Origin of the sequence: Sulfitobacter sediminivivens (genome assembly GCF_042611115.2) — a bacterium.
Taxonomy (GTDB): domain Bacteria; phylum Pseudomonadota; class Alphaproteobacteria; order Rhodobacterales; family Rhodobacteraceae; genus Sulfitobacter; species Sulfitobacter sediminivivens.
The window spans coordinates 225,032-279,470 of record NZ_JBHGAR020000002.1 but is presented as its reverse complement, the minus strand read 5'-3'; the positions used below and the strand labels follow the sequence as shown (position 1 = coordinate 279,470).

General features: G+C 56.9%; 59 protein-coding genes (2 of these 59 cut by a window edge). 29 read left to right on the top strand and 30 right to left on the bottom strand.

Annotated elements, in window-relative coordinates; translation table 11 throughout:
* Positions 1–257, bottom strand: partial view of a PaaI family thioesterase gene (locus ACEWL3_RS03735; RefSeq protein ID WP_114877384.1) — the 5' portion only. The gene continues 166 nt to the left of window position 1, outside the view; 257 of the gene's 423 nt are visible here — the first part of the coding sequence; the start codon lies at positions 255–257; its stop codon lies off the left edge, out of view.
* A 119-nt stretch (positions 258–376) separates the two neighbouring features.
* Here ACEWL3_RS03735 and ACEWL3_RS03730 point away from each other — a divergent pair, with 119 nt between their 5' ends.
* The 9 genes from ACEWL3_RS03730 to ACEWL3_RS03690 all read left to right on the top strand — a co-directional run bounded on the left by ACEWL3_RS03730 (position 377) and on the right by ACEWL3_RS03690 (position 9,130).
* Positions 377–748 (top strand): MerR family transcriptional regulator, encoded by a 372-nt coding sequence (locus ACEWL3_RS03730; RefSeq protein ID WP_386177672.1) that lies wholly within the window; start codon positions 377–379, stop codon positions 746–748.
* 198 nt (positions 749–946) lie between these two features.
* Positions 947–1,348, top strand: a complete 402-nt coding sequence (locus ACEWL3_RS03725; protein ID WP_386177928.1) for a MerR family transcriptional regulator — start codon at positions 947–949, stop codon at positions 1,346–1,348.
* Between the two features lie 48 nt (positions 1,349–1,396).
* Complete coding sequence (locus tag ACEWL3_RS03720; protein ID WP_386177671.1) at positions 1,397–3,178, top strand: acyl-CoA dehydrogenase C-terminal domain-containing protein; 1,782 nt, start codon at positions 1,397–1,399, stop codon at positions 3,176–3,178.
* 46 nt (positions 3,179–3,224) lie between these two features.
* The gene (locus ACEWL3_RS03715; protein WP_386177670.1) at positions 3,225–3,437 is read left to right on the top strand and encodes a hypothetical protein; all 213 of its coding nucleotides are present in this window, start codon (positions 3,225–3,227) and stop codon (positions 3,435–3,437) included.
* 20 nt (positions 3,438–3,457) lie between these two features.
* Positions 3,458–4,615 (top strand): acyl-CoA dehydrogenase family protein, encoded by a 1,158-nt coding sequence (locus ACEWL3_RS03710; protein WP_386177669.1) that lies wholly within the window; start codon positions 3,458–3,460, stop codon positions 4,613–4,615.
* A gap of 127 nt (positions 4,616–4,742) precedes the next feature.
* The gene (locus ACEWL3_RS03705; RefSeq protein WP_386177668.1) at positions 4,743–5,381 is read left to right on the top strand and encodes a glutathione S-transferase family protein; all 639 of its coding nucleotides are present in this window, start codon (positions 4,743–4,745) and stop codon (positions 5,379–5,381) included.
* Between the two features lie 15 nt (positions 5,382–5,396).
* Positions 5,397–6,608, top strand: a complete 1,212-nt coding sequence (locus ACEWL3_RS03700; protein ID WP_386177667.1) for an acetyl-CoA C-acetyltransferase — start codon at positions 5,397–5,399, stop codon at positions 6,606–6,608.
* Entirely contained in the window at positions 6,608–6,904 is a 297-nt protein-coding gene (locus ACEWL3_RS03695; protein WP_386177666.1) for an acetyl-CoA acetyltransferase, read from the top strand. The genes ACEWL3_RS03700 and ACEWL3_RS03695 overlap by 1 nt, the downstream gene beginning before the upstream one ends.
* 24 nt (positions 6,905–6,928) lie before the next feature.
* Complete coding sequence (locus ACEWL3_RS03690) at positions 6,929–9,130, top strand: 3-hydroxyacyl-CoA dehydrogenase NAD-binding domain-containing protein (protein ID WP_386177665.1); 2,202 nt, start codon at positions 6,929–6,931, stop codon at positions 9,128–9,130.
* Between the two features lie 575 nt (positions 9,131–9,705).
* Here the strand turns inward: ACEWL3_RS03690 and ACEWL3_RS03685 are convergent.
* The 3 genes from ACEWL3_RS03685 to ACEWL3_RS03675 form a co-directional block, all read right to left on the bottom strand.
* On the bottom strand, positions 9,706–10,398 hold the full coding sequence (locus ACEWL3_RS03685; protein ID WP_386177664.1) for a Hint domain-containing protein: 693 nt from the start codon (positions 10,396–10,398) through the stop codon (positions 9,706–9,708).
* A gap of 191 nt (positions 10,399–10,589) precedes the next feature.
* The gene (locus tag ACEWL3_RS03680; RefSeq protein WP_386177663.1) at positions 10,590–11,237 is read right to left on the bottom strand and encodes a sulfotransferase family 2 domain-containing protein; all 648 of its coding nucleotides are present in this window, start codon (positions 11,235–11,237) and stop codon (positions 10,590–10,592) included.
* A 10-nt stretch (positions 11,238–11,247) separates the two neighbouring features.
* The gene (locus tag ACEWL3_RS03675) at positions 11,248–12,204 is read right to left on the bottom strand and encodes a DMT family transporter (protein ID WP_386177662.1); all 957 of its coding nucleotides are present in this window, start codon (positions 12,202–12,204) and stop codon (positions 11,248–11,250) included.
* Positions 12,205–12,276: 72 nt separating this feature from the next.
* Here ACEWL3_RS03675 and ACEWL3_RS03670 point away from each other — a divergent pair, with 72 nt between their 5' ends.
* Both ACEWL3_RS03670 and ACEWL3_RS03665 read left to right on the top strand, forming a co-directional pair.
* Complete coding sequence (locus ACEWL3_RS03670; protein ID WP_386177661.1) at positions 12,277–13,908, top strand: AMP-binding protein; 1,632 nt, start codon at positions 12,277–12,279, stop codon at positions 13,906–13,908.
* Between the two features lie 94 nt (positions 13,909–14,002).
* The gene (locus ACEWL3_RS03665; RefSeq protein WP_386177660.1) at positions 14,003–15,016 is read left to right on the top strand and encodes a hypothetical protein; all 1,014 of its coding nucleotides are present in this window, start codon (positions 14,003–14,005) and stop codon (positions 15,014–15,016) included.
* Positions 15,017–15,095: 79 nt separating this feature from the next.
* Here the strand turns inward: ACEWL3_RS03665 and ACEWL3_RS03660 are convergent, their stop codons facing one another.
* From ACEWL3_RS03660 to ACEWL3_RS03640, 5 genes are all read right to left on the bottom strand, one after another.
* Complete coding sequence (locus tag ACEWL3_RS03660; RefSeq protein ID WP_386177659.1) at positions 15,096–16,400, bottom strand: SPOR domain-containing protein; 1,305 nt, start codon at positions 16,398–16,400, stop codon at positions 15,096–15,098.
* A 92-nt stretch (positions 16,401–16,492) separates the two neighbouring features.
* Positions 16,493–17,149, bottom strand: coding sequence for a uracil phosphoribosyltransferase (gene upp, locus ACEWL3_RS03655; protein ID WP_254693196.1), 657 nt, complete (start codon positions 17,147–17,149; stop codon positions 16,493–16,495).
* Positions 17,150–17,223: 74 nt separating this feature from the next.
* Positions 17,224–18,417: a phosphopentomutase gene (locus tag ACEWL3_RS03650; RefSeq protein ID WP_386177658.1), complete on the bottom strand. Its 1,194-nt coding sequence runs from the start codon at positions 18,415–18,417 to the stop codon at positions 17,224–17,226.
* Positions 18,417–19,721, bottom strand: a complete 1,305-nt coding sequence (locus ACEWL3_RS03645) for a thymidine phosphorylase (RefSeq protein ID WP_386177926.1) — start codon at positions 19,719–19,721, stop codon at positions 18,417–18,419. Before ACEWL3_RS03645 ends, ACEWL3_RS03650 begins: the two co-directional genes overlap by 1 nt.
* Before the next feature lie 28 nt (positions 19,722–19,749).
* Positions 19,750–20,145 (bottom strand): cytidine deaminase, encoded by a 396-nt coding sequence (locus ACEWL3_RS03640; protein WP_386177657.1) that lies wholly within the window; start codon positions 20,143–20,145, stop codon positions 19,750–19,752.
* Between the two features lie 216 nt (positions 20,146–20,361).
* Here ACEWL3_RS03640 and ACEWL3_RS03635 point away from each other — a divergent pair, with 216 nt between their 5' ends.
* Positions 20,362–22,635 carry an NADP-dependent malic enzyme gene (locus ACEWL3_RS03635; protein ID WP_386177656.1) on the top strand — a complete coding sequence of 758 codons (2,274 nt, stop codon included), beginning with the start codon at positions 20,362–20,364 and terminating at the stop codon, positions 22,633–22,635.
* Between the two features lie 72 nt (positions 22,636–22,707).
* Here the strand turns inward: ACEWL3_RS03635 and ACEWL3_RS03630 are convergent, their stop codons facing one another.
* Positions 22,708–23,478 (bottom strand): MipA/OmpV family protein, encoded by a 771-nt coding sequence (locus ACEWL3_RS03630; protein ID WP_386177655.1) that lies wholly within the window; start codon positions 23,476–23,478, stop codon positions 22,708–22,710.
* Positions 23,479–23,698: 220 nt separating this feature from the next.
* On the opposite strand from ACEWL3_RS03630, the gene ACEWL3_RS03625 reads away from it, so the two are divergent.
* Positions 23,699–25,588, top strand: coding sequence for a propionyl-CoA synthetase (locus ACEWL3_RS03625; RefSeq protein ID WP_386177654.1), 1,890 nt, complete (start codon positions 23,699–23,701; stop codon positions 25,586–25,588).
* A 56-nt stretch (positions 25,589–25,644) separates the two neighbouring features.
* Here the strand turns inward: ACEWL3_RS03625 and ACEWL3_RS03620 are convergent, their stop codons facing one another.
* Positions 25,645–25,842 carry a CsbD family protein gene (locus ACEWL3_RS03620; RefSeq protein ID WP_386177653.1) on the bottom strand — a complete coding sequence of 66 codons (198 nt, stop codon included), beginning with the start codon at positions 25,840–25,842 and terminating at the stop codon, positions 25,645–25,647.
* 147 nt (positions 25,843–25,989) lie between these two features.
* Positions 25,990–26,751 carry an NAD kinase gene (locus ACEWL3_RS03615; RefSeq protein ID WP_114877346.1) on the bottom strand — a complete coding sequence of 254 codons (762 nt, stop codon included), beginning with the start codon at positions 26,749–26,751 and terminating at the stop codon, positions 25,990–25,992.
* A gap of 182 nt (positions 26,752–26,933) precedes the next feature.
* Between ACEWL3_RS03615 and glyA the strand changes: the two genes are divergently transcribed.
* The gene (glyA, locus tag ACEWL3_RS03610; protein ID WP_386177652.1) at positions 26,934–28,211 is read left to right on the top strand and encodes a serine hydroxymethyltransferase; all 1,278 of its coding nucleotides are present in this window, start codon (positions 26,934–26,936) and stop codon (positions 28,209–28,211) included.
* Positions 28,212–28,285: 74 nt separating this feature from the next.
* Complete coding sequence (locus tag ACEWL3_RS03605; protein WP_386177651.1) at positions 28,286–28,684, top strand: (R)-mandelonitrile lyase; 399 nt, start codon at positions 28,286–28,288, stop codon at positions 28,682–28,684.
* Positions 28,685–28,746: 62 nt separating this feature from the next.
* On the opposite strand, the gene ACEWL3_RS03600 is transcribed toward ACEWL3_RS03605, so the two are convergent.
* From ACEWL3_RS03600 to ACEWL3_RS03580, 5 genes are all read right to left on the bottom strand, one after another.
* Positions 28,747–29,028, bottom strand: a complete 282-nt coding sequence (locus ACEWL3_RS03600; RefSeq protein ID WP_386177650.1) for a hypothetical protein — start codon at positions 29,026–29,028, stop codon at positions 28,747–28,749.
* Positions 29,029–29,102: 74 nt separating this feature from the next.
* Positions 29,103–29,765: a PspA/IM30 family protein gene (locus ACEWL3_RS03595; RefSeq protein ID WP_386177649.1), complete on the bottom strand. Its 663-nt coding sequence runs from the start codon at positions 29,763–29,765 to the stop codon at positions 29,103–29,105.
* 103 nt (positions 29,766–29,868) lie between these two features.
* Complete coding sequence (locus ACEWL3_RS03590; protein ID WP_386177648.1) at positions 29,869–30,465, bottom strand: TetR/AcrR family transcriptional regulator; 597 nt, start codon at positions 30,463–30,465, stop codon at positions 29,869–29,871.
* Between the two features lie 59 nt (positions 30,466–30,524).
* On the bottom strand, positions 30,525–30,875 hold the full coding sequence (locus tag ACEWL3_RS03585; RefSeq protein ID WP_386177647.1) for a VOC family protein: 351 nt from the start codon (positions 30,873–30,875) through the stop codon (positions 30,525–30,527).
* Positions 30,876–30,887: 12 nt separating this feature from the next.
* Positions 30,888–31,259: a hypothetical protein gene (locus ACEWL3_RS03580; protein ID WP_386177646.1), complete on the bottom strand. Its 372-nt coding sequence runs from the start codon at positions 31,257–31,259 to the stop codon at positions 30,888–30,890.
* 59 nt (positions 31,260–31,318) lie between these two features.
* Here ACEWL3_RS03580 and ACEWL3_RS03575 point away from each other — a divergent pair, with 59 nt between their 5' ends.
* Together ACEWL3_RS03575 and carB are read left to right on the top strand one after the other, a co-directional pair.
* Complete coding sequence (locus ACEWL3_RS03575; RefSeq protein WP_386177924.1) at positions 31,319–32,086, top strand: alpha/beta fold hydrolase; 768 nt, start codon at positions 31,319–31,321, stop codon at positions 32,084–32,086.
* A gap of 117 nt (positions 32,087–32,203) precedes the next feature.
* Complete coding sequence (gene carB, locus ACEWL3_RS03570; protein ID WP_386177645.1) at positions 32,204–35,536, top strand: carbamoyl-phosphate synthase large subunit; 3,333 nt, start codon at positions 32,204–32,206, stop codon at positions 35,534–35,536.
* A gap of 135 nt (positions 35,537–35,671) precedes the next feature.
* Here carB and ACEWL3_RS03565 read toward each other — a convergent pair whose 3' ends face one another.
* Both ACEWL3_RS03565 and ACEWL3_RS03560 read right to left on the bottom strand, forming a co-directional pair.
* Positions 35,672–36,124 (bottom strand): DUF2267 domain-containing protein, encoded by a 453-nt coding sequence (locus ACEWL3_RS03565; RefSeq protein WP_435000526.1) that lies wholly within the window; start codon positions 36,122–36,124, stop codon positions 35,672–35,674.
* A gap of 288 nt (positions 36,125–36,412) precedes the next feature.
* Entirely contained in the window at positions 36,413–36,820 is a 408-nt protein-coding gene (locus ACEWL3_RS03560; RefSeq protein ID WP_386177643.1) for a universal stress protein, read from the bottom strand.
* A 250-nt stretch (positions 36,821–37,070) separates the two neighbouring features.
* Between ACEWL3_RS03560 and ACEWL3_RS03555 the strand changes: the two genes are divergently transcribed.
* Positions 37,071–37,358, top strand: a complete 288-nt coding sequence (locus ACEWL3_RS03555) for a hypothetical protein (protein ID WP_435000498.1) — start codon at positions 37,071–37,073, stop codon at positions 37,356–37,358.
* A gap of 115 nt (positions 37,359–37,473) precedes the next feature.
* Positions 37,474–38,598 carry a beta-ketoacyl-ACP synthase III gene (locus ACEWL3_RS03550; RefSeq protein WP_386177641.1) on the top strand — a complete coding sequence of 375 codons (1,125 nt, stop codon included), beginning with the start codon at positions 37,474–37,476 and terminating at the stop codon, positions 38,596–38,598.
* On the opposite strand, the gene arsH is transcribed toward ACEWL3_RS03550, so the two are convergent.
* Together arsH and ACEWL3_RS03540 are read right to left on the bottom strand one after the other, a co-directional pair.
* On the bottom strand, positions 38,595–39,311 hold the full coding sequence (arsH, locus tag ACEWL3_RS03545) for an arsenical resistance protein ArsH (protein WP_386177640.1): 717 nt from the start codon (positions 39,309–39,311) through the stop codon (positions 38,595–38,597). The genes ACEWL3_RS03550 and arsH overlap by 4 nt on opposite strands.
* Positions 39,304–39,762 (bottom strand): hypothetical protein, encoded by a 459-nt coding sequence (locus tag ACEWL3_RS03540; protein WP_386177639.1) that lies wholly within the window; start codon positions 39,760–39,762, stop codon positions 39,304–39,306. Before ACEWL3_RS03540 ends, arsH begins: the two co-directional genes overlap by 8 nt.
* 285 nt (positions 39,763–40,047) lie before the next feature.
* Between ACEWL3_RS03540 and ACEWL3_RS03535 the strand changes: the two genes are divergently transcribed.
* Positions 40,048–40,629, top strand: coding sequence for a thymidine kinase (locus ACEWL3_RS03535; RefSeq protein WP_386177638.1), 582 nt, complete (start codon positions 40,048–40,050; stop codon positions 40,627–40,629).
* Here ACEWL3_RS03535 and ACEWL3_RS03530 read toward each other — a convergent pair.
* From ACEWL3_RS03530 to ACEWL3_RS03510, 5 genes are all read right to left on the bottom strand, one after another.
* Positions 40,626–41,576, bottom strand: coding sequence for a 2-hydroxyacid dehydrogenase (locus ACEWL3_RS03530; protein ID WP_386177637.1), 951 nt, complete (start codon positions 41,574–41,576; stop codon positions 40,626–40,628). The two genes, ACEWL3_RS03535 and ACEWL3_RS03530, sit on opposite strands and share 4 nt — an antisense overlap.
* Positions 41,573–41,911 (bottom strand): tRNA-binding protein, encoded by a 339-nt coding sequence (locus tag ACEWL3_RS03525; RefSeq protein WP_386177636.1) that lies wholly within the window; start codon positions 41,909–41,911, stop codon positions 41,573–41,575. Before ACEWL3_RS03525 ends, ACEWL3_RS03530 begins: the two co-directional genes overlap by 4 nt.
* The gene (gene proC, locus ACEWL3_RS03520; protein ID WP_386177635.1) at positions 41,904–42,719 is read right to left on the bottom strand and encodes a pyrroline-5-carboxylate reductase; all 816 of its coding nucleotides are present in this window, start codon (positions 42,717–42,719) and stop codon (positions 41,904–41,906) included. The genes ACEWL3_RS03525 and proC overlap by 8 nt, the downstream gene beginning before the upstream one ends.
* A gap of 37 nt (positions 42,720–42,756) precedes the next feature.
* Positions 42,757–43,257 carry a type III secretion system chaperone family protein gene (locus ACEWL3_RS03515; protein ID WP_386177634.1) on the bottom strand — a complete coding sequence of 167 codons (501 nt, stop codon included), beginning with the start codon at positions 43,255–43,257 and terminating at the stop codon, positions 42,757–42,759.
* A gap of 319 nt (positions 43,258–43,576) precedes the next feature.
* A complete protein-coding gene (locus ACEWL3_RS03510) occupies positions 43,577–43,822 on the bottom strand; it encodes an accessory factor UbiK family protein (protein WP_386177633.1) in 246 nt (81 codons plus the stop codon).
* 96 nt (positions 43,823–43,918) lie between these two features.
* Here ACEWL3_RS03510 and lgt point away from each other — a divergent pair, with 96 nt between their 5' ends.
* From lgt to ACEWL3_RS03485, 5 genes are all read left to right on the top strand, one after another.
* Positions 43,919–44,800 (top strand): prolipoprotein diacylglyceryl transferase, encoded by an 882-nt coding sequence (gene lgt, locus ACEWL3_RS03505; RefSeq protein ID WP_386177632.1) that lies wholly within the window; start codon positions 43,919–43,921, stop codon positions 44,798–44,800.
* Positions 44,800–45,861, top strand: coding sequence for a class I SAM-dependent methyltransferase (locus ACEWL3_RS03500; protein ID WP_386177631.1), 1,062 nt, complete (start codon positions 44,800–44,802; stop codon positions 45,859–45,861). The genes lgt and ACEWL3_RS03500 overlap by 1 nt, the downstream gene beginning before the upstream one ends.
* Positions 45,858–46,613 (top strand): peptidoglycan editing factor PgeF, encoded by a 756-nt coding sequence (gene pgeF / locus ACEWL3_RS03495; RefSeq protein ID WP_386177630.1) that lies wholly within the window; start codon positions 45,858–45,860, stop codon positions 46,611–46,613. Before ACEWL3_RS03500 ends, pgeF begins: the two co-directional genes overlap by 4 nt.
* Positions 46,614–46,896: 283 nt before the next feature.
* Positions 46,897–47,040 (top strand): hypothetical protein, encoded by a 144-nt coding sequence (locus ACEWL3_RS03490; RefSeq protein WP_205389856.1) that lies wholly within the window; start codon positions 46,897–46,899, stop codon positions 47,038–47,040.
* A gap of 324 nt (positions 47,041–47,364) precedes the next feature.
* Complete coding sequence (locus ACEWL3_RS03485; protein ID WP_386177629.1) at positions 47,365–48,141, top strand: Hint domain-containing protein; 777 nt, start codon at positions 47,365–47,367, stop codon at positions 48,139–48,141.
* A 58-nt stretch (positions 48,142–48,199) separates the two neighbouring features.
* Here ACEWL3_RS03485 and ACEWL3_RS03480 read toward each other — a convergent pair whose 3' ends face one another.
* The gene (locus ACEWL3_RS03480; protein ID WP_386177628.1) at positions 48,200–48,700 is read right to left on the bottom strand and encodes an Lrp/AsnC family transcriptional regulator; all 501 of its coding nucleotides are present in this window, start codon (positions 48,698–48,700) and stop codon (positions 48,200–48,202) included.
* Between the two features lie 226 nt (positions 48,701–48,926).
* Here ACEWL3_RS03480 and trxB point away from each other — a divergent pair, with 226 nt between their 5' ends.
* Positions 48,927–49,931, top strand: coding sequence for a thioredoxin-disulfide reductase (gene trxB / locus ACEWL3_RS03475; RefSeq protein ID WP_386177627.1), 1,005 nt, complete (start codon positions 48,927–48,929; stop codon positions 49,929–49,931).
* 146 nt (positions 49,932–50,077) lie between these two features.
* Positions 50,078–51,793, top strand: coding sequence for a bifunctional sulfate adenylyltransferase/adenylylsulfate kinase (locus ACEWL3_RS03470; protein ID WP_386177626.1), 1,716 nt, complete (start codon positions 50,078–50,080; stop codon positions 51,791–51,793).
* A 54-nt stretch (positions 51,794–51,847) separates the two neighbouring features.
* On the opposite strand, the gene ACEWL3_RS03465 is transcribed toward ACEWL3_RS03470, so the two are convergent.
* The 3 genes from ACEWL3_RS03465 to ACEWL3_RS03455 all read right to left on the bottom strand — a co-directional run bounded on the left by ACEWL3_RS03465 (position 51,848) and on the right by ACEWL3_RS03455 (position 53,555).
* Entirely contained in the window at positions 51,848–52,708 is an 861-nt protein-coding gene (locus ACEWL3_RS03465; RefSeq protein WP_386177625.1) for a glycosyltransferase family 10 domain-containing protein, read from the bottom strand.
* Positions 52,709–52,916: 208 nt separating this feature from the next.
* Positions 52,917–53,138: a DUF1150 family protein gene (locus tag ACEWL3_RS03460; RefSeq protein ID WP_386177624.1), complete on the bottom strand. Its 222-nt coding sequence runs from the start codon at positions 53,136–53,138 to the stop codon at positions 52,917–52,919.
* Positions 53,139–53,141: 3 nt separating this feature from the next.
* Positions 53,142–53,555: an Hsp20 family protein gene (locus ACEWL3_RS03455; protein ID WP_386177623.1), complete on the bottom strand. Its 414-nt coding sequence runs from the start codon at positions 53,553–53,555 to the stop codon at positions 53,142–53,144.
* A 163-nt stretch (positions 53,556–53,718) separates the two neighbouring features.
* Here ACEWL3_RS03455 and ACEWL3_RS03450 point away from each other — a divergent pair, with 163 nt between their 5' ends.
* Together ACEWL3_RS03450 and purE are read left to right on the top strand one after the other, a co-directional pair.
* The gene (locus ACEWL3_RS03450; protein ID WP_114877282.1) at positions 53,719–53,943 is read left to right on the top strand and encodes a YdcH family protein; all 225 of its coding nucleotides are present in this window, start codon (positions 53,719–53,721) and stop codon (positions 53,941–53,943) included.
* Positions 53,944–54,015: 72 nt separating this feature from the next.
* Positions 54,016–54,439, top strand: the 5' portion of a protein-coding gene (purE, locus tag ACEWL3_RS03445; protein WP_386177622.1) for a 5-(carboxyamino)imidazole ribonucleotide mutase. Its footprint extends 65 nt past the window's final position; 424 of the gene's 489 nt are visible here — the first part of the coding sequence; the start codon lies at positions 54,016–54,018; its stop codon lies beyond the right edge, outside the window.

Below are 54,439 nucleotides of genomic sequence, written 5' to 3'. Positions count from 1 at the left end.
ATGCGCAGATCCATCGTCGCCGTGCCCGCAGGATGGCTTGGATGGCTCATCACGGCGGCCCCACACGAGGTGTCCATCAACGCCGATACCGCGCCGCCGTGCACCACTCCCGTCTTTGGATCGCCAATCAGTTTTTCGGCATAGGGCATTGATATGACAGCGGTGCCATCATCCAGATCCACCACCTCCATCCCCAGTGCCACAGAATGGGGCAGCGCCTGGATGAACTGGCGGGCCATTTTGATCTTGTCAGACATATTGTATGCGCCTCTGTCCACCGGATTTTGCCCTTTATCAAGCCGGTACGCACAAAGGGCAAGGCCAACTGTTGCGCTTGGCACGCCTTGGTTCTAGCCTGTCCAAAGGGAGAGTGACCATGGCAGTGCAGCGCCTGACGTTCAAAGAAATGTGTGCCAAGTTCGACGTGACACCACGCACGTTGCGCTATTACGAATATATCGAGCTTTTGAAACCCGACCGTGAAGGACGGGCGCGATTCTATGGCCCACGCGACAGCGCACGCATGAAATTGATTTTGCGCGGCCGCAAATTTGGCTTTTCCCTAGAGGACATCCGCCAGTGGTTGCTGATCTATGAAAAAGAAGGCACCGACGTGCAGATGAAAGCATGGATTGAACTGGCTGACGGACAGTTGGAAGAACTGGCCGAGCAGCGCAAACAGTTGGATCAAGCAATGCTCGAATTGCAGCGCTTGCGTGATGACACGGCGAAGGCACTCAAGAGCTGATCCAAACTCAAAAGGCGCACGGACTTTCGCTCAAATTTGCAGGACGCCACAGCATTTTCCCATTTACCTACTCGCCAGTTACGTCACCTGCCAAAGTGACGTAGCGTCTTAGTTACGTAAACGTGGGTGCCTGTTGTAAGGACAGAAAAACGGCCCATTTCCGATACAGAACGCAACATTCTGATGAGAGTGATGATGATAAATAACGACACGATGACGATCCGCCAGATGTGTGATGCCTTTGATGTCACGCCGCGGACCCTGCGCTTTTACGAAGCGAAGGAACTTCTGTTTCCAGTGCGTGAAGGACAAAAACGCCTGTTTACCAAACGTGACCGGGCACGCCTGAAATTGATCCTGCGCGGCAAGCGATTTGGCTTCAGCCTTGAGGAAATTCGGCAGCTGCTGGATTTGTACCACATGGACGACCAGCAGCAGACCCAGATTTCGCGCACCTACGAAATTGCCCGCTCCCGCCTTGCCGATATGGAAGCGCAGCGCGACGAATTGAATGAAGCGATCAGTGATCTGCAAGACCAACTCAAATGGGGTGAAAAAATGATCGCCTCAATGAACCAGCAGCGCAATGCAGCGGAATAATCGCCTTTAGCCCAAAACCCCCACAAAGCAATTCTACGGAGACCCTTGATGCCCAGCTACAGCGCCCCCACCAAAGACCTTCAATTTGTATTGCACGACGTGCTGAACGTGACCGCGTCGAAGACGCCCGGCTATGACGAGCTTGAGGCTGATTTCACGTCTGCCATCCTCGAAGAAGCCGGGAAACTCACGTCCGACGTCTTGGCCCCGCTGAACGTGGTGGGTGACAAAGAAGGGTGCAGATTGGAAAACGGGGTTGTCTATACACCGACAGGTTTCAAAGAAGCCTTTGCGCAGGTCAAGGAAGGCGGCTGGCCGGGGCTCGACATGCCGGAACAATACGGCGGGCAGAACATGCCCTATGTGATGGGTACTGCAGTGGGCGAAATGTTTTCCGCCGCGAACCAGGCGTTCACAATGTATCAGGGCCTGACCCACGGGGCGGCATCGGCCATTCTGGTGCATGGCACCGACGCGCAAAAAGACACTTATTTGCCGAAAATGGTGTCGTGTGAATGGACTGGTACCATGAACCTGACCGAACCGCACTGCGGCACCGATCTGGGCCTCATGCGCTCCAAGGCGATCCCGCAGGGCGATGGCAGCTATAAAATCACCGGGCAAAAGATTTTCATCTCATCCGGTGAACATGACATGGCCGACAATATCATCCATCTGGTGTTGGCCAAGATTGAAGGCGGCCCCGAGGGTATCAAAGGCGTGTCGCTGTTCATCGTACCAAAATTCATCGTGAACGAAGATGGATCGCTGGGCGAACGCAACGGTGCCACGGTCGGGTCGATCGAAGAGAAAATGGGCATCCACGGTAACTCGACCTGCGTGATGAATTATGACGACGCCACCGGGTATCTGTTAGGCGAAGAGCACAAGGGCATGCGGGCAATGTTCACCATGATGAACGAAGCGCGGGTTGGCGTCGGCATGCAGGGCCTCGCGCAGGCCGAGGTCGCGTATCAAAACGCGGTGATCTATGCCAACGACCGTTTGCAGGGCCGTGCCGTGACAGGTGCCGAGTTCCCCGACAAACCTGCCGATCCACTGATCGTGCACCCCGACATTCGCCGTTCGCTGATGGATCAAAAGTCTTTCGTTGAAGGGGGCCGCGCGTTTCTTTTGTGGGGGGCGATGATGATCGACGCCGCGCACCGTGCCGGCGACAAGGATGCGGACGGCCTCGTGTCGCTGCTGACCCCGGTGATCAAAGGATTCCTGACCGATCAGGGCTATGACATGACCGTCAAAGCACAGCAGATCTATGGCGGCCACGGTTATATCGAGGAATGGGGCATGTCCCAATTCACCCGTGATGCCCGGATCGCGATGATCTACGAGGGGGCAAACGGCGTTCAGGCCCTTGACCTTGTGGGGCGCAAATTGTCACAGGACGGTGGCAAGCATGTGATGGCGTTCTTTGATCTGGTGAAATCCTTTATCAAAGACAATACCGGCCAGAACGCTGAATTCGATGCGGATTTCCTTGATCCGCTCAAAACGGCCAGCAAAGATTTGCAGGCGGCGGGCATGTACTTCATGCAGAACGGCATGAAGAACCCCAATCACGCGCTGGCCGGGTCAAATGACTTTATGCACATGTTTGGCCATGTCTGCCTTGGCCTGATGTGGGCGAAAATGGGTCTGGCCGCGCAAAAGGCGCTTGATGAGGGTGCCAGCGACACCGCTTTCTATCAGACGAAACTGGCCACTGGACGCTACTACATGGCGCGCCAGTTGCCTGCCACTGCCTTGCATCTGACCCGGATTGAATCGGGCGCAGATACGGTCATGGCGCTGGAGGCTGCAAACTTCTAAAGTAGCGGTGGGGCATGCCCCCACCCTACCCCAACCCGGAGACATCATGCCCAAACGCTTTCGCCTGACCCGCCGTTTTCCAGTCGCAATGACCGAAGACGGATATCGCCGCCTGAAGAAATTCAGCGCCGAAGCGGGTCTGGACGAAGGTGAGGCGCTGTCGTTCCTGTTTGAGAACTTTAATTCGGTGATAAACGAAGAAAACCTGACAGCCCGGTTACGGCTGTTCAACTCAGAGCTTGAAAGCCGCAAGCGCTGATCCACCAGGGAGGGGGCAAAATGAACGACCAAGGCTCAAGACCATCCTCTTGGATGACCGACGAACACCGCATGATCGCAGATATGACGGCGCAATTTATCAACGCCGAATGGGCCCCGAAATTCGAGAAATGGCGGAAACAGGGCCAGATGGACCGTGACACATGGGCACAGGCCGGCGAATTGGGGCTGCTCTGCCCGTCGGTCCCCGAAAAATATGGCGGTCCGGGTGGCGATTTCGGCCATGAAGCAGCAATCCTGATCGAAGGCTCGCGTGCCAATCTTGCCAGCTGGGGTCACGGCATCCATTCCGGCATCGTGGCCCATTATGTGCTTGCTTATGGCACCGAGGAACAGAAAAAACGCTGGCTGCCCAAGATGGTGTCTGGCGAATTGATTGGCGCGCTGGCGATGACCGAACCGTCGACCGGGTCTGACCTGCAGCGGATCAAGACCAAGGCCATTCGCGATGGAAATGCGTATCGCCTGTCCGGGCAAAAGACCTTTATCACCAACGGTCAGCACGCAAACCTGATCATCGTTGCTGCCAAAACAGACCCCTCCGAAGGGTCCAAAGGCGTGTCGATGGTGGTGGTTGAAACGGATGGCGCAGACGGATTTCAGCGCGGACGTAACCTTGACAAGGTTGGGCTGCACGCCGCGGACACGTCCGAGCTGTTTTTCGACAATGTTGAAATCCCCCCCGAGAACATCCTTGGTCAGGACGAGGGTCAGGGTTTCTATCAGATGATGCAGCAACTTCCGCAGGAACGCCTGATCATCGGCTGTGGTGCGGTCGGTGCGATGGAGGGTGCTGTGGAACGCACCATTGCCTATTGCAAGGAACGCGAGGCTTTTGGTGGGCCGCTGACGCAGTTCCAGAATACCCGGTTCAAGCTGGCGGAATGCAAAACCAAAACCATGGTCGCACGGGCGTTCCTGGATGAATGTATCGCTGACCACCTGCGCGGCGCGCTCACCGTCGAGAAAGCTGCGATGCAGAAATATTGGCTGACCGATACGCAAGGCGACGTGTTGGATGAATGTCTGCAACTGCATGGCGGTTACGGCTTCATGCAGGAATATGCCATTGGCGAAATGTGGGCCGATGCCCGTGTGCAACGGATCTACGGCGGTACCAATGAGATCATGAAAGAACTCATTGGACGCGCGCTGTGACATTGCACGTGTGCAGCCCGCAGCAAACGCGGTGCACGGTCTTTGTAAAAGGGTGAAAACCAAGGGTCTCTTATCCCTTCACCCTTTCTAAAATACCGCTGCACGACAGATACAAAAGGAACTGACGATGACAATCAAACTTCACTGCTTCGGCGAATCCGGGAATGCCTACAAGGCGGCTTTGGCGCTGGAGCTTTCCGGGCTGGACTGGGAACCGGTCAAAGTTGACTTCTTTGGGGGTGAAACCCGGCAGCCGGAATACCGCGCCAACGTCAATGAGATGGGCGAAGCGCCGGTGATGATTGATGGCGATCTGAAATTGACCCAATCGGGTGCCATTCAGGATTATGTGTCCGAAAAATCCGGCAAGTTTGGCGGCAAAGACGGTACCGAAAGGCGCGAAATCCTGCGCTGGGTTTTGTGGGATAATCACAAGCTCAGCTCAACCGCCGGTCTCACCCGGTTTTTGATGAACTTTCTGCCTGAAGACAAACGCCCGGCGGAAGTGATTGCGTTCAACCAAGGCCGCCTCAAAGCCGCCTATGCCGTCTTGAACGATCACCTAAAGGGCCGCAACTGGATCGTCGGCGACGCCATCACCAATGCCGACCTCAGCTGCTGTGGCTATCTCTACTACCCTGAACCGTTCGGCTTTGACCGCACGGAATGGCCCCACATCGACGCCTGGCTCACCCGCCTGTCTGAAACACAGGGTTGGAAAGCCCCTTACGATTTGATGCCCGGCAGCCCTGCTGACCGCGCCTAATACGGAGAATGTACCATGACTGAAGCCTATATCTATGACGCGATCCGCACCCCGCGCGGCAAAGGCCGCAAGGACGGATCCTTGCACGAAGTGACGTCGTTGCGTTTGTCTGCCGTGACACTGAACGCGCTGAAAGAGCGCAACAACCTTGAAGGTCATGCCGTTGAGGATGTGATCTGGGGCAATGTCACGCAGGTGATGGAACAGGGCGGCTGTCTGGCACGCTCTGCGGTGCTTGCCTCGGACCTTGATGAGCGCATCCCCGGGCTTGCGATCAACCGCTTTTGTGCAAGCGGAATGGAAGCTGTGAACCTTGCTGCGAACCAAATCAGAGGTGGTGCCGGCATGGCCTATATCGCGGGCGGCGTCGAAATGATGGGCCGGGTGGCGATGGGCAGCGATGGTGCAGCGATTGCCGTTGATCCGACATTGGCGATGGAAAAATACTTTGTGCCGCAGGGTATTTCGGCTGACATCATCGCGACAGAATACGGGTTCACCCGTGATGATGCCGATCAGCTGGCTGTTGCTTCGCAGCAGCGTGCCAAGGCCGCGTGGGACGACGGGCGATTTGCAAAATCCGTGATCACCGTGCGCGACCAAAATGGCCTCGCGATTCTGGATCACGACGAATACATGCGCCCCCAAACCGACATGCAATCTCTCGGCAGCCTAAATCCGGCGTTTCAGGCGATGGGTGAAGTCATGCCTGGTTTTGATAAGATCGCCATCATGAAATATCCGCATCTTGAGCGGATCAATCACATTCACCATGCGGGCAACTCGTCAGGTATCGTCGATGGTGCCGCCGCCGTACTGATCGGCAATAAGGAATTCGGCGAAAAATACGGGCTCAAACCCCGCGCCCGTATCCGTGCCACCGCCAAGATCGGCACGGACCCTACGATCATGCTGACCGGCCCTGTGCCAGTGACCGAAAAGATCCTCGCAGACAATGGGATGAAGATCGGCGACATCGACCTTTTTGAGGTTAACGAAGCCTTTGCCGCCGTCGTCATGCGGTTCATGCAGGCGTTCGATGTGGATCATGACAAGGTCAATGTGAACGGCGGCTCTATTGCCATGGGCCACCCCTTGGGTGCCACCGGTGCCATGATCATCGGCACACTGCTGGATGAGCTTGAGCGCAGCGATAAAGAGGTCGGCATGGCCACGCTGTGCATCGCATCCGGCATGGGTGCCGCCACCATTATTGAGCGTGTGTAATGACCGGCGCAAAACATCCTTTTCACGCGGTGGCCGCCTTGGCGGCAGAGCGCAATATGAACCTTGAAATCAAGGTGGAAAATGACGGCGACTATGTGCGTCTGTATCAGGACGCTCCGCCGTTGTTCTTCAAATACCGCCCCGACCCCAGCGACAGCTTTGACCGGGATTATTTCCAGCAGTCCAAGCGCATTTTGCTGAGCGAAGATGATTGCGCGCATGGCCCTGACGTCACTCTGGCGCTGATTGAACAACTGCTTGAGAAATTTGCCGACTACACGCCTCGGCGCACTTGAACACCCCAAAACGGGAGAGAAGATATGACCGATTTTACAATGAAGACTGACGCAGATGGCGTCACCGTGATCACCTGGGATGTCCCAGAGAAATCCATGAACGTGATGTCGTTCGAAGGAATTGAGCAACTCAATAATTTGGTCGACGCCGCATTGGCGGATGAGGCCGTGAAGGGCGTGATCATCACCTCTGGCAAGGACGGATCGTTTGCCGGTGGCATGGACCTGAACCTGCTGGCCAAGATGAAAGAAGACGCAGGCGATGATCCGGCGCGCGGGTTGTTTGAGGGCACGATGAAAATGCACCACATGCTGCGCAAGATTGAACGCGCGGGCATGGACCCAAAGACGAACAAGGGTGGCAAGCCGATTGCATCCGTGTTGCCGGGTACAGCCGTGGGCATTGGCCTGGAACTGCCGCTGGCCACGCATCGCATCTTTGCTGCCAACAATCCGAAGGCCCGTATTGGTCTGCCGGAAATCATGGTTGGGATTTTTCCGGGTGCCGGTGGTACCACGCGTTTCGTGCGCAAAATGGGCGCGATGGCGGCCTCGCCGTTCTTGCTGGAGGGCAAGCTGGTGTCGCCGGACGCCGCTGTGAAAGCAGGCATCATTGACGAAGTTGCGGATGATCCGATGGCCGCAGCACATGCTTGGGTGTTGAATGCCAAGGACGCCGATCTGGTCAAACCATGGGACGCAAAGGGATACAGAATGCCCGGCGGCGCGCCTTATCATCCTGCGGGTTTCATGACCTTTGTGGGAGCAAGTGCAATGGTGAACGGAAAAACCCAAGGTGTCTATCCGGCGGCCAAGGCATTGCTCTCTGCGGTGTATGAAGGGTCATTGGTGCCCTTTGACACAGCGCTAAAGATTGAAGCGCGCTGGTTCACCAATGTGCTGATGAACCCGTCATCAGGTGCAATGATCCGGTCACTCTTCCTGAACAAGGAAGCCTTGGAAAAAGGCGCTGTGCGTCCAGCCGACGTGCCTGATCAGCGTGTGAAAAAGCTGGGTGTGTTGGGTGCGGGCATGATGGGCGCTGGCATCACCTTGGTGTCGGTTCAGGCGGGTATTGAGGTCGTACTGATTGATCAAACACAAGAGGCCGCAGACAAAGGCAAAGCCTATGCTGCTGGTTATTTCGACAAAGGCATCGCCCGCAAGAAATCTACCGAGGAAAAGAAGCAGGCCGCATTGGACCTGATCACCGCAACCACCGATCTGGACGCACTCAAGGGTTGCGATCTGATCATCGAAGCGGTTTTTGAGGATATGAAGGTCAAAGCCGAAATGACCAAGAAGGTTGAGGCAGTGATCCCAACGGAGTGCATCTTTGCCTCCAACACGTCGACTTTGCCGATCACCGATCTGGCCAAAGCATCGTCACGCGATGACCAGTTCATCGGCATCCACTTCTTTTCGCCTGTCGAAAAAATGCTGTTGGTTGAGATCATCAAGGGCAAGCAAACCGGCGACCGGGCCGTGGCAAAGGCGCTCGATTTTGTGCGCCAGATCCGCAAAACGCCGATTGTGGTCAATGACGCGCGGTTCTTTTACGCCAACCGTTGCATCATCCCCTACATCAACGAAGGGGTGCGGATGGTTCAGGAAGGTGTCGAGCCGGCCTTGATCGAAAACGCCGCGAAACTGGTTGGTATGCCACTCGGCCCGTTGCAGTTGATGGATGAGACATCGATTGATCTGGGGGCCAAGATCGCCCGCGCGACCAAGGCCGCGATGGGCGCAGAATATCCCAACGATGACATCGACCCACTGGTGTTCTGGATGGAAGCCGAAGGGCGTCTGGGCCGCAAAGCCAACGCCGGTTTTTATACCTATGACGACAAGGGCAAACGCGAGGGCCTGTGGAAAGGACTGGGGGGAAAATACCCGCTGTCTGATGATCAACCTGACCTCATCGAGGTCCAGCACCGTTTGTTGTTCAGCCAAACTTTGGAGGCGGTGCGCGCATTGGAAGAAGGCGTGCTGATGGACATCCGCGAAGGTGATGTCGGCGCGATCTTGGGCTGGGGTTTTGCCCCGTGGTCTGGTGGCCCGCTCAGCTGGCTTGATATGATCGGCGCACCCTATGCGGCGGAGCGCTGCGATCAACTGGCCGAGAAGTTTGGCGAACGGTTCGCCTGCCCCGATCTTCTGCGCGAAATGGCAGCTAAGGGTCAGAGCTTTTATGGACGGTTCGACCCGGACGCAAAGGCCGCGTGATCCTGTCATTTTGACGAATAAAAAGGGGCGCTTTGGCGTCCCTTTTTGCTTTGGCCCTTCGGGCAGAACTGCGCAATGCAAAGTGAAGCAGCCATTGGAAAAAGCAAAACGTATACATCTCACCGATTTCTCTTAGGATAACTTCAGATCTTATTGCGGTACCCAATGGATCGCTCAACCGGCGTGTCATCGGACCAAAATGGTGCGGTTTTTGCTATCCTGACCATGTAAACTACTTCACTTTACAAAGCCTTCGGGATGTCGCCACACGCGCGGGTTTCACCACCACACTGGTCAATCTTATGACCCTGCCAGTGGATGACAACATTTCGGTGCATCTGGGAAAAGGCTAACCTTTCATCCAACGATCACACCGCGCTGATGCTTGATGGTGTTTACGCCGTCTTTAGCTAAGGGCTAACTACTGCATTGATCGGTTGAAAACCGGCAACTCCGGGAACAAACCTGCTGCTTATTCAAAAGAAAAAGAGGGCCGCCCATGTGGCCCCCTTTTTCCCGATGTGAATGTCCTAATCTTTGCCCCCCCCTCCAAAGGATCAAAGTGTTATCTCAGATCAGCAGTGCGCAGCGATCTGGCTGTCTACGGGACTGCCTTTGGCCAGCATCTGATCTTCGATGGTCAGACATTCCGCCAAGAACGCCGCGTCGCGGATGTTCAGGACGTCGTAAGTCGAAGGCTGTGCCTCGATGAATTTGACGAGGGCCAGCCTGTTTGCGGGACAGTGGATCAATGCGCCGCCTTCCGCATAGATCACTTCTTCGTCGGCGAAATAGACGGCGATCAATTCGACCTGATGCGGCGGCGCGGCGCGATGAATGCCGCGTACACCTTCCAACACATGCGTGGGGATTATCGCAAACGGATCACCATACATGTCCGCGGCCGCATCGCTTTCCACCAGCACACCCTGATCCGCCAGAAGCGTCAGTTCAGTGCGGTTTCCCAAAGCGTCTTTAGGGATGATCACCGGCCACATGGCAGGGGAGGTTTCAGGGGCATCCAGCCAAACGGTTGAACGGCGAATTTCCGTAATCTCGCGCATGCCGTGGTCAAAGGTCAGCACCATGTCGCCGACTGTCAGCGCTTCAATCACACGCCAACCAAGGTTTGAGGCAACGTGGGTGCCCGCCATCAGACCGTGCGTCAAAGCGGCAAGTCCTCCGTCATAAGCACCGGTCGTTTCAATTGAACGGCGGTTAACCCCCGGCGGTTTGTTGTTCCATCCAAACATATCATCCATCCCCATGGTGATGCGCCTTGGCAGGGCGCAGCTGCAGTGAATGCAACTATCAAGAGTGATTCACATGTCCATGGCTAGTCAAAAATAAGGCGAAATTGGGGCATTGATGCCCCAATTGGCCACAGTAAGAGTGGATTTCAGAGAATTGGTTCACGAAATCGCCCCAATCGCCAAGAATGTATTAACGGAATGATAATTCAGGAAAAGGAATACCCGAATTGCGCGATATCCTCTGCACAACACTCGGCTATGATGTTTTGGGTTTCTGCTGTGTAATATCCCCGGAAGTCTGGTTGCCGGTCCGACCGGTTCGCCTTTGTTAAGGTCAGATCAAACCCCAGATGTTGCACCAAAGGGGCCGCATCTTCGGCAAAATGCTCAAGCCTGATGAACGCGTTGCACCGCTCTGTGCCCTGCGCATCCTGCATATAGCGCGTTGAGGGCCAATTGCGCAGCGTGGCTTTGGTGCTGGTATTTTTCAAAAACCCGTCGAACGGCAGGGCCTTGGCCAGACCAACAGCCGGATGGTCAAACGTCTGCTCTTGCAGCCAATGGTAATAGCTGACCACCCGGTCCCAGGGGTTGCGGACCAAGGTAAAGCAGAACAGGTCGGCCAGTTCATCGGGTGCGACGAGCCCGTCAATATCCGCCAGTGTCGAATGCTTCCACAACCGCCCGCGTGATGGCAGATCTTTCACCCGGCGTCGCCGATTGCGCGCCTTGGGCGTGTCGCCCAAGATGATGTCGTCTCTCATCGCACGGTCCTCAAGCGCCAGCGTCATTGAGGTGCCCCCAGTCTTTGGGATGTGGACAAAGATATACGCGCGGCCCCGACTGATGATCACGGTATCGTCCTTATTCCAGTACGGATGCGCCGCGCATATCAACAGGTGCGCCTGACCGCAGCGCAATAAGGATTCCGGCCAACGCGATCAATGCCATACCAACAAGGCCAAGCAGTGGAACAGATTGATCCCACAACACCCATGCCCAAAAGCTGGCAAAGACCAGCAGCGAATACTCGAATACCGCCACATGGGTTGCCTCGCCCAATTGGTAGCCACGAAAAATCAAACCGATGCCCAACAGCGATCCAACCGCCTGTACCGCAATCCAGAACAGCATTTGCGCATCCATCGGGCCCCAGGACCGCAAAACAAATCCCGCATGACCCGGTAGTCCGTCGCCCGGCATCATCAGCACGCCGATTGTGCCAAAGACCCCCAACATGCCAAAGAAACCTGCCGTGAGGGTCAGGGTCCCTTCACCCTCACACCATGCGCGGGTTGCAACGGCACCAATGGCATACAGCAACCCCGCAACAATTGGCAGAAACGCGACAATGTTCAGCGCATCGGGATCAGGTCGGATCACCATCAGCGCCCCGACAAACCCCAATCCCACAGCCGCCCAGCGAAACGGGCCAACTGTTTTACCCTGAAAAAGGATTGATATGAGCACAACAAAGAGCGGTGCGGTAAAGAGCCCCGCCACCACCACGCCAATCGGCAGCACCGACAGGCAGCCAAAATAGATCAACATTGCACCCGCCTGAAACAGGCTGCGTCCCAGCACCGCACCAAGCCGCTTGGGCCGTAGTGCGCCAAAGCCAAGTGCCACAATCAGACCCAGCACACCAAACGCCATGATGCTGCGCAGCATATGGAACTGCCACAGCGAGCCACGTTCGGAAATATAGGGCACAAAGTTGTCTGTCAGACCCAATGTTGCCATCCCGCCCAATACAGACAGTGCCGCCAGCCCCGGTTTTACATCACCCGTCGTCACATCTTGCCCTTTGTTCGTTTTCACCTCTTCCAAAGTCACGCCTGCGCCGTAATACTCAACCCCTAAAGCGACATGAAGTGCTGGGGAGGGACCGACATGGGCTGGATGCAGGACGAGACCGGGTTGGAAAAATGTGCCGCAAACTTTGTGGCACTGACACCGCTTTCTCATTTGGCACGGGCGCGCCATGTCTTTGCCGACAGAACGGCCGTGATTTATGGCGACCACCGCGTCAGTTATGCGCAGTATTATGATCGCTGCACCCGACTTGCATCTGCGTTGGTGGGCACGGGCATTGGCCCCGGCGATGTGGTGGCCACGCTGATCCCCAACATCCCAGCCCAGGCCGAAGCGCACTTTGGGGTCCCCGCTTGTGGTGGGGTACTGAACACGATCAACACGCGGCTGGATGTGAACACTGTCGCCTATATCTTTGAACATGGCGGCGCGAAGGCGCTGTTGGTGGATACCCAGTTTATCGATCTGGCCGAGGCTGCCTGTACTGCCATGGAAGGGACCGCGCCGCAGATCATCGAGGTGCCTGATCCCGCCGCAGGGTTTCCCGCAACGGGGCGTTATCCGGCATATGAGGATGTGCTGGCCGGGGCGGACGCCGCATACCCCTGGCAGATGCCGCAGGACGAATGGGAAAGCCTTGCACTCAATTACACATCGGGGACCACCGGCCGGCCCAAGGGGGTCGTGTACCATCATCGCGGTGCGTATCTGATGACCATGGGCACGGTTATCAGCTGGCGCATGGTTCTGCACCCGGTGTTTATGCAGATCGTGCCACTGTTTCACTGCAACGGCTGGAACCACACATGGATGATGCCGCTGATTGGCGGCACGCTTGTCTGTTGTCGCGATGTCACGGCCTCCGCGATCTATGACGCGATTGCGGATGAGAAGGTGACCCATTTTGGCGGTGCGCCGATTGTGCTGAACATGTTGGTGAACGCGCCAGATGACCAACGCCGCAGCTTTGATCACGTGGTCGAGGTCTTTACCGCAGGTGCCCCCCCTGCGCCTGCCACCTTGGGCAAGATCGAGAAACTGGGGTTCAGCGTCACACAGGTTTACGGCCTGACTGAAACCTATGGCCATGTCACCGAATGTCTGTGGCGCGGCCAGGACTGGGACACGCTTGATGCCCCTGCCCGCGCCGCGATCAAATCACGCCAGGGGGTCGCAATGCCAATGATGGAACACATCACCGTGACCGACAGTACCATGCAACAGGTGCCGATGGATGGCAGTGTCCAGGGTGAGATCATGATCCGCGGCAATGCGGTGATGAAAGGCTACCTCAAGAACCCCGAGGCCACGCGCGAGGCTTTTGCCGGTGGCTATTTCCATTCCGGCGATCTGGCGGTCCAGCACTCGGATGGCTACATTCAGATCGCGGATCGTGCCAAGGACATCATCATCTCGGGCGGCGAAAACATATCCTCGGTCGAAGTTGAAGGCGTTCTGATGGGCCACCCGGACGTGAACCTTGCCGCCGTTGTGGCCAAGCCGGATGATAAATGGGGTGAAGTGCCCTGTGCCTTTGTTGAGCTCAAACCCGGAGCGAAGGGCGATGAGGCCGATTTGATCGCATTCACCCGCGAAACGTTGGCCGGGTTCAAAACACCCAAGCGGATCATTTTTCAGGAGCTTCCAAAAACCTCGACAGGGAAAATCCAGAAGTTCGAGCTGCGCAAACGTGCCGCTGAAGTTGAATAGGATGCTGCACTTTTTTGTGCTGAAACCCCACCATTGCCCCGGACGCAAGCTATGCTAAAGTGCCTTAAAAACAACAAGGCACCGCAGCAGCCCCATGACCGCCCTCAATAAATATGCCCGCATCGAGGCGACTGGCCTTTGGCGTGCAACGCCCGATGCGCAGCGGCGCGAGGTGATTGTGTCGATTGGTGATGCCACTTTGATCATCAGCGATCTCAAGGATCAGGCCTTGGCACATTGGTCCCTCGCAGCAGTGGAGCGCGCCAATGCAGGCATCCGCCCTGCGATCTATCATCCCGATGGTGACCCAGGCGAAACGCTTGAACTGCCCGAAGACGAAGCGCAGATGATCGAGGCCATCGAAACGCTACGGCGTGCGATTGACCGAACCCGGCCCAAACCGGGCAGGTTGCGGTGGCTTGGCATGTTGATGTCCTTTGCCGTCGTAGTTGGTTTTGCCGTTTTCTGGTTGCCCGGTGCCATGCGTGATCACACCCTTAGGGTTGTGCCGGGCGTAAAACGGGTCAGTATTGGCGAGGCTTTGCTCAAGCGTGTCGAACGGGTATCTGGCCCGGCCTGCAGCGACGCCAACGGTCAAGCTGCCCTTGCGCGACTTGGCGCGCGGCTGAAAGCGGGAAAGCTGACCGTGCTGCCGGATATGCCCCGCACCAGCCTGCACTTGCCCGGTGGCATGATCGTGTTGGGCCGCAGTGTTATTGAGGATTACGAGGAGCCTGATGTCGCAGCCGGTTATGTGGTGACTGAAATGGCCAATCGTGCCGTCGAAGATCCTTTGCACGATCTGTTGCGATCTGTCGGCATCCGCGAGAATTTCCGTTTGCTCACCACCGGTGATGTGAGCGACGCCGCCTTGGACAGATACGCGGAACACCTCATGGCGCGGCCACCAACCATGCCCGAAACGTTGGCACATCTGGCCCAGTTCAAAGTCGCTGCCTTGCGCAGCACCCCTTATGCTTATGCCATTGATATCACAGGTGAAACGGTTCTGAGCCTGATCGAAGGGGATCCGATGAACGGACAGCTGACAGAGCCGCTGATGTCTGACTCGGATTGGCTGCGCTTGCAAAACATCTGTGGCGGATAGCGATCTTTCGGACCCTAGGCAAAAAGGCCAGTTGGGTTAAGTCCGACTGGCCCTGGGCGTTACCCAAAAGGACGGGCAGCTATTTCCGGGCAAATGCGTCCGTGTAACCAGCGCCGCGCAACCGTGTGATCGCGGAGTGCAGTTTACGTTCATCGTTGAACGGTCCGGCCTGAACGGTCAGAAAAGTCTTGCCGTTGCTGCGATGTTTCCCAATCCGCGCCGGCATGCCCATCCGAGCGATATTTTGCGCCGACCGTTGGGCATTTGCCGGCTGACCGAAGGTGCCGATCTGAACATAATGATTACGGGTCAAAATGCGCGGTGTTGCTGGCTTTGTGGCATTTGAGCTGGGTGCAGATCGGCTGGAATAGACCGGTTTGCGCACCCCGGGATTGCGCACCACCCGTTTGGCGATCTGCCCATCACGTTGAACAATCGTGACCTGACCCAACTCGCGGCTCTGCGTTGTCAAGTCGAGGTAGGGATAGATCAGCGGCACGGACGCCGTCATATCGCGCCCAGATCTTCTATCAATTAGACGGCGCGGCACGGTCTGTGTCCAGATCAGCAGCATCTGAGAACGCCCCTGAAGGTTTTGCTCCGCCCGATAAGGGTTCAACCGGTCGTCTTCCCAGACTTTCTTGTAGCCCTTCGGCACAGCAACGTTGCGGGTATTGATCCGGTTGTACGCCACATGTCTTGGCAAAATGCGCGTGGTTGTGGTGATTTGGGACGCTGAGGCCGGGGTGCCAGCATATTGCCCGGATGCCCCCTCCACCTGAGCATCTCCGATCACACCGTTTGCACCCACAATCGGGGCCGTTTGCGGGCCGCAGCGCACTGCCAGATTTTTGCTGCGCCGCAGATACTGCTGTGACAAAGGTGACGCATCGGGGCACGCGGTTTGAACCTGTGACCGACCTGTCGTTGCAGGAGCCTGAGCAACAACGGCGGGCTGTTGGGCTGCGCGCTGCAGCTTTTTTGGCGCGGTTTGCCGGACAACCCTTGCAGGTACCTTGCGCGGCTTTGCCGCAACGCGCGGTGCTTGCTTGACCGCGGATGGCGCTGCGGTGGTGTCCAAAGTGATCTGGACAGGCTCTTCAGCGGCAGGCGCGGGGGTCGGCGCCGGGGCAACCTGTCCCACAATTGATGGTTTGAAACCACATACCGTTTTGCGGGCGCGGGTGACGCGGGGGATCCATGACACATTGCCGTCAATGCCGGCGCGGATGAACACGCATCCCTTGCTGTCCACATATTGTTTGCCCTTATAGGACGGTGGCGGAAACTCTGCTGGTTGCTGTTCTGTGATCTGGGCGTGCAATGTACTGACACCAAGCGACCCGGCAACAAGAGCGATTGCCAAAATTCGTGTAATTTTCATCACGTGCCCCCACACAATATGTCACTTACGATGCCCCACAGCGCCGCCCAAGTCTAGGCTCAGAACCCGGCATTTTGCGCCTTTCGGTGGTATTATTTCGTCCCGAACATACGATCGCCCGCATCGCCAAGGCCGGGCACGATATAACCCACCTCATTAAGAGCATCGTCAACAGCCGCCGTGACGATAGGCACGTCCGGATGGGCCTCTTTCATGCGCGCAATGCCCTCAGGTGCCGCCAACAGACACAGAAAGCGAATGTTTGTGGCCCCAGCGGATTTCAGCAAATCAATCGCAGCCACAGACGAATTCCCCGTGGCCAGCATCGGATCCACCGCAATGACCAGTCGGTCATCCAGACCTTCAGGCACCTTGAAATAATACTGAACCGGTTGCAGGGTTTTCTCGTCGCGGTAAAGACCAACAAAACCCACACGTGCAGAAGGGATCAGCTCAAGCACACCATCCAAAAGACCGTTGCCGGCGCGCAGGATCGAAATCAACGCCAGTTTCTTGCCGTCCAATGTCGGTGCGTCCATCTCGCGCATTGGGGTCTCGATGCGTTTGGTCGTCATCGGCAACCCGCGCGTGACCTCATAGGCCAGAAGCTGGCTAATCTCGCGCAGCAATTGCCGAAACACGGCCGTGGGGGTGTCGCGGTCGCGCATGATTGTGAGCTTGTGTTGTACCAGCGGGTGATCCACCACAGTCAGATGCCCATCGTTCTTAACCATGTCGTTCTCAGCCATGTCGTTCCCCTTTTTTCATTGCCCCGGTTCTGAATGAACATGGGTCGAGTTTCAAGCAGACCTCATGCAGTGTTTTACATTGGCACTGCCACCCCAAGATGGCGCGCGACCAGGGCGGCGACATCCTTGAATGCGATCTGGCCCAGCGTGCCCTCTGGGCAACCGGCAACCAGCACAGGAACACGTTCGCGGGTATGATCGGTGCCGACCCATGTCGGATCGTTGCCGTGATCCGCCGTTAACACCAGCATGTCACCGGGGCGCAGCATCGCGATTACCTTGCCGATCTCGACGTCAAACCATTCCAGCGCTCGGGCGTACCCCGACACATCGCGCCGATGGCCATAGATACTGTCGAATTCCACGAAATTCGCAAATGTCAGACTGCCTTCGGCAGCGTCGCGGACCAGATCGAATAGATGGCCCATCAGCACCGCATCGGTGCCTTTGCGGACCTCATCAATGCCCTGCATTGAGAAAATATCACCGATCTTGCCGATTGCGCACACATGCCCACCTGCGTCCTGCACCCAATCGGTCAGCACAGGTTTGGGCAGGGGCATGGCGTAATCATGGCGGTGGCCCGTGCGCTGAAACCCGGTTTCTGCATCCCCGACAAAGGGGCGCGCGATGACGCGGCCAACTCTCATCTCATGCAGGTGCGGTGCGATTGCTTCGCAAAGAGCAAGCAGGCGATCAAGGCCAAAGTGTTCCTCATGCGCGGCAATCTGGAACACGGAATCTGCTGAGGTATAACATATCGGCCAGCCGGATCTGATGTGCTCGTCACCAAGCCGCTCGATGATGGCGGTGCCAGGCGCGTGGCAATTGCCCAGAATGCCATCTGTTCCGGCCGCCCTAGACACAAATTCCACCAGTTCGCGCGGAAATGAGTTTTCGGTGTTGGTGAAATAATGCCAGTCCCACGGCACCGGCAGGCCCGCCAATTCCCAATGCCCCGACGGCGTGTCCTTGCCGCGCGACACTTCGGTCGCTGCCCCCCAAGTTCCGTCCACAGGGACGTCAAGACCGTCAACACGCATCCCACTGGCAAGCTCGAGCGCGCTGCCAAGCCCAAGAGCGGCCAAATGCGGCACCTGCAATGGCCCGCTTCGGCCCTCATTTGCCAGACCTGCGGCACAGGCTTGGGCGATATGGCCAAATGTATTGGCACCGTTGTCCGGCACGTCGCCGTTAAAGAATGTATCCGCGTCCGGTGCACCGCCAATCCCGACGGAATCCATAACCACAAGAAATGCCCGCGCCATCAGCCTACCCTCTCGATGATAAGATCCGGCACCTTGGGTTTTGCAGACCCCAAGCTGATCGCTGATCTTACTGTTTGTGCCGCGCGGTCCGCCTCGTCTGATCGCGTGGCGTGGACGACGGCCAATGTCTGACCCCGGCGGATTTTGTTGCCCAGCCGCACCACATCTGAAAGGCCCACAGCAGGGTTGATCCGGTCGCTTTCGACAACGCGCCCGCCGCCAAGGGCGACAACAGCCAGACCCAGGGCTTCGCCATCAATTTCGCTGACATATCCGTCTTTCGTCGCCGTCACTTCGCGAATGACTGTCGCCTCGGGCAGGAATCGCTGCCAGTTCTCGATAAATGCAACAGGTCCCCCCATTGCGGCCAGCATGGTACCAAACCGTTCCACCGCAGCACCACCCCGGATTGCCTTTGTGATCGCCTCAGCCCCTTCTTGCGCGTCGTTGGCCAAACCACCGTTCGCCAACAGGAGACCCCCAAGGGTGGCTGCGACCTCCACAATCGGGCCACGTCCGGCACCTGTCAAAACCCGCATCACTTCCGCCACTTCCAGAGCATTGCCAAGGCTTGGCACCAGCGGCTGGCTCATATCGCTGATTACTGCGGTCGTCCGGCATTCTGCTGCGTTCGCAGTCTTGGTCAGCGCCCCAGCCAGCGCTCGAGCCTGGCCGAGGTCTTTCATGAAGGCACCACTGCCCACTTTGACATCCAGCACCAGTCCATCGAGCCCCGCCGCCAATTTCTTGGACAGGATCGAGGCGGTGATCAAGTCCAGTGAATCCACGGTCGAGGACACATCACGCACCGCATAAAGCCGCTTGTCTGCCGGGGCGATGTCGGCATTGGCGCTGACGATGGCACAGCCGACCCGCCCCACCACGTCGCGAAAAAGAGCCTCATCCAGATCGGTGGAAAGGCCCGGGATCGCCTCAAGTTTGTCCAACGTCCCGCCTGTATGCCCAAGGCCGCGTCCCGAGATCATCGGAACATAGGCCCCGCAAGCAGCCAAAGCCGGGGCAAGCACCAATGACACGCAGTCGCCCACGCCCCCGGTTGAATGTTTGTCCAACACCGGACCGTCCAGATCCCATGTCAGCACGCGACCTGAATCGCGCATTGCAAGCGTCAACGCCACGCGCCCCTCGTCTGACAATCCGTTCAAACACACGCCCATTGCAAAGGCCCCGGCCTGTGCATCGCTGATCCCCTCATCAGCAAGTGCGCGCGCCACCCAGGCCAGTTCGCCTTGGGTGGGGGGCTGACGGTGTCTCAACTTCGCCAAAATCGACCGTGCATTTATTGCGGCACTGTTCCTGGCGGCCATCCCGTCACCCCTTCATATGGGCGGCCCCAAAGGCCCCCGGCAACAGGTCCGCCAGCGTGGTCTGTTGTTCAATTCCACCCGTTGTCGCCATGGTTACGGCGACGTCGCCCGCCCCGAATTCCGCCAGCTTCTGGCGGCATCCACCACAGGGCGTCACCGGCAAGTCACTGCCTGCCACGACATAGGCTTCGCTCAACTTGGTCTCTCCGGCGGCAACCATCGCTGCAATTGCGCCGGCTTCTGCACAGGTGCCTTCAGGATAAGCCACGTTTTCAACGTTGCAGCCGACATAGATCGCACCCGAACCCGCGCGGATCGCAGCCCCTACTTTGAAATTCGAATATGGTGCATGGGCATTTTCCCGCACCGCTACCGCCGCTTTACGCAAACTGGATGACATGTTGCCCCCTGCCCTTGTCTGAAAGTCCCTCATCTATAAAAAACTCTGCCGCAAGTTACGAGCGGCAAAACACATTAACCATTCCCCCTCATTCACCCTTTCTTAAATACTGTTCCAAGGTCGCGGCATGCGCTCTTTGGTGATTTGAAATGGCATGTTGGCCCGCCATTCCAAATAGTTTAACACTAAACCATTCGCTTGGAGGAGCTTCACTTTATGTCTGACACACCCAACCTGCGCCAGGCAGCCCTTGATTATCACGAGTTTCCAAAACCCGGTAAACTTGAGATCAGAGCAACCAAACCGCTCGCCAACGGGCGCGATCTGGCCCGAGCCTATTCCCCCGGTGTCGCCGAGGCCTGTCTTGAGATCAAGAATGATCCGACCACTGCCGCCCGCTATACATCGCGCGGCAATCTGGTGGCGGTGGTTACAAATGGCACCGCCGTCCTGGGCCTGGGCAACATAGGGGCGCTGGCATCCAAACCAGTGATGGAAGGCAAGGCTGTTCTGTTCAAGAAATTTGCCAACATTGATTGTTTTGACATTGAAGTGGATCAAGCGGACCCGGAAAAGCTGGCCGATATCGTCTGCGCGCTTGAGCCGTCTTTTGGCGCGATCAACCTAGAGGACATCAAGGCCCCCGAATGTTTTACCGTGGAAAGGATTTGCCGCGAACGCATGAACATCCCGGTGTTTCATGACGATCAGCACGGCACCGCGATTGTCGTCGGTGCCGCGGTCAAAAATGCGCTATATGTTGCGAAAAAGAGATTTGAAGACATCAAAATCGTGTCCACCGGCGGCGGGGCGGCTGGCATTGCCTGTCTGAACATGTTGCTGAAACTCGGGGTCAAGCGCGAGAACGTCTGGCTCTGTGACATCCACGGGCTGGTCTATGAGGGCCGTGAGGTCGACATGAACCCGATCAAATCAGAGTATGCGCAAAAGTCTGATCTGCGCACCTTAGACGATGTGATCCCCGATGCTGATCTTTTCCTTGGTCTGTCCGGCCCCGGTGTTCTGAGCCCCGAAATGGTCCAGAAAATGGCCAAGCGTCCGATCATTTTCGCGCTGGCTAACCCTACACCGGAAATCCTGCCGGATCTCGCCCGCGCGGTGGCACCTGATGCAATTATCGCCACAGGACGCAGCGATTTTCCCAATCAAGTCAACAATGTGCTGTGTTTTCCTTTTATCTTCCGGGGTGCGCTGGACGTCGGTGCCACAACCATCAATGACGAAATGAAGCTGGCCTGTATCGACGGTATTGCCGCACTTGCCCGCGCCACCACCTCTGCCGAGGCAGCAGCGGCCTATCAGGGCGAACAAATGACCTTTGGGTCGGATTATCTGATCCCCAAACCATTCGATCCGCGCCTCATTGGCATTGTGTCGTCGGCAGTGGCCAAGGCCGCGATGGAAACCGGCGTGGCCACGCGGCCCATTGACGATATGGTCGCCTATAAACGCAAACTGGACGGTTCGGTGTTCAAATCGGCCCTTCTGATGCGCCCGGTCTTTGAGGCGGCGCGCACTTCGCCCCGCCGTCTGGTCTTTGCCGAAGGCGAAGACGAACGTGTGTTGCGGGCGGCCCAGGCGATCATTGAGGAAACCGTGGAAACACCGATCCTGATCGGCCGTCCCGAAGTCATCGAGAGGCGCATCGAAAAGGCGGGGCTGACCCTGAAGCTGGGCGAGAATATTGATCTGGTGAACCCGGAAAACGACCCGCGCTATCGCGACTATTGGGAAACCTATCATTCCCTGATGGCGCGGCGCGGTGTGTCGCCCGACATTGCGCGCGCGGTGATGCGCACCAATACAACCGCCATTGGGGCGGTGATGGTGCACCGCGGTGAGGCCGACAGCATGATCTGTGGCACCTTTGGCGAAACGCGCTGGCATCTGAATTATGTGCAACAGGTGCTGGGCCGTGAGGGGCTGCGTCCGCACGGGGCGCTGTCGATGATGATCCTTGAGGACGGACCATTGTTTATTGCCGACACTCAGGTCCACCTGCACCCGAACCCCGAACAGATCGCCGAGATCGCCGTCGGGGCCGCGCGCCACGTGCGCCGTTTTGGGATAGAGCCCAGAATCGCGTTCTGTTCACAAAGCCAGTTTGGCAACCAGGGCGAAGGGACCGGCGGCAGATTGCGGGCGGCTATTCGCCTTCTGGATGCCGCAAATCACGACTTTTGTTATGAGGGCGAGATGAACATCGACACCGCGCTCGACCCTGAATTGCGTGAACGCATGTTGCCGGGCAATCGCATGGACGGGGCGGCGAATGTATTGATCTTTGCCCATGCCGATGCGGCATCCGGTGTGCGCAACATTCTCAAAATGAAGGGGGGCGGTCTGGAGGTTGGACCGATCCTGATGGGCATGGGCAACCGCGCCCATGTGGTATCGCCGTCTATCACCGCGCGCGGGCTGCTCAATATGGGGGCCATCGCAGGGACACCGGTCGAACACTATGGCTGAATACAAAAACGCCGCCCTGTCGAGGGGCGGCGTCAATTCAATTCAATTCCTTCGCAGGATGTCAGTCGGGTATCAGAACCGCAGGGTGAATGCCCGGCTCAACCCGATCCCAACGGTCCACTGATCCTCTAATCCGGCCTGAGTGATTGTGCTGTCTTTTGCATCGTTCATCAGCTTTTCGTAGCTGGCCAAACCCTCAAGCGACCAGCGATCATTCAGATTGTATGTCGCCCGGACAGCAACAGCCGCACCCAAAACACCGCCACGGGCATTAAACTGGCCAAAGGTGGACGCCCCCGATTCGGCCGCAGACACGCCAAAATAGGTCGATGCATATTCACTGTCGCCCAGATTGATCCGCGGTCCGCCGGAAATGGTCAAACGGTCACTGGGGCGAAATATCAAATCGCTGCCGATGGTTCCGGTTACGCCGTGATGGCCACCAAAGCCCTGGCGAATATTGCCAAAAACGTTCCAGTTGGTTTGTTGATAGGTCACGCCAAGGCCAAGCTCGTATGCTGTGCTGATTTCTTTCAGGCCCGCCAATTGCGGATTGTCGGATATGCGACGTGATCCAACGACACGAAACGATCCGCCAAACCGAAATCCGTTTTCAGGGATCGCACCGATCCCGGCACCCATTGCCCGACCACCGTAGGTCAGCGACCCGAACGTAAAACCGGCAAGCGGTTTTGCGCTGTAATCGCTGGCACCGGGATAATCAGGTTTTGCTGCAATGCCGCCCAGCAAGGAAAAGTTAAACGACCTGTCCTGTGCCGCAGCGGGCAGGGCCACACCCAAGGCAGCGGAAAGGCTTAACGCTAGTATCGCACTGCTTCGCATTGGCTCAAAACTCCTATTGAGTCACTTATGTCGATCTGACGCGTGCATATCACGTTAGTGGTGATCTTACAGGGGAAAACCGCGATGAACGGCGTCAATTTCTGCACAATCACGTGTAAACTCTTGTAAATTTTATTTCCAAGATCGCCTGTTTGCGCTCACAGAGCTTGCTCCGGTGCACTGTCCTGCCTAACACCAATTCAAGAGTGGAGGAAAAGCAATGAACTATCGCGAAACCTATCAAAGCTGGCAGAATGACCCCGAGGCTTTTTGGCTGGAACAGGCCCGCGCCATCGACTGGGTTGAGCCGCCGACCCAAGCTCTTTTTGATCGGGGAGATGACCTCTTTGAATGGTATGCGGACGCAAAGGTGAACGGGTGCTATAACGCCGTGGACCGGCACGTCGAAAATGGCCGCGCAGATCAGCTTGCCATCATCTATGACAGCCCGATTACCGGGACAAAATCCAATATAACCTATGCCGAACTGCAGACCCGTGTGGCATCCTTGGCAGGCGCACTTGTTGCCCAAGGTGTGACCAAAGGCGACCGGGTGGTCATCTATATGCCGATGGTGCCAGAGGCCCTTGAGGCGATGCTTGCCTGCGCGCGCATTGGCGCGGTCCATTCAGTTGTTTTTGGTGGGTTTGCGGCCAACGAACTGGCTGTGCGGATCAACGATTGCACCCCAAAGGCCATTATCGCTGCGTCCTGCGGGTTGGAACCGGGCCGTGTGGTGCAGTACAAACCACTGCTTGATGGCGCGATTGAAATGGCCACGCACAAGGTCGATACCTGCATCATCCTGCAGCGCGACGCGCATCGTTGCGATCTGGTCGAGGGGCGCGATGTCGACTGGCATGATGCACAAAATGGCGTCGACCCCGCCCCTTGCGTCCCGGTTGAGGGCAACCACCCCGCCTATATCCTCTACACCTCCGGTACGACCGGTGCGCCCAAAGGCGTGGTGCGCGCCACGGCGGGCCATCTGGTTGCGCTGAACTGGACGATGAAGAACATCTATAACGTGGACCCCGGCGATGTCTTCTGGGCCGCATCGGATGTCGGTTGGGTCGTCGGCCACAGCTATATCTGCTACGGCCCGCTGATCCACGGCAACACCACAGTGGTGTTCGAAGGCAAGCCGGTCGGCACCCCCGATGCGGGGACCTTCTGGCGGGTCATAGAAGAACATAACGTGCGCAGCTTTTTCACTGCGCCCACGGCCATTCGCGCTGTCAAACGCGAGGATCCCAAAGGCGAATTCATCAAGAAATACGATCTGAGTGGTCTGCGCGCGCTCTATCTCGCGGGGGAACGCGCGGACCCTGACACCATCGAATGGGCTCAGAACAAGCTTGGCAAACCAGTTTATGACCATTGGTGGCAAACCGAAACCGGCTATACGATCGCTGGAAATCCAGCAGGGCTTGAGGCGCTGCCGGTCAAGATCGGATCGCCAACCGTGCCGATGCCGGGCTACGAGGTTCACATTCTGGACGAGGCCGGACATCCGCAAAAACCGGGTGAGCTTGGTGCCATAGCCATCAAACTGCCACTGCCCCCCGGCACATTGCCAACGCTCTGGAATGCCACTGATCGCTTCCGCAAATCCTATCTGACCACCTTTCCGGGCTATTATGAGACGGGCGATGCGGGGATGATGGATAAGGACGGCTATCTCTACATCATGGCGCGGACGGACGATGTGATCAACGTTGCTGGTCACAGGCTGTCTACAGGCGCGATGGAAGAAGTGTTGGCCGGGCACCCCGATGTGGCGGAATGTGCCGTGGTTGGTGTCAGTGACCAGCTAAAAGGTCAATCGCCCGTTGGTTTTGTCTGCCTGTCCAAGGGGGTGAACCGGCCTCATGCGGATATCACAGCAGAATGTGTGAAGCGCATACGAGATCAAATCGGGCCGGTGGCCGCGTTCAAACAGGCTTTGGTGGTGGACCGTCTGCCGAAAACCCGGTCTGGAAAGATCCTACGTGCGACAATGGTAAAGATTGCCGATGGCGCGGAATTCAAACTGCCTGCGACAATTGATGATCCCGCAATTCTGGATGAGATCAGGCTGGCGCTGCAAACCATCGGATATGCCAAATAAGAAAACAGGCGGCCCCGAGGGAAGGACCGCCTGCTATTCGCTACGATGACTGATGATCAGTGTTTCGCGACAAATGCGTCAACTTGCTTTTCAGCTTCTTCCTTGGCGATGCCATATTTGGCCTGAATCTTGCCGATCAACTGATCGCGGTCGCCTTCGGCTTCCATGATCTCATCGTCGGTCAGATCGCCCCATTCCTCTTTGATCTTACCGGTCATCTGCTTCCAGTTGCCTTTGATTGTGTCCCAGTTCATCACGGGTACTCCTTGTTCGTCGGTTTCCATTCAGGCGGTATGTAGGTGATACGCCCCGCCGCTCACGGGTAGAACACACCCAATGGCTGCCCGGTTCCGTCGAAACTGACCGCGAAGATGTCATAGGACACAATTCGCCGAAATTATTCAGGTGAATTGCTCACTGATCAGCCGTTCCTCAAGCCCGTGGCCGGGATCGAACAGAATACGGTGTTCCACACTTTGCTCTGAACGGATATCGACGCGCACCACGTCTCGGTGCGATTTGCCGTCGGCATCGGCCATCACCGGGCGTTTTTCAGGCTCCAGAACGTCAAACCGCACATGCGCTTTTTTTGGCAACAAGGCCCCCCGCCAGCGCCGTGGCCGAAACGCGGCCATCGCGGTCAGAGCCAGCACATCCGCCCCGATGGGCAGGATCGGCCCGTGGGCAGAATAATTGTAGGCGGTGGACCCCGCCGGGGTCGCCACCAGTGCCCCATCGCAAACCAGTTCCTGCATGCGCAGTCGTCCATCGACGGAAATCTGCAATTTCGCCGCCTGTGGCCCCGCGCGCAGCAAAGCCACTTCGTTGATCGCCAACGCCTTGGACACCGAGCCATCGACATGCGTTGCCTCCATCACCAGCGGATTTATCACCGCCTCTTCGGCGGCCGCCAACCGGTCTTGCAGATCGCTCTCGCCGTAGACATTCATCAAGAACCCGATGGTGCCCCGGTTCATGCCATAGACAGGTGCGCCCAAATGTTGCGTGTCATGCAGCGTGTGCAGCATGAAACCATCCCCGCCCAGCGCCACGATCACTTCGGCAGCGTCCAGTGGCACATCGCCATAACGCCCAATCAGCGCGGCACGGGCGGTTTGGGCAACCGGTGCGGTGCTGGCGGCAAAGGCGATCTTGAGGCTCATCGTTGCAGGCTCATGGGGCAAAGTTTCCGATTGGGCGCATTTATGCCCGAAACAATCACATTATTCCTCATGCTACCAGTATTGCCGCACATTATCTGCGAGTGGTCGGTAATCAGCCTTCCCGACAGCCTGCGTTTCCGATACGAAACGCCAGACTCACGTAGCCCAGAGGGAACCCAATCATGTCCGGCTTTTTCACTGAAACGCTTGCCACTTCCGACCCAGAGATTTTTGCCTCCATCACAGATGAGCTGGGCCGACAGCGCGATGAGATTGAGCTGATCGCATCAGAAAACATCGTTTCCGCTGCCGTGCTTGAGGCGCAAGGGTCGATCATGACCAACAAATACGCCGAAGGCTATCCGGGCCGGCGCTATTATGGCGGCTGCCAATATGTCGACGTGGCCGAGAACCTTGCGATTGAACGGGCCTGCAAGCTTTTTGACTGCGGATTTGCCAACGTGCAGCCAAACTCAGGCTCCCAAGCCAACCAGGGTGTGTTTCAGGCGCTGTTGCAGCCCGGTGATACGATCCTTGGCATGTCGCTGGACGCTGGCGGTCACCTGACCCACGGTGCCGCCCCCAACCAGTCGGGCAAATGGTTCAACGCCGTTCAGTACGGCGTACGCAAGCAAGATAACCTGCTTGATTATGATCAGGTTGAGGCGCTGGCAAAAGAACATAACCCAAAGATGATCATTGCGGGCGGCTCTGCCATCCCGCGCCAGATCGATTTCAAGCGAATGCGCGAGATCGCTGACATGGTCGGTGCTTACCTACACGTGGATATGGCACATTTCGCCGGTCTGGTGGCAGCAGGTGAACACCCCTCGCCGTTCCCATATGCGCATGTCGCGACAACGACCACGCACAAAACCCTGCGCGGGCCACGCGGCGGCATGATCCTCACCAATGACGAGGCGCTGGCCAAGAAATTCAACTCTGCCATCTTCCCCGGCATTCAGGGCGGCCCCCTGATGCATGTGATCGCAGGCAAGGCCGTCGCATTTGGTGAGGCGCTGCGCCCAGAGTTCAAAACCTACATCAAGGCTGTGATCAAGAACGCTCAGGCGCTCAGCGATCAACTGATCAAAGGCGGCCTTGATACCGTGACCCACGGCACCGACACCCATGTTGTGCTGGTTGACCTGCGCCCCAAAGGTGTCACCGGCAACATCGTGGACAAGGCATTGGGCCGTGCCCATATCACCTGCAACAAAAACGGCGTGCCCTTTGACCCGGAAAAACCAACCGTCACTTCCGGCATCCGCCTTGGGTCACCTGCGGGTACCACCCGTGGCTTTGGCGAAGCTGAATTCCGCCAGATTGCGGATTGGATCGTCGAAGTGGTTGATGGATTGGCCGCAAATGGCGCAGACGGCAACGCAGACGTCGAAGACAAGGTTAAAGGCGAAGTTGCAGCCCTGTGCAAACGTTTCCCGCTCTACCCAAACCTTTGATAGAATTGTGGGTTACACCCACCCTACCCACCTCGTAGGGTGGGTGTAACCCTCGCTCTTGAAAAGGCACCGCTATGAAAATTCACCACGCAGGGTCCCGGCCCTCTGATACCGGATCACCTGATTATTTTACCGGTTCGGTCCGCATGGACCCGTTGATCAGCGCGCCTGATCCAGCGCGGTTGCGCGGTGTGTCTGTCACGTTTGAGCCGGGTGCGCGCACCGCGTGGCACACGCATCCTCTGGGTCAGACATTGATCGTGACGGCAGGCATCGGGCGCGCACAAAAACATGGCGAACCGGTCGAGATTATTCGCCCCGGCGACGTCGTCTGGTTCGCACCGGGCGAAAAACACTGGCACGGGGCAGCGCCAGATTGCGCCATGACCCATATTGCCCTGCAAGAAGCATTGGACGACAAGGTGGTCGACTGGCTTGAGCAAGTGTCAGACGCACAATATCGCGAAAAATAGCGGACGCCCCACCGGGACGCCCGCCACCATCGATCAGTTGGGGGGTTTACTCACCCGGCACCCTACCGCTTTTCATCACTCACAAATTCTTCGAGAATTTTCTCGTTCTTTGCCTCTTCGATCTTGCGAATTCGGTCTTCGGTCGATCGACTGTCAAACCGATATTTCACCACATTGATCAGGCTCAGCGTCAGCAACATGATCCCTATGCCCCAATAGCCTTTAGTCGCAAGTGGCACATCGGTGCTGAGCCAGAGCGATACCGCCAGCAGGCCGTAGGCCACTGCGACCCCCGCAAAATTCATAAGCAAAATCAAAGCATTATCATTGCGTTCGTAGTTCATTTCATCTCTCCAGGTAGATTAAGTTTGCGCTATTATTCCGACGCGCATTCAAGTCAGGGGTGCAATTGACCCGATCATTTCCCTTTCAGCCGATCCAGCACATCCGCTGCCGTGCTGCGCCCCTTGGGGCCAAAACCAGCGTCCGACATCCGCTCACCGATGCCACGATGATCCAGCTCCCGATCGATCTGGTTCAGGATTTCGCCCTGTTCAAACGGGTCATCCTGACCCAACACCCGCGCAATCAGCATGTCGGCTTCGTCCATCGCAGAGGCCCCGCCCAAATGCCTGCTCAGGCGTTTTTGGATGCTCTGTTCACGGCGCACGGCGCGGGCTGAAACGGCCCCTTGTTTGAGGTCGATAATCCGGCGGTTGGCGGTTTCCACTGACTGGCGCAGTTGCAAAATCCGTGCCTCCAGCCGCGCCACCGTCTCCCGGCGGCGCGTCAGTTCATTCTCCATATCGGCAATGGCCTGTGCCGCCTGCGCCGCCATATCATCGCGCCCTGCTGCAATCGCGGCCTTGGCGCGCACCGTCAATTCGGTGATGCGTCCGGTGATGGCCTCCACCTGCCGCTCTTCGCTGCGTTCGCGCTGTATTAGGCTTGCCAATCCCAGTTTGGCGGCCCGCAGATTGGCGTCGGCCTCACGAATTTTCTGGTCGATCAGTTCAATCGAATAATGGTCTCTCAGTTGCTCTTCTGCCCGTGCAGAGGCCCCTGAAAAAAGTGTTCTCATTGTTGCAAGCATCTCGCTCTCCCATTAAATGAACAGTGTTCATGAAACGAGACATAGCAGTTTATGAACGGTGTTCAAGTTTTTACTGGACGATATCTGGAAACTAACTGTTTCCAATTTCCCGCAGGATTTGGCTTAGCATTGTTTCAATCTGATCCTGCGGCACCGCGGATATCCGACGCTCCAGCCCCAACAGCACGATACCATGCACCGCGGAAAACAAGGCCCGTACCATCAGGTCCAGCTCATCGCGCTTCATATCTGGAAAAAGCTGCGCAAGCGGGGCCGCAATCAGACCAAAGACCGCGCGCAATTCCAGCAGATACCATTCTGGTACGGTGCCATCGACTGACATTTCCAGATCAAAAAGCGCGCGCCATAGGAATGTATGATCTGCCGCGAAATGCAGATAGGCATGGGACATGATCACAAGCTGAGTGTTTGGGGATTGATCCGCGGCCTCTGTGACCCGCGCCGACACAAATGCCCCAAGGCACCGAAAGGTGCGGGCGTTGACCGCCATAACCAATGCGTCGAGATCATCAAAGATATTGTATATCGCGCCCAGCGCGCACCCCGCCGCCTGCGCAAGGGGCCGCGCCTTAAGCGTGGACAATCCCCCCAACTTGATCTGTGCCTCTGCGGCATCAATCAACGCCTCGCGCAACAGCGCCTTGCGTGCCTCAACCTTGCCTGCCATCACCGCCCCCGTACATTGAACCGTGTTCAGGTTTAGCGATCAACCGCGCGGCTGACAACTCACATGTGTGACAGGATGTTAATGGCGCGACCCATTGGGTCAGTCACGAAAAACCGCCGCACACCCCATTCCTCGTCGGTCAGTGGATAGCTGATGTCGTATCCCATCTCTTGTGCGCGGGCATACACCACATCCACATCATCGACCTGCACAGACAGGTCAGGCACCACGGCACCCGCGCCCCCCTGCGAGGCAATGCTCAATTGAACCGGGCCCAGATCGTCACTGCCAAGCGTCACGATCCACCCTTGATCCATCAACACCTTGAGCCCCAGCAGATCACCATAGAACGCGGCCATCCCCTGCACATCCGCGCTTGCAAGGTTGGCCACAATTCGGACAACACTCATGGCATCCACCCCTCAGACATATCCGCGCCACCACAACCACATGACAAAGGCAGCAATGATCAGCAACAGGTTAAATGCAATGACGCCAGCCATGCCAAGGATACGCCCCTTGCGCGCGTCGGCCACATCAATTGCGCGCAGATGCGCCGCCATCCTGTCATAGGCATCCCGGACTGCCGCACTGTCCAACTGGCGCGTCAGTTTTGGATGGCCTGCACGTTTCTCTGCCTCTGCCAGAACGGCACCCTGCGCCCGCACCCCATGCGGCAACCGTCGCCCGGCGCGCCGCAACGCCTGTGACAAATCGCGGCTTTTGACGCCCAGCTTGGCCTCTAACTGCTGCCGGATGGCAAGCGATTTGGCTGCAATGTCCTTGTGTTCCATCTTACCCCGCATCCTAATCGCACTGGCACATCCGCTGCAATGCCACTACGTCTATGGCCATGTTAAGCTATACTGAATTCGGCGACTACACGCCCACCGATACCACCCCGGCCCTGATCATCGTTCACGGGCTTTACGGGTCCGGACGCAACTGGGGTGTGATCGCCAAGCGTCTGTCAGACAGCCGCCCGGTGATCACCGTGGACATGCGCAACCATGGGCAAAGCCCACGTGAACCCACCCACAGCTACCCTGATCTGGCTGACGATCTGGCCCAGGTCATCAACCACTTGAATGTGCCCGTGGATGTCTGTGGCCATTCGATGGGGGGCAAGGCGGCGATGGTGCTTGCTTTGCAAAACCCGACCTTGCTGCGCCGCCTGATCGTGGCAGACATCGCGCCGGTGGCTTATGGCCATACGCAACAGATGTTCATTGACGCCATGCGTGCCGTCGATCTGACCACCTTGAGCCGCCGTTCGGACGCCGAAAGCCAACTGGCCGAGGCAGGTGTAGAACGCGCATTGCAAAGCTTTTTCACCCAATCGCTGGATGTCCCAAACAAGCGCTGGCGACTCAATCTCGATGTGCTTGAGGCAGAGATGCCCAAAATCATTGGCTGGCCAGACGTGGCCGGGCAGTTTGACGGCCCGACGCTCTTTTTGTCCGGCGGAGCCTCCGATTACGTCGGCCCCCAACACCGCGATCACATCAAATCTCTGTTCCCGGCCGCGCGCTTTGCAAAATTGCCCGGCGCGGGACATTGGCTTCACGCCGAAAAGCCGCGCGAGTTCGAGGCGGCATTGCGGATCTTCCTCGACGCCTGAAACTGCGCTTTTTGGCTTGAAAAATATCTGGGGATTGGGGCAACCTCCCAATCCACCCTTGCACCCTACGCCGCCTTGCCTATAAGGCAGGACAATTTGCACGCACAGGGGGCCGCCATGCCAAAAAGAACCGACATCCAGTCGATCATGATCATTGGCGCGGGTCCTATTGTCATCGGACAAGCCTGCGAATTTGACTACTCCGGCGCACAGGCCTGTAAGGCCCTCAAGGAGGAAGGTTACCGGGTCATTCTCGTCAACTCGAACCCGGCCACGATCATGACCGATCCCGGTCTTGCCGATGCGACTTACATCGAACCGATCACCCCTGAAATTGTCGCGAAGATCATCGAAAAAGAACGCCCCGACGCCCTGTTGCCGACCATGGGCGGTCAGACCGGCCTCAACACCTCGCTGGCGCTTGAGGAAATGGGCGTGTTGGCCAAATACGGCGTCGAGATGATTGGGGCGAAACGCGAAGCCATTGAAATGGCAGAGGATCGCAAATTGTTCCGCGAGGCGATGGACAGGCTGGGCATTGAAAACCCCAAGGCCACTATCGTCACCGCCCCGAAGAATGCGGCTGGCAAAAAGGACCTTGCTGCAGGCGTTGCTCTGGCCGTTGATGCGCTGGAATATGTCGGCCTGCCCGCAATCATCCGTCCCGCCTTTACCATGGGCGGCACCGGCGGCGGCGTGGCATATAACCGCGAAGATTACGAGTTTTTCTGCCGCTCCGGCATGGATGCCTCACCGATGGGCCAGATCCTGATCGATGAATCTCTGCTGGGCTGGAAAGAGTTCGAGATGGAGGTGGTGCGCGACACTGCTGACAATGCCATCATCGTGTGTTCCATCGAAAACGTGGACCCGATGGGCGTGCACACAGGTGATTCCATCACTGTGGCCCCGGCCCTGACGCTGACAGACAAAGAATACCAGATCATGCGCAATCACTCGATTGCCGTGTTGCGTGAGATTGGCGTCGAAACGGGCGGCTCGAACGTGCAGTGGGCCGTGAACCCGGCTGACGGCCGCATGGTTGTGATCGAAATGAACCCGCGCGTCTCGCGGTCTTCCGCGCTGGCCTCCAAGGCGACGGGTTTCCCGATTGCCAAGATTGCCGCAAAGCTGGCTGTGGGCTTCACGCTGGACGAATTGGACAATGACATTACCGGCGTCACACCCGCCAGTTTTGAACCAACGATCGACTATGTCGTCACCAAAATCCCGAAATTCGCGTTTGAGAAATTCCCCGGTTCCGAGCCAAACCTGACCACCGCGATGAAATCCGTGGGCGAGGCGATGTCAATCGGCCGCACCATCCACGAGAGCATGCAAAAAGCGCTGGCGTCGATGGAATCCGGCCTGACCGGATTTGACGAGATTGACATTCCCGGTGCGCCTGAAAAGGCCGCACTTGTCAAAGCAATCAGCAAGCAGACACCGGACCGCTTGCTGACCATAGCACAGGCCATGCGGCACGGTATGTCTGACGATGACATTCACGGCGTGACCATGTTCGATCCCTGGTTTCTTGCGCGCATCCGCGAGATTATTGAGGCCGAGGCCGAGGTCCGCCGGAACGGGCTGCCCGTGACAGAACAAGGGCTGCGTCATCTCAAGATGATGGGCTTTACCGATGCCCGTCTGGCCACTCTGACGGGACGTGACGAAGACAACGTGCGGCGCGCGCGCCTGAACCTTGGCGTCGTCGCCTGTTTCAAACGCATCGACACCTGCGCCGCCGAATTTGAGGCGCAGACGCCTTATATGTACTCCACCTATGAGGCCCCGATGATGGGCGACGTGGAATGCGAGGCGCGCCCCTCTGATCGCAAAAAAGTCGTGATCCTTGGCGGTGGCCCCAACCGGATCGGCCAAGGGATCGAGTTTGATTACTGCTGCTGTCACGCCTGCTACGCCCTGACCGACGCGGGCTATGAGACCATCATGGTCAACTGCAACCCCGAGACTGTCTCGACCGATTATGACACCTCGGACCGCTTGTATTTCGAGCCTCTGACCTTTGAACACGTGATGGAGATCATGCGCGTCGAGCAGGAAAACGGCACGCTGCACGGTGTCATCGTCCAGTTTGGCGGCCAAACACCGCTGAAGCTTGCCAATGCACTCCAAGAGGCAGGCATCCCGATCCTTGGCACCACGCCCGACGCGATCGATTTGGCCGAAGACCGCGAACGCTTTGCAGATCTGGTGCAAAAACTCGGTTTGAAACAGCCCCACAACGGCATCGCGCACAGCGACGCAGAGGCGTTGGAGATTGCCTCCGACATCGGCTTCCCGCTGGTGATCCGCCCGTCCTACGTTCTGGGCGGCCGCGCCATGGAGATTGTGCGCGATCAGGCTTCGCTGGAACGCTACATCACCTCAGCAGTGGTGGTGTCGGGGGACAGCCCTGTCTTGCTCGACAGCTACCTCTCTGGCGCAGTGGAACTGGATGTGGACGCGCTTTGTGACGGTACGGATGTGCATGTCGCGGGCATCATGCAGCACATCGAAGAGGCGGGCGTGCATTCGGGTGACAGTGCCTGTTCGCTACCGCCCTATTCACTGGCACCCGAGATTATTGCCGAGGTCGAAAAACAGACCCGTGCGCTGGCGCTGGCGTTGAATGTCGTTGGCCTGATGAACATCCAATTCGCGGTCAAAGACGGCGAAATCTATCTGATTGAGGTCAACCCGCGCGCCTCGCGTACCGTGCCGTTTGTCGCCAAAGCCACGGACTCTGCCATTGCGTCCATCGCCGCGCGCATCATGGCAGGCGAGCCGCTCAGCAACTTCCCGTTGCGCGCACCCTACCCAGCGCAGGCCGCCTATTCTGACGTGCTGCCTCTGGGCGATCCGATGACGCTCGCCAATCCCAATATGCCGTGGTTTTCGGTCAAAGAGGCGGTGCTGCCCTTTGCCCGCTTCCCCGGTGTGGATACTTTGCTTGGCCCTGAAATGCGCTCGACCGGTGAGGTCATGGGCTGGGACCGTGATTTCCCCCGCGCCTTCCTCAAGGCACAGATTGGTGCCGGCAACCCGCTGCCGCGTCAGGGCTGTGCGTTCATCTCGATCAAGGACATGGACAAGACCGACGACATGCTGGGTGCGGCCGAGATTCTGCTCGAACAGAATTTCACCCTCGTCGCCACCCGCGGCACCGCCGAATGGCTCAACGCCCATGGCCACACCTGCAGCGTGGTCAACAAAGTCTACGAAGGCCGTCCCGATGTGACCGACATGATGAAGGACGAGGCGATCCATCTGGTAATGAACACCACCGAAGGCAGCCAGGCCGTCGAGGACAGCAAGTCCATCCGCAGCATCGCCTTGTTCGATAAGATCCCGTATTTCACGACCGCCGCCGGAAGCTATGCAGCAGCGCTGGCAATCAAGGCGCAGGCCGAGGATGAAATTGGGGTGAAGGCATTGCAGGGGTAAATGGATTTATTCCTCACCCGCAGGACGATTTCGCCCGATGATGGGCGAAGCCTCTCTCTTTCGACCTGTCCCGGCTGATATTTCCTTTGTTCCGGTGTCGGCATTGAGCCCTAAGTGACCGTTGCTGCCGCGCAGCTAGATGATCCTCTGTTCAAGTTCCGCCGGGTCATCAACATCGACGTGCCAGAATGCGTCTGCGCCATCCGGCATCTCTTTTAGCACGCGCTCGAAGTCTCTCTTGTTAGTGCAGCGCCGTATCGCCCATGCAGTCCCTTCAATCGCATTATCCGGCGTCAAGTTGTGGTTCCTGCGAACCTGCTTCACTTCGGCAACCAGTTCGGACCGCTCGGGGAAAGGAACAGGACGTTCCGTAACAACCCAGCCATTAACGAAAATGGCACGAAGCACACTTGGAAGAACCGCCGCGAAGTCCAATCCCTGTTGAGCGGTCAAGCGGCGGCGAAACACCTGAAACACTGCATCAACGGCAGTATAGGCCATGTTGTCCGACTCAAGACACATGCGCTCTTTCGCATCGTCCAAAAACGCCTGCCACTCTTTGGAGGCGTGTCTGTAAGTCCACGGCATTGGCATGTGCGGTTTCGGCCCTGAGTAATTCCTTTACCAAGGAACCTACAAACATTGGCCTTATACTGTCGATAAGTGAAGGGCAAATTCGTCCCTCACAGCAGCCATCCGCGCGGCTGTCGCCAAATGGGTCATCCGGTGCGCGCACCGGCCGTTCAAAGGTCTGCCGCATCCATCATTTGGTGCCAAGACTGCACTCTTGCCCCCAAGAGTCTGCGTTGCTCTCCGGTTTTTCGGTGATGCTGACCCTTGAAACGGCAGCCCCATCAAAAACCGGTATCCCAGCTTCTACCGAATAACATGGACCGAACATTTGGCATGGCGCACCACTCTGGCGGCGGTTGACCCGATAAAGAAGTCTTCCAGACCCGGCTTGTGCGATGCCACGATGATGCAGTCAGTACCATGGGCGTCGGCGTAGTCGACGATGGCCCGTCCGGCATGACCATGTAGCATTTTGGTCTCTGCGCCCGGCAAGGCCTTGGCCGATTGGGTCAGCAAATCTGAAACTTCGTCGCGTCTGCTGGCCAGCACATCATCTGGGATCTGGGCTGTCGCATAGGCTGGAATGGTTTCCATCACATGCACAACAGTGAATTTTGCACCCTCGTCTGCCAGCGCCTGCGCCAAGAGGTAGGATGATTTGGGATCGTGATCTTCATCAAGAACCACCGGAACAAGAATATTCTTATACATGCACTGTCTCCAAATAGATCGGCTGCGTTGTTATTGATCAGTATTGCACGCGGCACCGCATCTCGCCTTTGACATATGTCAAAGAGATCTCGCCTCACTGACCACGTAAATGACCGGTTCAAAAAACCCGCTCCCATTAGGTGCTCCCGGTCCTGCGGCCCCCCATCCGGCGAACTCCTGCTCATCATGTGGTCCGCGCGCGGACCGATATGCTATGCTTTGGCTATTATTTCAGAAAGGAACCATTGCCATGCGCTTTCTCATTCCCGCTGCCCTGCTTGCCCTCACTGCCTGCACCCCGGAGCCTGCGCCCGTCACCGGCTCTCTGCCATTCTTTGGTGATGGATACCGTTTCAAGGGCGACGCCTGCCGCCGCCTTGGGGAATCCCCGGAGACGGCCGAGTATCTTGACCACACCGCCGATCTGGTCGGCTGTCCCGAAGGCCTCGAGAACCTCGGCGTATTCGTAACCGACTCAGGCGCTCAGGAAGTTGCGCGGCAGGACGGTTATATCCTCTATTCGGTGCCGCGCGGGTAAGCGGCACACGCACAAACGCAATTCAGACATGATACAGACGTGCCCAATTGGCCGCTTCCCTTGACCTTCGCCCCCGCTTGCCCCCAAATCAGCACACGCCGAAGGAGGTCATTAAATGCACACACCCGCGATCACAGGCACGGGCGTTTTCACGCCGGATCAGGTCATCAAAAATGCCGAGCTGGTCACGGCCTTCAACGCCTATGTCGATCTGTTCAATGCAGAACACGCTAGCGCAATCGAAGCGGGTGAAGTGGCGGCCAAGGAATATTCGTCCGAGGACTTTATCGTCAAAGCCTCGGGAATAAATCAACGCTATGTTATTGATAAAACGGGGATTCTTGACCCCCACGTGATGCACCCTTTGTTGCGTCAGCGCAGCGATGATGAACCCAGTCTGATGGCGGAAATGGCACTGGATGCGGCACATAAGGCACTGGTTCAAGCGGGCAAAACGGCGACAGATGTCGATGCAGTGATTTGTGCCTGTTCCAACCTTGAACGCGCCTACCCTGCGATTGCCATTGAAATTCAGGACAAGTTGCAAAGTCAGGGGTTCGCCTTTGATATGAACGTCGCCTGTTCGTCAGCCACCTTTGGCATTCAAGCCGCTGCTGACATGGTGCGATCCGGGTCGATCCGATCTGCATTGGTGGTTAATCCTGAAATTTGTTCAGCCCATCTGGAATGGCGGGACCGGGATTGTCATTTCATCTTTGGCGATGTGGCTACCGCAACGCTGATTGAGCGCGCAGAGGACGCCAAGGGCGCGTATTTTGAAATAAAATCAACGCGTTGCGCGACCACTTTTTCGAACAACATCCGCAACAACAATGGGTATTTGCGCCGGTCACGCCCCGACGGGTTGCGCGACCGCCGCGACATGCAATTCATGCAAAATGGCCGCAAGGTGTTTAAAGAAGTGCTGCCCCTCGTGGCCGATCACATCGCGGTCCATCTGGACGCGAGCGGCGTGCAAGCCGATGATTTGAAAAGGCTTTGGCTGCATCAAGCAAACAAATCCATGAACGACTTTATCGGGCGCAAGGTTCTGGGCCGCACGCCAGAACCAGGTGAACAGCCCAATATCCTGCAGGACTACGCCAACACCTCATCGGCCGGCTCGATCATCGCGTTCTCAAAATATTCCAACGATCTCAAGGACGGTGACCTGGGGCTGATTTGTTCGTTTGGCGCGGGATACTCTGTGGGGTCTGTATTGCTGCAACGCCACGCTTAAGGCGTTTTTGCCGACACCCGATTATGAACCTCTTCGGCCGTCTCTACCCGCTCTGAATAGCGGTCGACCAAATAATCTGAACGTCCACGCACCAGCCACGTGAATTTTACCAGCTCTTCCATGACATCGACGATCCGGTTGTAATACGGGCCCTTCGGCAAACGTCCCTCGCTGTCAAATTCCAACCACGCTTTGGGCAGGCTGGATTGATTGGGGATTGTCACCATCCGCATCCAACGTCCCAGAATGCGCATTTGATTAACAGCATTGAATGATTGCGATCCGCCACTGACCTGCATGACGGCCAATGTCTTGCCCTGGGTCGGTCTGATCCCCCCTTTGAGGGACAATGGCAGCCAATCAATCTGGGCCTTCATGATCGCCGTCATCGCGCCATGACGCTCCGGGCTTGACCATACCATGCCCTCTGACCACACCGCCAATTCGCGCAATTCGGCGACCTTTGGGTGCTCTGGTTCCGCGCCGTCTGGCAACGGCAGGCCAGTGGGATCAAACACCTTGGTCTCACATCCCAAAAGCCGCAGAATGCGCGCTGCCTCAAGGGCCGCTTTGCGAGAATAACTTACCTCTCTCAAAGATCCGTAGAGGAGTAGAATGCGGGGTTTGTGGCCTGGGTCAACGTGCGCTTTGAGTGCGGTCACGTCTATTTCATGCAGCGATGCAGGGTCGAGAGCCGGGAATGTATCAGCCACTCTCTTCTTCCAGATTAAGCTTCATATCGATCAAGATCTGCTGCAAACCGGTGGTTTCTTTCAACAACCGCTTGGCTTCGTTGACCGTGATACGCCCGTCTTCCATGGATTGCTGGTATTCGGCCATCAGCATCGCGAAACGCTGGCTCAGGGCAATCACGTCCGAATTCACACCGCCTTTGCGGTCCGCATTTGGGAGGCGGTCATCATACTTAAGACCGATCCCCTTCAACTCGGCAAGGGCAGCCGTCACATGAGGATAGCTCGATGCATCTTCAAGCAGGGCCACCGCATCAATTGGCATAAAGCGATCGGAGTGTTCCTCGTTGTCAGAGTAGTATCGGCCAAGGGTCGCCTTTGACTTGCCAGTCAAAGCGCAGGCCGTCTCGATGCCAACATCTTTGACCAAAGCCTCGGTGTGCTTTTTTAGATAACTGCCGATACCAGCCATATTATAATCCCAATCACTACTGCATTTTCCCCTATAGGTTACTTGGGGGAAAGGTCTTTAGGTTTTCCCATTAATCGCTGAGATTGGAAATGTCATTCATTAATCACTTCTGCCGCTTTTGGCAGGATGTATCAGTGACCGCTTTCCCCTCGTGCGGTATTGGGTGGGGTTCGTGCTTTTCTGTGGAGCCGGGGGGCCACAGGCCGGTGTTCGGCAGCAGATTGCACGAACCCTCCACTACTTGAAGTCTTGATTGAGCTGCAATAGTGGCGATAGACCAAGACCATGGCAAAACTGTATTTTCATTACTCAACCATGAACGCTGGCAAGTCGACTGTGCTGCTGCAGGCGGCCCATAATTATGTCGAACGCGGCATGGTGCCGTATTTGTTGACAGCACAGTTTGACAAACGCGCGGGAGAAGCGCGTATCGCGTCCCGAATAGGGATCGGGCAAGAGGCCGATACATTCGCCGTAGGAGAAGACCTGTTCGCCAAGATCAAGAACCGCCTGGCAGCGGGCCCCTGCGCGTGTGTCTTTATTGATGAAGCGCAATTTTTGGAACCTGAGCAGGTCTGGCAACTCGCCCGCGCCGTGGACGATCTGGGCGTACCGGTGATGTGTTTTGGCCTGCGCGTCGATTTTCGCGGCATGTTGTTTCCCGGATCAGCCACCTTGCTGGCCCTGTGTGACGAAATGCGCGAGGTTCGTACAATATGCCATTGCGGCAAGAAGGCGACGATGGTTGTGCGGTTCGATGCAAACGGCACGGCGCTGCGCGACGGGGCACAGGTTCAGATTGGCGGAAATGAAACCTACCTGTCATTGTGCCGCAAACATTGGCGCGAGGCCGTGGGCGATACCTAGACCGTATTCGGTGGTGTTTGCCCGGCAAAAAACGCTTTGAGATTGTCGACAGCCATCAGCCCCATATCAACGCGGACCTCAAGTGCCGCGGTCCCCAGATGCGGCAACAACACCGCGTTATCCAAAGCACGCAGTGCGCTTGGTACCGCTGGTTCAAATTCATAGACATCGAGCCCTGCACCGCCGATTTGTTTGGCTTGCAAGGCGGCGATCAACGCGGCCTCCTCCACCACATCGCCGCGTGAGATGTTGATCAGATGCGCATGTGGTTGCATCGCTGACAGGATATCAGCGCCGATCAGGTGGCGTGTTTCGGGGCTGCCTGGAACGGCTGCAACCATGATGTCGACAGCACCTGCAAGGCTCGCCAAATCCCGCGTCTTCATTATCGGAAACTCAACAGTTTTATCGCTGCGGTTAAAATACATGACCTTCATGCCAAAGCCATAATGACAGCGCCGGGCAATCGCCTGGCCGATACGGCCCATGCCGACAATACCCACGGTCTTGCCGGTCAAATGCAGACCCAACATTTGTGTGGGATGCCATCCTTTCCACTGACCTGAGCGGACCAGACGCTCACCTTCGGCAGCGCGCCTTGCGCTCATAAGCATCAGGGTCATTGCGATGTCTGCGGTGGCGTCCGTGACGGCACCGGGGGTATTGGTCACAACCAGACCGGCGGATCGCGCGGCAGCGGCGTCAATGTGGTTATAGCCGACGCCAAAATTGGCCAGGATCCGGCATCGAGGATCAGGTACATCTGCGAAAACATGCGCCGAAAAAGCATCCCCAAGGGTCGGCAGCACACCATCGAATTCGCGCAGTGCTGCACGTAATTCATTATCGCTGAGCGGCCCCGTTTCTGGCCGCACGGTAAGCTCAAACCCATCAAGTTGTGTCGTGACCTCTGGCGGCAGGGGCCTCGTTACCAATATCTTTGTCAATGCATCCGCCCTCCGTCTGGCACGGTTTGATCTGGTGCCAGCAAAACAATTTCGCCGTCCTGATCTGGCACACCAAGCACAAGAACCTCGGACATAAAGGGGCCAATCTGGCGTGGCGGGAAGTTCACCACAGCCATCACCTGCCGTCCAATGAGAGTCTGAGGTTTATAATGCGCGGTGATCTGGGCGGAGGTTTTGCGCACACCAAGGGGCGCACCAAAATCGACCCAAAGCTTGATCGCTGGCTTGCGTGCTTCGGGAAAAGGCTCTGCTTTGGTGACGGTCCCCACACGAATATCGACTTTTAGAAAATCATCAAAATTCAGTTCAACCACGGGCAAGCTCCCTTGCGCGGTCTGTTGCGGCTTTCACGGCCCGTTTCAAAAGGGCGGGAAACCCATGATCTTCGTCCATCAGGACCTCTAATGCCGCTTGGGTCGTTCCATTGGGGCTGGTTACATTGACGCGCAACTGTGACGGCGTCTCCTCCGATTGCAGAGCCAGCGCCCCAGCACCTGCGACGGTTGCCTTGGCCAATTGCATCGACAGCTCAGCCGGAAGTCCCTGCGCCACACCAGCCGCGGCCATGGTTTCGATCATATGAAACACATAGGCCGGACCCGATCCGCTGACCCCGGTGACCGCATCAATCTGCGCTTCCGCATCAAGCCGAACGACATCACCAACCGCACTGAGCAACGCCTCCGCCTCGTCCAACGCTTTTGGACCTGCCGCTGCATTGGCGACGATTGCTGTGATGCCTTGGAAAATCGCCGCTGGCGTGTTGGGCATGGCGCGCACTATCGGGGTCTGTGCCCCCAAAGTCTGCTCAAAATAGCTGATTGTGGTGCCTGCGGCCACACTAACAAACAATGTGGTTCCGTTGCCCATCATTTTCAGCGTGGGCAATGCGTCGGCCATCATCTGTGGCTTGACCGCCACCAGAACAATAGCGGGTTTGGCAGGCAATGTGGTGTTCAGGTGCACGCCCTGCTCCTGCAACCAGTCCGAAGGATAGGGGTCGATCACCCAAACTGACGCTGCAGGCAGGCCCCGTGCCAGCCAACCGGCCAACATCGCTGACCCCATCTTGCCGCAGCCCAGCAGAACCAATCCCTCGGTCGCAAATCGGCTGTTTTTCATCGTATATCCCCTGAAACAACTTTCTCAGGGCAAAGTGTTACGCGTGGCCGTAGGCCTCTGCAATGGCGACCTGAAGCGCCTGTTTGGGCGTTTGATCCCCCCAGACCAAAAGCTGAATCGCGGGATAATATCGCTCCGCACTCATCACTGCCGCACCGATCATGGTATCGATTTGCTCAGGCGAGGCATCCTGCCCGCCGGCCAGCACCAGACCGTAGCGATAGACCATCAGCTTTTGTTCGGCCCAATAGGTGAACGCACCTGCCCAGCATTGATCGTTCACTGAATTGAGCAATTCATATAGTTTGGGCAGTTTTTCTGCCGGCGGCTCCATCTCGAAGGTACAGATCAGACGCAGGGTTTCGTCAAAAGCCGACCACGCGAGGGTGATCGAATACGTCCGCCATTGGCCTTCGACAGCCATGGCAATCTGTTCATCAGAGATGCGGTCGAAATCCCATTCATGATGCGCGGCCAAATGCTCAACAATATCAATGGGATGGATGTCGTCTTCAAGGTACTGCTCGGTCAGGGCCATTTCGCCACCTCTTTTTTTATTCCTAGCCTCGGGCGCATTACGCCACCAGACTTGGGTGCCTGTACTATAGGGCGTGGGGCAAACCACCCCCTATACAAGATATGGTGCGGGTTAGCTGCGATTGTGGCAACCCCCTTTCTTGGGGATAACCACATTTGGTAGGGGATAACTGCAATATGTTGTGGACGAATTGGGACCAGACGCAAAGTTTAGACCCTAAACCCGCTTTTTTGTCTCAATGAGATCACATTAGACAAACAACAAACGTATCAGAGGCGGTTACATGCCGCCGTTCATTAATACAAAACTTTGGAAACGTTCAGCCTTTTTTGGCGTCCAACGCATCCAGCCGCGCCTTAAGCGCCTCGTTTTCTTCGCGCGCTTTTTGGGCCATCGCGCGCACTGCATCGAATTCTTCGCGGGTGACAAAATCGCGGTCCGATAGCCAACGGTCCAGCATCCCCTTGAACGCGGTTTCGGCCTCGTCCTTGGCACCTTGGGCGACACCCATCGCATTGGTCATCATTTTCGAAACGTCATCTAAGAACTTGTTACGGGTTTGCATGTCTGGTCTCCGGTGTCTGCTGTTGATCACTATATGGTGTCTCTTTCTCGTTCCCGCAAGGTTGACTTCCCTGCAATGTCAGGGTCAATCAACCACATGATAGCGATGCTCCCTTTTCCCGACATTTCGCCCGAGATATTTGAAATCTCTGTATTTGGCATGACATTTGCGCTGCGTTGGTACGCGCTGGCCTATATCGTTGGCATCATATTGGGGTGGCGATTGGTGGTGCGCGCAGTGCGCACCCCTCGGATTTGGAAAAACAACCAACCGGTGATGAGCGCGGAACAGGTCGAGGACCTGCTGTTCTGGGTAATTCTGGGCGTCATCCTTGGTGGGCGTTTGGGATATGTGTTGTTCTATCAACCCGGCTTTTACCTATCGAACCCATTGCAAATCCTCAAGCTTTGGCAAGGCGGCATGTCGTTTCATGGCGGAGCCATAGGCGTGATTGTGGCGGGCTTTTACTATACATACCGTCACAAAATCGCAAAGATATCGACAGGCGATATGATCTGTCTTGGTCTTGCACCGGGCCTGTTTTTGGGACGTATCGCCAATTTCATCAATGCCGAGCTTTGGGGGCGCGCCACGAATGTGCCCTGGGGTGTCGCATTTCCAACAGAGGCGGCCCAGTTTTGTCCGGCGATTGAGGGCATCTGCGCGCGCCACCCTTCGCAGCTTTATGAAGCTTTGCTTGAGGGGCTGGTGCTTGGTGGGTTGCTGGTCTGGATGGCGTGGCGGCGTGGGGCGCTTAAGCGCGAAGGACTGATCGGCGGTACTTTTCTGGCTGGCTATGGCATTGCGCGGTTCCTGGTTGAATTTGTACGCCAGCCCGACGCGCAGTTTATCAGCGACGGCAATCCGCTTGGCCTTGCATGGCACATGAGCGGTTATGGGCTGACCATGGGGCAGATTCTTTGCCTGCCGATGATGGCTGTCGGTGCGTTCCTGATTGTGCGTGCACGCCGCGCGTAATGACGCTGCGCGATCATATCATCACGCGCATCATGGCCGAGGGACCGATGCGGCTGGATCACTTTATGACCACGTGCCTGCTGCACCCGACCAAGGGCTATTACACGACCCGGCAACCGTTTGGCCAAACAGGTGATTTCATAACGGCCCCCGAGATAAGCCAGATGTTTGGTGAACTCATTGGGCTTTGTCTGGCGCAGACATGGCTGACGAACGGCGCACCAGACAGGTTCACCCTTGCGGAACTGGGGCCGGGGCGCGGCACGTTGATGGCTGACGCGTTGCGGGCTTGTCGGGCTGTGCCGGGGTTTCTGGACGCTGCGCAAATAGTGCTGGTTGAGGCCTCCCCCATCTTGCAGGAGCAGCAGCGCAAGGTCTTGAGGGGCCATCACGCCAGCTGGATCAATAGCACCGCCCAGTTACCGGATGCCCCACTTTATCTCATTGCGAACGAATTCTTTGACGCGCTCCCTATCCGACAATTTGTGCCCGCGACCAAACAGTGGCGCGAGCGGCTGGTCGGTGTAATGGACGGCGCATTGCACATGGGGCTTGGCCCTGCTTTGCCCCAACCCTTTCTTGCCCACCGTCTGGAAGATACTTGTGACGGGGATGTGGTTGAAATCTGCACGGCAGCGACGACCGTGATCTGCGATATTGCCGCCCGCGTCGACACCTACGGAGGGGCGGCTTTGATCGTGGATTACGGCGATTGGCGGTCTTTGGGGGATACGTTTCAGGCGCTCAATAATCATCAACCGGTCGATCCTTTGGTGGATCCGGGCAATGCCGATTTGACCGCGCATGTTGATTTCGAGGCTCTGGCACAAGCAGCGGCACCCGCCCGCTTTTCCAAGCTGACCCCGCAGGGTGTGTTTCTGGAACGCCTCGGCATCACGGACCGCGCACAGAAACTGGCCGCCGCATTGGACGGAACCGCGCTTGATGCGCATGTCACTGCACATCGGCGGTTGACGCATCCCTCAGAAATGGGAAACCTGTTCAAAGTGCTGGGGCTTTACCAAAATGGCAAAATGCCCCCACCGGGATTGCAGCCATGACGCTTGAAATTCTCACTTCTGATGCGCTGACACCTCTAAGACACGGGTTCTTTACCCGCCGTGGCGGCGCGTCATCGGGTGTGTATGCCGGGTTGAACTGCGGCACAGGCAGCACGGATCAGCGTGAAGTCGTTGAGATCAACCGCGCACGTGTCGCTGACGCTATGGGAGTGGCCGCGGACCACCTGTTGGGTGTTCATCAGGTGCATTCAGCAGAGGTTGTAACAGCCACTGAACCATTGACCGAAAAACCGCGTGCAGACGCTTTGGTCACCCGCACGCCCGGCTTGGCCCTGTCTGTACTGACGGCAGATTGCCAGCCCGTGCTTTTTGCAGATGTCGAGACCGGTGTGATTGGTGCGGCCCATGCCGGGTGGCGCGGTACGCTTGATGGCATTTTGACGGCGACGGTGGACGCGATGGTGGCGCTTGGTGCGATCCGCGAAAACATCAGTGCAGTCATAGGCCCTTCAATCAGCCAACGTGCCTATGAAGTTGGCCCCGAATTTATCGATGCCTTTTTAGCTGAGGACCCCGATTATGCCCGCTATTTCGCCGGGGGCGATGGTGATCGGATGCAATTTGACCTTCCCGGCTTTGGTCTGAACCGTTTGCGCGCTGCGGGCGTGGGACATGCGGAGTGGACCCGGCACTGTACCTATAGCGATCCTGAACGGTTTTATTCCTACAGGCGCACGACCCATGCCAAAGAAGCAGATTATGGTCGTTTGATTGCGGCCATCACCCTTTGATCTGGGCAAGATTGGGGCAATCTCTGCCGCTCTTCTGCCCAAGACCACCGTCCTGAACTTGGAAACAATCAGATTTTATTGCTGCAATTGAACACTAATCACGTTCAAAGCTGTTAAAAATAGGGGGCTTTGAGAATAAGGCAGAACCATCACAAATGGCCCCGGAATTTATTTCGGGTTTCTTGAATTTTCTTTGAACTGCCAAAAACTGGCCCGATTGCCGGGGCATATTCATCCTCAAGCAAGGGCAGACGCCCACAAAAACAAATCGAGGATCAGAAACATGAAAACCAACACACGCTTCATCAAAGGTGTCGTCGCTGCAGCCGCAAAGAACGATACAGTTATGCCTTGGGCCCGCGGTGCACGCCGTGCCGCTTTCATCGCAAAGCGCAACGGCTCAGAGCAGTCTCGCAAGTCTGCATAAGCCACGAGAGGTTATTTTCTGATCGTCCCATCGGGATGAATTGTGCGTCAGGATCCGCTTTCGTTGGTTCGTGAAAGGGCTTCAACGTTTTGGGATTTGACGTTGCGCGAATTGTGGGAAGAACCGCATGGATTGAGGAAACAGAGCCGTACACATCGGTCAAATTGACATATCATGAAGTTCTAAAGATCTGTGGTTTTTGACAATAGTATTTGGAGATGGCGATTTAGCCATCTTTTGTAACAAGAAATGACACCTTAAGTTGTTTCCGTTCTTGCTGGTGGGGGCCAACACGGATGTGACTTTCCGAATAAAGGTCTTTGCATGACACTCTCTGCTGCCCCTACCCCTAGCTATTCCAATTCGTCCGATTCTGCTGGAAGGCCGGGCGTTGCCGCACCGCGCAGCTACTTCGCGGAATCGAGCGATAAAGAGCAATTTCCGTCCCGCAGTTTCGAAGTGGCCGCATTGCGCAGCGATGGGTCGCTTTATGTTGGTCAGGACATCGCCCCGGCACTGCCTTTGTTCGACGCTGCATTTTCAGCCTTTGCCCGTGGCACGCTGATCCAGACAATTGATGGCGACATTGCCATCGAAGATTTGCAACCGGGCGACATGATCAACACGACATCTGGCAAGCCTTCGATGTTGGTCTGGCTCGGCTCAACGAGTTTTTCCCCCATTGATGCCCGGCGGCGCGTTCCACTGACAAGTATTATGCCCGACAGCTTCGGGCAGTCACGCCCCAACTCAGTTCTGACCGTTGGCCCCAGTGCACGGGTGCTGCACACGCCTCATCGTCTGCGATCAGGTGCGGGATCCACCCGTATGTTGACCCCCGTTCGCGAGCTTTTGGATGGGGTGAATGTCATTGAGGTGGTTCCACCGACGCCGGTGCGCCTGTTTCACATGTGTCTGGAACGCCATGCGGCTGTCCATGCGGGTGGGATCGAGATGGAGACATTCCACCCGGGTGTCAATGGAATGCGCACTCTGCCGCATCATCTGCAACGTCAGTTTTTGGCGATGTTTCCACGCATTGGTCATGTCTGCGATTTCGGGCCTTTGGCGCATCCACGCGCGCCTGTTTCCGAGGTTTAGTCGGTCACTATTTGAGCAGGGACAGCGCCACGATGCCGCTAACCCCTAGAGCTTTCCGCTAGGGGTTAGCGGCAAGGCGTTGCTCCAAAACATCAAAGGGCACGCCAGGTTCATCCTTGGCACCGCGGATCACAAGACTGGTCTTAACGCTGGCCACATTTGGCGTGGTCAACAATTGGCCCGTCAAAAAGCTCTGAAAACCACTCAGATCAGGGGCCACGCATTTAAGAATAAAATCGACCTCACCATTGAGCATGTGACATTCACGAACAAGCGGCCAGTCGCGGCATTTCTGTTCAAACGCACTCAGGTCAACTTCGGCCTGGCTGGTCAGTCCGACCATGGCAAAAACCTGCACTTCAAAGCCCAGCTCGCGCGCGTCAACCTCGGCAAAGTAGCCTTTGATATAACCCTGTTCCTCAAGTGTGCGGACGCGGCGCAGGCAGGGCGGTGCCGAAATGCCGACCCGTTTTGCCAGTTCGACATTCGTCATCCGGCCATCTGCCTGTAGTTCGGCAAGAATCTTGCGGTCTATTGGGTCAAGCCGTGTGCCAGCCATGATGAATCTTCTCCTGCAAATTACGATTGTTATACCAGCGCCGCCGTCATGCGCAATAATGTTTCGCAGTTGCGCAAGATTGTTTCTGGAGTCGAGAGGACAGGCGGAAAATGCGGCGATCCTTATCGCCAATGTCAGTTCTTACTACCGCTCAATCGAGGGGTTTAAGCGCGGCCTCTGCGCGTCTATATCACAGGGGCTGTAAATCATGTTCGGGGGATGCCAGATGGCCGAAACACGTAAAACCAAGGTTCTGATCATCGGTTCCGGGCCTGCGGGATATACCGCAGGGGTCTATGCCAGCCGCGCCATGCTGGAACCCATTCTGGTGCAAGGGATAGAGCCGGGCGGCCAGTTGACCACCACCACCGAAGTTGAAAACTGGCCGGGTGACACCGAAGTGCAAGGACCTGATTTGATGGTCCGCATGGAGGCCCACGCCAAGGCGATGGGCACCGAGATCATAGGTGACATCATCACCGATCTTGACCTGTCGAGCCGTCCGTTTCATGCCAAAGGCGATAGCGGCACCACATATGTTGCGGATGCCGTGATCCTTGCTACTGGCGCACGCGCCAAGTGGCTGGGACTTGAGACCGAAGAGAGATTCAAGGGTTTTGGTGTATCTGCCTGCGCCACCTGCGATGGTTTCTTTTATCGTGGCCAAGAGATTGTTGTGATCGGCGGCGGCAATACGGCCGTTGAAGAGGCGCTTTTTCTGACCAATTTCGCGTCCAAGGTCACGCTGATCCACCGCCGTGATGAACTGCGCGCCGAAAAAATTCTGATCAACCGTCTGATGAAGAACCCAAAGATTGAACCGCTGTGGTTTCATGAATTGGTTGAGGTCTACGGCACCGACAACCCGCTTGGGGTCGAAGGTGTGAAAGTCAAACACACCAAGACGGGAGAGATTACCGATATCGCGGCCAAGGGTGTCTTTGTCGCAATTGGCCATGCGCCCGCGAATGAATTGGTCAAGGACACGCTGGAAACGCACATGGGCGGCTATGTTGTGACCAAGCCAGACAGCACGGAAACGTCAATTCCCGGCGTGTTTGCTGCGGGTGATCTGACCGATCACAAATACCGTCAAGCTGTCACCAGTGCCGGAATGGGATGCATGGCAGCACTGGAAGCAGAGCGCTTTCTGGCGGAGGTTGGCGACGATGAGGGAAACGTCACATCATTGCCTTTGGGCTATGGGGCAGAAGTTAAAGAAGGCGTCTGACGCCGGAACACTGCTTTGCGCTGAAAAAAACGTGCAGTTGCACTGCAATCCTCTAAATCGCCGCCCGGTCGCTTGATTCTCGCCTCAAATCAGGGCTAGGACGCGCACAACGCGGGGTGCAGGCCCCTTTACCAAATGTGAGATTAATGATGCAAACGCCGAACCTTGCCCCCATCCCAGAACTGTATGTTTCCTATGAGTCCGCGCAAAAGCTCAAGAACGAAGCCGGGGATCTGATCAGTCATGATCTGACGCCACGCCAGATTTGCGATTTGGAGCTGCTGATGAACGGCGGTTTTAACCCGTTAAAAGGGTTCCTAAGCGAAGAAGATTACAACGGTGTTGTTGAAAACATGCGTCTCGCCGACGGCGCTTTGTGGCCGATACCGATCAATCTGGACGTATCAGAGGATTTTGCCGCTTCGCTGGAGTTGGGCCAAGACATCGCGTTGCGTGATCAGGAGGGCGTCATCCTTGCCACCATGACCGTGACCGATCGTTGGGAACCCAACAAGGCGCGTGAGGCGGAGAAGGTTTTCGGGGCGGACGACGACGCACATCCGTCGGTCAATTACCTGCACAACACCGCCGGCAAAATCTATCTCGGCGGTCCTGTGACGGGCATTCAGCAGCCGGTGCATTACGATTTCCGCGCCCGCCGTGACACGCCCAACGAATTGCGTGCCTATTTCCGCAAACTGGGCTGGCGCAAGGTCGTGGCATTTCAAACCCGCAACCCGTTGCACCGCGCCCACCAGGAGCTGACTTTTCGTGCCGCACGCGAGGCTCAGGCAAACCTGCTGATCCACCCTGTGGTCGGCCTGACCAAACCGGGCGACGTTGATCACTTTACTCGGGTTCGCTGTTACGAAGCGGTATTGGGTCAATACCCTGCGTCCACCACGGCGATGTCATTGTTGAACCTTGCGATGCGCATGGCTGGCCCCCGCGAAGCGGTATGGCACGGCCTGATCCGCAAGAACCACGGCTGCACCCATTTCATCGTTGGCCGCGATCATGCCGGACCCGGCAAAGACTCCAAGGGCGAAGATTTCTATGGACCCTATGATGCGCAGGACCTGTTCCGCGAGCATCAGGAGGAAATGGGCATCGAGATGGTCGATTTCAAACACATGGTCTATGTACAGGAACGCGCCCAGTACGAGCCCAATGACGAGATCGAGGATCGCGACAATGTCACGATCCTGAACATTTCCGGAACAGAACTGCGCCGCCGGCTGCGCGAAGGGCTGGAAATTCCCGAATGGTTTTCGTTTCCCGAAGTGGTCAAGGAATTGCGTCGTACTTCGCCGCCGCGGTCCGATCAGGGATTTACCGTGTTTTTCACCGGCTTCTCCGGTTCCGGCAAATCGACCATCGCCAACGCTTTGATGGTCAAGCTGATGGAAATGGGCGGACGTCCTGTGACGCTGCTCGATGGCGACATCGTGCGGAAAAACCTCAGCTCCGAACTGGGATTCAGCAAGGAACACCGCGATCTGAACATCCGCCGCATCGGCTATGTGGCGAGTGAGATCACCAAGAATGGCGGTATCGCGATCTGTGCGCCAATCGCACCTTATGCGACCACCCGCCGCGCCGTGCGCGAAGATATCGAGAACTTTGGTGCATTTGTCGAAGTGCACGTGGCCACCAGCATTGAGGAATGCGAACGCCGCGACCGCAAGGGTCTTTACAAGCTGGCGCGTGCGGGAAAGATCAAGGAATTCACAGGGATTTCAGACCCCTATGACGTACCGCAGAACCCGGAACTGTCTTTGGAGACCGAGTCTGTTGATGTGGACAACTGCGCCCATCAGGTGCTGTTGAAACTGGAAAGCATGGGGTTGATCAGCGCCTGATCATGATTTTTTCGAAACGACAAAACGCAGCCCCTCGGGGCTGCGCTTTGTATTTCACAGACTGTCGCGGATGGCCCGCGCTGCGCGCCCTTCCAGATCGGCCCAATGGACGGCCTGCGGTTTGGCCGCACGCAGGCCGGGGGCAAGGGTCGCGTACCCTGTCGCATTCGCACTCTGCATCGCGGCGGCCATCTGATCCGGCGTTTCACACAGGATCATGCCACTGGTGTCAAAGAAATCGCCGATGTTCGGGCAGCCCCAATAGATCGGGACGGTTTCGCACAGAACCGCATCGACGATTTTCTCCGTAAAGTAATTCCGTTCGCGGATGTTTTCGATCACTACCGAAAAGCGGTAGGGGGCCAGCCCGTCAGATTTGGCCGCAAAGGGCGCATAGCCGCGCCCAAGAATGTCCACGTCAAGCCCCTTAGCCTGCACCAGATCGACCATCTCATGCCGCAACAAATGTCCTGCAGTATCCCGCTTGGCCGAGGCGATCAGTGACATGTTGCGCGCCTTGTCGATATCCAGCCTTGCATGTTCCGGCACCCATGTAGTGCCAAACTGGTGCATGATGCCATTCGGGATCACCGCCAGCAGCGCATCATTATGGGTCAGCACGCGATAAAAGCGCCGGTAGGTCCAGCGCAATAGGCGCAAATGCCGCGCGTGAATCCCGGCAGGTTCCACCACCACGATCGACACCTGCGCCGCAGTGCCCCAGCGCAGTTGGAAATGCATCGCAGTTTTGGGGTAGACGATCAGATGATCCGTCGCGGCCAGATGACTGACGGTGCCCTGCGCCAGCCGGTCAGGCCGCCCCAGCGGCCAATGCAGATCATCCAGCGGCATCTGCGCCAGCGCAGGTCCCAATCGCCCACCATAGGGCAACACCGCGATGGCCGGATCAGCCATCCTGCAAACCCGCCTCGGGCAGGCACACATCGCCCGACATGATCACCCTGCCCTGCACGCCGAACCGGATCCCGGTGATCGCTTCGCGTAGCCGCAGTCGAAATCAAAACGCATAGCGAGACCTTCAAAACATAAGAAAAGGCCACAGTTTCCTGCGGCCTCCTACAAATCCCTGATATGCGCCGCGGGGTAAAGCCCCCACAGGCCGTCAGTGTACCATAACCGGCGAATAATCATGTTCGCGGGCGAGGGTAAATGCCAGCTTACGGTCGCCAACTAATGCCAATTGCTGGCCTTGCGCATCATGTACGGCATAAAGAAGCTCCAGACCTTCGGCCTGATCACGCACTTCGCGCGGCAGGTCTGTCACAGCAATCGTTTTGACGTAAACTGTTCTGTCTCTGCCCGCTTGGGTGTTCGTGCTTTCCATCGTTTACCCTTTCTTAATCTTTATGGTCTGTACAACTGTCTCTGGTTTGGCGCGGGTCAAGTCCACGTGCAGCAACCCATTTTCCATCAGGGCCTCGCCGACCTCGACGCCATCGGCCAATACAAATGACCTCTGGAATTGTCTCGCGGCGATGCCTCGGTGCAAAAATACACGATCTGCGCTGTCCTCTGTTTGTCGACCACGGATGACCAACTGACGGTCCTCAACGGTGATCGACAAATCGCTTTCGGCAAATCCGGCCACCGCGAGCGTGATGCGATAGCTAAAATCGGAGGTTTGTTCGATATTGAACGGCGGATAGCCTTCGTTGCCCCCTTTGGCAGTACGTTCCAGCACCCGTTCAAGTTGCTCAAAACCCAACATATGTGGATAAGAGGCCAGCGTTAGTTTCGTCATGCGACACGTCCTTATCATCTCAAGCGACAGTCAAAATTATGGCCCCGCAATCGGCGACCCTTGAATGGAATATGGGGAGGCGAATGGTTCTGCGCAAGGGCTATGCGCATTGATGCCTAACGCGTATGTTGCAGGATCACGTGCAAACGGAATCACCTGTCATATGAATGCCCCAAACGACCTTTCCATGAAAAACGACGATGTATTGCGCGTCGAGCTTGAGGTGTTCCGCCGCGAACACCGCGATCTGGATGAGGCCATTCGGGCATTGGTCGATCGTGGCACCAGTGATCAGCTGACCCTGCAACGTCTGAAAAAACGCAAATTGCGGCTGAAAGATATGATTGCCCAGATTGAAGACCGATTGACCCCGGACATCATCGCCTAAAACCGCACATTGCCTCCCAAGCGCGCATGGGTATAGTGCGCGCTCATTCCACGACCAAGAGGCCGTAATTGCATGACCACTCCTCCCGTTGGCATTATCATGGGTTCCCAATCTGACTGGCCAACCATGCGCGAGGCCGCGACCTTGCTGGATGAACTGGGCGTTCCTTTCGAAACCCGCATCGTGTCGGCGCACCGCACGCCGGACCGGCTGTGGGATTATGGCAAAACCGCAGTAGATCGGGGTCTTCAGGTGATCATCGCCGGGGCCGGCGGTGCCGCGCATTTACCGGGCATGATGGCGTCCAAGACGCGGGTGCCAGTGATTGGTGTGCCCATCCAGACCAAAGCACTGTCGGGTGTGGATTCGCTTTACTCGATTGTCCAGATGCCCAAAGGCTATCCTGTCGCTACGATGGCAATTGGTGCAGCCGGTGCCGCCAACGCGGCGTTGATGGCCGCTGGTATTCTGGCGCTGCATGACGCGGAATTAGCGG

What these genes read in the sequence shown, in the direction of transcription:
- ACEWL3_RS03600 (WP_386177650.1), bottom strand. Translation starts at nt 29,028, where the DNA reads ATGAACTACGAACGCAATGATAATGCTTTGATTTTGCTTATGAATTTT.
- ACEWL3_RS03630 (WP_386177655.1), bottom strand. Translation starts at nt 23,478, where the DNA reads ATGCGAAGCAGTGCGATACTAGCGTTAAGCCTTTCCGCTGCCTTGGGT.
- ACEWL3_RS03695 (WP_386177666.1), top strand. Translation starts at nt 6,608, where the DNA reads ATGACCGGCGCAAAACATCCTTTTCACGCGGTGGCCGCCTTGGCGGCA.
- ACEWL3_RS03500 (WP_386177631.1), top strand. Translation starts at nt 44,800, where the DNA reads ATGACGCTGCGCGATCATATCATCACGCGCATCATGGCCGAGGGACCG.
- lgt (WP_386177632.1), top strand. Translation starts at nt 43,919, where the DNA reads ATGATAGCGATGCTCCCTTTTCCCGACATTTCGCCCGAGATATTTGAA.
- ACEWL3_RS03595 (WP_386177649.1), bottom strand. Translation starts at nt 29,765, where the DNA reads ATGAGAACACTTTTTTCAGGGGCCTCTGCACGGGCAGAAGAGCAACTG.
- ACEWL3_RS03625 (WP_386177654.1), top strand. Translation starts at nt 23,699, where the DNA reads ATGAACTATCGCGAAACCTATCAAAGCTGGCAGAATGACCCCGAGGCT.
- ACEWL3_RS03510 (WP_386177633.1), bottom strand. Translation starts at nt 43,822, where the DNA reads ATGCAAACCCGTAACAAGTTCTTAGATGACGTTTCGAAAATGATGACC.
- ACEWL3_RS03460 (WP_386177624.1), bottom strand. Translation starts at nt 53,138, where the DNA reads ATGGAAAGCACGAACACCCAAGCGGGCAGAGACAGAACAGTTTACGTC.
- ACEWL3_RS03555 (WP_435000498.1), top strand. Translation starts at nt 37,071, where the DNA reads ATGCGCTTTCTCATTCCCGCTGCCCTGCTTGCCCTCACTGCCTGCACC.
- upp (WP_254693196.1), bottom strand. Translation starts at nt 17,149, where the DNA reads ATGGCTGAGAACGACATGGTTAAGAACGATGGGCATCTGACTGTGGTG.
- ACEWL3_RS03700 (WP_386177667.1), top strand. Translation starts at nt 5,397, where the DNA reads ATGACTGAAGCCTATATCTATGACGCGATCCGCACCCCGCGCGGCAAA.
- ACEWL3_RS03455 (WP_386177623.1), bottom strand. Translation starts at nt 53,555, where the DNA reads ATGACGAAACTAACGCTGGCCTCTTATCCACATATGTTGGGTTTTGAG.
- ACEWL3_RS03650 (WP_386177658.1), bottom strand. Translation starts at nt 18,417, where the DNA reads ATGGCGCGGGCATTTCTTGTGGTTATGGATTCCGTCGGGATTGGCGGT.
- ACEWL3_RS03560 (WP_386177643.1), bottom strand. Translation starts at nt 36,820, where the DNA reads ATGTATAAGAATATTCTTGTTCCGGTGGTTCTTGATGAAGATCACGAT.
- ACEWL3_RS03710 (WP_386177669.1), top strand. Translation starts at nt 3,458, where the DNA reads ATGAACGACCAAGGCTCAAGACCATCCTCTTGGATGACCGACGAACAC.
- ACEWL3_RS03690 (WP_386177665.1), top strand. Translation starts at nt 6,929, where the DNA reads ATGACCGATTTTACAATGAAGACTGACGCAGATGGCGTCACCGTGATC.
- ACEWL3_RS03540 (WP_386177639.1), bottom strand. Translation starts at nt 39,762, where the DNA reads ATGGCTGGTATCGGCAGTTATCTAAAAAAGCACACCGAGGCTTTGGTC.
- ACEWL3_RS03660 (WP_386177659.1), bottom strand. Translation starts at nt 16,400, where the DNA reads ATGAAAATTACACGAATTTTGGCAATCGCTCTTGTTGCCGGGTCGCTT.
- ACEWL3_RS03580 (WP_386177646.1), bottom strand. Translation starts at nt 31,259, where the DNA reads ATGGAACACAAGGACATTGCAGCCAAATCGCTTGCCATCCGGCAGCAG.
- ACEWL3_RS03470 (WP_386177626.1), top strand. Translation starts at nt 50,078, where the DNA reads ATGATGCAAACGCCGAACCTTGCCCCCATCCCAGAACTGTATGTTTCC.
- ACEWL3_RS03730 (WP_386177672.1), top strand. Translation starts at nt 377, where the DNA reads ATGGCAGTGCAGCGCCTGACGTTCAAAGAAATGTGTGCCAAGTTCGAC.
- ACEWL3_RS03705 (WP_386177668.1), top strand. Translation starts at nt 4,743, where the DNA reads ATGACAATCAAACTTCACTGCTTCGGCGAATCCGGGAATGCCTACAAG.
- ACEWL3_RS03550 (WP_386177641.1), top strand. Translation starts at nt 37,474, where the DNA reads ATGCACACACCCGCGATCACAGGCACGGGCGTTTTCACGCCGGATCAG.
- ACEWL3_RS03565 (WP_435000526.1), bottom strand. Translation starts at nt 36,124, where the DNA reads ATGCCGTGGACTTACAGACACGCCTCCAAAGAGTGGCAGGCGTTTTTG.
- ACEWL3_RS03480 (WP_386177628.1), bottom strand. Translation starts at nt 48,700, where the DNA reads ATGGCTGGCACACGGCTTGACCCAATAGACCGCAAGATTCTTGCCGAA.
- ACEWL3_RS03535 (WP_386177638.1), top strand. Translation starts at nt 40,048, where the DNA reads ATGGCAAAACTGTATTTTCATTACTCAACCATGAACGCTGGCAAGTCG.
- proC (WP_386177635.1), bottom strand. Translation starts at nt 42,719, where the DNA reads ATGAAAAACAGCCGATTTGCGACCGAGGGATTGGTTCTGCTGGGCTGC.
- ACEWL3_RS03590 (WP_386177648.1), bottom strand. Translation starts at nt 30,465, where the DNA reads ATGGCAGGCAAGGTTGAGGCACGCAAGGCGCTGTTGCGCGAGGCGTTG.
- ACEWL3_RS03465 (WP_386177625.1), bottom strand. Translation starts at nt 52,708, where the DNA reads ATGGCTGATCCGGCCATCGCGGTGTTGCCCTATGGTGGGCGATTGGGA.
- ACEWL3_RS03665 (WP_386177660.1), top strand. Translation starts at nt 14,003, where the DNA reads ATGACCGCCCTCAATAAATATGCCCGCATCGAGGCGACTGGCCTTTGG.
- ACEWL3_RS03605 (WP_386177651.1), top strand. Translation starts at nt 28,286, where the DNA reads ATGAAAATTCACCACGCAGGGTCCCGGCCCTCTGATACCGGATCACCT.
- ACEWL3_RS03685 (WP_386177664.1), bottom strand. Translation starts at nt 10,398, where the DNA reads ATGGGGATGGATGATATGTTTGGATGGAACAACAAACCGCCGGGGGTT.
- ACEWL3_RS03635 (WP_386177656.1), top strand. Translation starts at nt 20,362, where the DNA reads ATGTCTGACACACCCAACCTGCGCCAGGCAGCCCTTGATTATCACGAG.
- ACEWL3_RS03670 (WP_386177661.1), top strand. Translation starts at nt 12,277, where the DNA reads ATGGGCTGGATGCAGGACGAGACCGGGTTGGAAAAATGTGCCGCAAAC.
- ACEWL3_RS03620 (WP_386177653.1), bottom strand. Translation starts at nt 25,842, where the DNA reads ATGAACTGGGACACAATCAAAGGCAACTGGAAGCAGATGACCGGTAAG.
- ACEWL3_RS03615 (WP_114877346.1), bottom strand. Translation starts at nt 26,751, where the DNA reads ATGAGCCTCAAGATCGCCTTTGCCGCCAGCACCGCACCGGTTGCCCAA.
- ACEWL3_RS03490 (WP_205389856.1), top strand. Translation starts at nt 46,897, where the DNA reads ATGAAAACCAACACACGCTTCATCAAAGGTGTCGTCGCTGCAGCCGCA.
- ACEWL3_RS03485 (WP_386177629.1), top strand. Translation starts at nt 47,365, where the DNA reads ATGACACTCTCTGCTGCCCCTACCCCTAGCTATTCCAATTCGTCCGAT.
- carB (WP_386177645.1), top strand. Translation starts at nt 32,204, where the DNA reads ATGCCAAAAAGAACCGACATCCAGTCGATCATGATCATTGGCGCGGGT.
- pgeF (WP_386177630.1), top strand. Translation starts at nt 45,858, where the DNA reads ATGACGCTTGAAATTCTCACTTCTGATGCGCTGACACCTCTAAGACAC.
- ACEWL3_RS03640 (WP_386177657.1), bottom strand. Translation starts at nt 20,145, where the DNA reads ATGTCATCCAGTTTGCGTAAAGCGGCGGTAGCGGTGCGGGAAAATGCC.
- ACEWL3_RS03515 (WP_386177634.1), bottom strand. Translation starts at nt 43,257, where the DNA reads ATGGCCCTGACCGAGCAGTACCTTGAAGACGACATCCATCCCATTGAT.
- ACEWL3_RS03715 (WP_386177670.1), top strand. Translation starts at nt 3,225, where the DNA reads ATGCCCAAACGCTTTCGCCTGACCCGCCGTTTTCCAGTCGCAATGACC.
- ACEWL3_RS03450 (WP_114877282.1), top strand. Translation starts at nt 53,719, where the DNA reads ATGAATGCCCCAAACGACCTTTCCATGAAAAACGACGATGTATTGCGC.
- glyA (WP_386177652.1), top strand. Translation starts at nt 26,934, where the DNA reads ATGTCCGGCTTTTTCACTGAAACGCTTGCCACTTCCGACCCAGAGATT.
- ACEWL3_RS03585 (WP_386177647.1), bottom strand. Translation starts at nt 30,875, where the DNA reads ATGAGTGTTGTCCGAATTGTGGCCAACCTTGCAAGCGCGGATGTGCAG.
- trxB (WP_386177627.1), top strand. Translation starts at nt 48,927, where the DNA reads ATGGCCGAAACACGTAAAACCAAGGTTCTGATCATCGGTTCCGGGCCT.
- ACEWL3_RS03720 (WP_386177671.1), top strand. Translation starts at nt 1,397, where the DNA reads ATGCCCAGCTACAGCGCCCCCACCAAAGACCTTCAATTTGTATTGCAC.
- ACEWL3_RS03575 (WP_386177924.1), top strand. Translation starts at nt 31,319, where the DNA reads ATGTTAAGCTATACTGAATTCGGCGACTACACGCCCACCGATACCACC.